This window comes from Cytobacillus sp. Bva_UNVM-123 (assembly GCF_046351715.2).
In the GTDB taxonomy this organism is placed as follows: domain Bacteria; phylum Bacillota; class Bacilli; order Bacillales; family Cytobacillaceae; genus Cytobacillus.
Window position 1 is genome coordinate 3,394,591 of record NZ_CM177772.1, and the last position, 57,671, is coordinate 3,452,261.

At 36.2% G+C, this 57,671-nt stretch carries 59 protein-coding genes, 1 pseudogene and 1 other annotated feature (2 of these 61 only partly in view); of the genes and pseudogenes, 6 read left to right on the forward strand and 54 right to left on the reverse strand.

The window, feature by feature from the left end; genetic code table 11:
- From KDN24_RS17440 to rpsU, 27 genes and pseudogenes are all read right to left on the reverse strand, one after another.
- A protein-coding gene (locus tag KDN24_RS17440) for an acyl-CoA dehydrogenase (RefSeq protein WP_409972288.1) crosses the window boundary here: on the reverse strand, positions 1–92 show its 5' portion. Its footprint begins 1,051 nt before the window's first position; only the first 92 of its 1,143 coding nucleotides appear in the window; its start codon is at positions 90–92; its stop codon lies off the left edge, out of view.
- 178 nt (positions 93–270) lie between these two features.
- The gene (locus KDN24_RS17445) at positions 271–798 is read right to left on the reverse strand and encodes a hypothetical protein (protein WP_409972287.1); all 528 of its coding nucleotides are present in this window, start codon (positions 796–798) and stop codon (positions 271–273) included.
- A 128-nt stretch (positions 799–926) separates the two neighbouring features.
- Positions 927–2,051: an RNA polymerase sigma factor RpoD gene (gene rpoD, locus KDN24_RS17450; RefSeq protein WP_409972286.1), complete on the reverse strand. Its 1,125-nt coding sequence runs from the start codon at positions 2,049–2,051 to the stop codon at positions 927–929.
- Positions 2,052–2,099: 48 nt separating this feature from the next.
- A complete protein-coding gene (dnaG, locus tag KDN24_RS17455) occupies positions 2,100–3,911 on the reverse strand; it encodes a DNA primase (RefSeq protein WP_409972285.1) in 1,812 nt (603 codons plus the stop codon).
- A 44-nt stretch (positions 3,912–3,955) separates the two neighbouring features.
- Positions 3,956–4,396 (reverse strand): YaiI/YqxD family protein, encoded by a 441-nt coding sequence (locus tag KDN24_RS17460; RefSeq protein ID WP_409972284.1) that lies wholly within the window; start codon positions 4,394–4,396, stop codon positions 3,956–3,958.
- 672 nt (positions 4,397–5,068) lie between these two features.
- Entirely contained in the window at positions 5,069–5,887 is an 819-nt protein-coding gene (locus KDN24_RS17465) for a pyruvate, water dikinase regulatory protein (RefSeq protein WP_409972283.1), read from the reverse strand.
- 43 nt (positions 5,888–5,930) lie between these two features.
- Positions 5,931–6,557, reverse strand: a complete 627-nt coding sequence (gene ccpN, locus KDN24_RS17470) for a transcriptional regulator CcpN (RefSeq protein ID WP_525931248.1) — start codon at positions 6,555–6,557, stop codon at positions 5,931–5,933.
- A gap of 210 nt (positions 6,558–6,767) precedes the next feature.
- A complete protein-coding gene (gene glyS / locus KDN24_RS17475) occupies positions 6,768–8,840 on the reverse strand; it encodes a glycine--tRNA ligase subunit beta (protein ID WP_409972282.1) in 2,073 nt (690 codons plus the stop codon).
- A gap of 1 nt (position 8,841) precedes the next feature.
- Complete coding sequence (glyQ, locus tag KDN24_RS17480; protein ID WP_409972281.1) at positions 8,842–9,723, reverse strand: glycine--tRNA ligase subunit alpha; 882 nt, start codon at positions 9,721–9,723, stop codon at positions 8,842–8,844.
- A gap of 92 nt (positions 9,724–9,815) precedes the next feature.
- Positions 9,816–9,985 (reverse strand) — a binding site (T-box leader).
- 60 nt (positions 9,986–10,045) lie between these two features.
- A pseudogene (gene vanT / locus KDN24_RS17485) lies at positions 10,046–12,209 on the reverse strand (serine racemase VanT catalytic subunit).
- Entirely contained in the window at positions 12,206–12,970 is a 765-nt protein-coding gene (locus tag KDN24_RS17490; protein ID WP_409972280.1) for a M15 family metallopeptidase, read from the reverse strand. Before KDN24_RS17490 ends, vanT begins: the two are co-directional and overlap by 4 nt.
- A complete protein-coding gene (vanG, locus tag KDN24_RS17495; protein ID WP_409972279.1) occupies positions 12,967–14,016 on the reverse strand; it encodes a D-alanine--D-serine ligase VanG in 1,050 nt (349 codons plus the stop codon). Before vanG ends, KDN24_RS17490 begins: the two co-directional genes overlap by 4 nt.
- 212 nt (positions 14,017–14,228) lie before the next feature.
- Positions 14,229–14,996, reverse strand: a complete 768-nt coding sequence (gene recO / locus KDN24_RS17500) for a DNA repair protein RecO (protein ID WP_409972481.1) — start codon at positions 14,994–14,996, stop codon at positions 14,229–14,231.
- A gap of 30 nt (positions 14,997–15,026) precedes the next feature.
- Entirely contained in the window at positions 15,027–15,170 is a 144-nt protein-coding gene (locus tag KDN24_RS17505; RefSeq protein WP_409972278.1) for a YqzL family protein, read from the reverse strand.
- A gap of 205 nt (positions 15,171–15,375) precedes the next feature.
- The gene (era, locus tag KDN24_RS17510; RefSeq protein ID WP_409972277.1) at positions 15,376–16,293 is read right to left on the reverse strand and encodes a GTPase Era; all 918 of its coding nucleotides are present in this window, start codon (positions 16,291–16,293) and stop codon (positions 15,376–15,378) included.
- On the reverse strand, positions 16,286–16,684 hold the full coding sequence (locus tag KDN24_RS17515) for a cytidine deaminase (RefSeq protein ID WP_491348098.1): 399 nt from the start codon (positions 16,682–16,684) through the stop codon (positions 16,286–16,288). The genes era and KDN24_RS17515 overlap by 8 nt, the downstream gene beginning before the upstream one ends.
- 236 nt (positions 16,685–16,920) lie before the next feature.
- Complete coding sequence (locus KDN24_RS17520) at positions 16,921–17,307, reverse strand: diacylglycerol kinase family protein (protein WP_409972275.1); 387 nt, start codon at positions 17,305–17,307, stop codon at positions 16,921–16,923.
- Entirely contained in the window at positions 17,285–17,755 is a 471-nt protein-coding gene (ybeY, locus tag KDN24_RS17525; RefSeq protein ID WP_409972274.1) for an rRNA maturation RNase YbeY, read from the reverse strand. Before ybeY ends, KDN24_RS17520 begins: the two co-directional genes overlap by 23 nt.
- A complete protein-coding gene (locus KDN24_RS17530; protein WP_409972273.1) occupies positions 17,752–19,944 on the reverse strand; it encodes an HD family phosphohydrolase in 2,193 nt (730 codons plus the stop codon). The genes ybeY and KDN24_RS17530 overlap by 4 nt, the downstream gene beginning before the upstream one ends.
- Positions 19,945–20,173: 229 nt before the next feature.
- Positions 20,174–21,133 (reverse strand): PhoH family protein, encoded by a 960-nt coding sequence (locus tag KDN24_RS17535; RefSeq protein ID WP_409972272.1) that lies wholly within the window; start codon positions 21,131–21,133, stop codon positions 20,174–20,176.
- The gene (yqfD, locus tag KDN24_RS17540; protein ID WP_409972271.1) at positions 21,130–22,323 is read right to left on the reverse strand and encodes a sporulation protein YqfD; all 1,194 of its coding nucleotides are present in this window, start codon (positions 22,321–22,323) and stop codon (positions 21,130–21,132) included. Before yqfD ends, KDN24_RS17535 begins: the two co-directional genes overlap by 4 nt.
- A 16-nt stretch (positions 22,324–22,339) precedes the next feature.
- Positions 22,340–22,624, reverse strand: a complete 285-nt coding sequence (gene yqfC / locus KDN24_RS17545; RefSeq protein WP_409972270.1) for a sporulation protein YqfC — start codon at positions 22,622–22,624, stop codon at positions 22,340–22,342.
- A gap of 81 nt (positions 22,625–22,705) precedes the next feature.
- Positions 22,706–23,221, reverse strand: coding sequence for a YqfB family membrane protein (locus KDN24_RS17550; RefSeq protein ID WP_409972269.1), 516 nt, complete (start codon positions 23,219–23,221; stop codon positions 22,706–22,708).
- Between the two features lie 61 nt (positions 23,222–23,282).
- On the reverse strand, positions 23,283–24,275 hold the full coding sequence (floA, locus tag KDN24_RS17555) for a flotillin-like protein FloA (RefSeq protein ID WP_409972268.1): 993 nt from the start codon (positions 24,273–24,275) through the stop codon (positions 23,283–23,285).
- Between the two features lie 24 nt (positions 24,276–24,299).
- The gene (locus KDN24_RS17560; protein ID WP_525931249.1) at positions 24,300–25,628 is read right to left on the reverse strand and encodes an NfeD family protein; all 1,329 of its coding nucleotides are present in this window, start codon (positions 25,626–25,628) and stop codon (positions 24,300–24,302) included.
- A gap of 194 nt (positions 25,629–25,822) precedes the next feature.
- Positions 25,823–26,266, reverse strand: coding sequence for a GatB/YqeY domain-containing protein (locus KDN24_RS17565; protein ID WP_409972267.1), 444 nt, complete (start codon positions 26,264–26,266; stop codon positions 25,823–25,825).
- 15 nt (positions 26,267–26,281) lie between these two features.
- Positions 26,282–26,455, reverse strand: coding sequence for a 30S ribosomal protein S21 (gene rpsU / locus KDN24_RS17570; RefSeq protein WP_015595024.1), 174 nt, complete (start codon positions 26,453–26,455; stop codon positions 26,282–26,284).
- Between the two features lie 165 nt (positions 26,456–26,620).
- Here rpsU and KDN24_RS17575 point away from each other — a divergent pair, with 165 nt between their 5' ends.
- Positions 26,621–27,547 carry a Na/Pi symporter gene (locus KDN24_RS17575; protein WP_409972266.1) on the forward strand — a complete coding sequence of 309 codons (927 nt, stop codon included), beginning with the start codon at positions 26,621–26,623 and terminating at the stop codon, positions 27,545–27,547.
- 199 nt (positions 27,548–27,746) lie between these two features.
- Here KDN24_RS17575 and deoC read toward each other — a convergent pair whose 3' ends face one another.
- The 13 genes from deoC to gpr all read right to left on the reverse strand — a co-directional run bounded on the left by deoC (position 27,747) and on the right by gpr (position 42,808).
- Positions 27,747–28,418: a deoxyribose-phosphate aldolase gene (deoC, locus tag KDN24_RS17580; protein ID WP_409972264.1), complete on the reverse strand. Its 672-nt coding sequence runs from the start codon at positions 28,416–28,418 to the stop codon at positions 27,747–27,749.
- 149 nt (positions 28,419–28,567) lie between these two features.
- Positions 28,568–29,926: a tRNA (N(6)-L-threonylcarbamoyladenosine(37)-C(2))-methylthiotransferase MtaB gene (gene mtaB, locus KDN24_RS17585; protein ID WP_409972263.1), complete on the reverse strand. Its 1,359-nt coding sequence runs from the start codon at positions 29,924–29,926 to the stop codon at positions 28,568–28,570.
- Between the two features lie 6 nt (positions 29,927–29,932).
- A complete protein-coding gene (locus tag KDN24_RS17590) occupies positions 29,933–30,682 on the reverse strand; it encodes a 16S rRNA (uracil(1498)-N(3))-methyltransferase (protein ID WP_409972262.1) in 750 nt (249 codons plus the stop codon).
- A gap of 95 nt (positions 30,683–30,777) precedes the next feature.
- Complete coding sequence (prmA, locus tag KDN24_RS17595) at positions 30,778–31,716, reverse strand: 50S ribosomal protein L11 methyltransferase (protein WP_409972261.1); 939 nt, start codon at positions 31,714–31,716, stop codon at positions 30,778–30,780.
- 19 nt (positions 31,717–31,735) lie between these two features.
- The gene (dnaJ, locus tag KDN24_RS17600; RefSeq protein ID WP_409972260.1) at positions 31,736–32,857 is read right to left on the reverse strand and encodes a molecular chaperone DnaJ; all 1,122 of its coding nucleotides are present in this window, start codon (positions 32,855–32,857) and stop codon (positions 31,736–31,738) included.
- A 357-nt stretch (positions 32,858–33,214) separates the two neighbouring features.
- Positions 33,215–35,047 (reverse strand): molecular chaperone DnaK, encoded by a 1,833-nt coding sequence (gene dnaK / locus KDN24_RS17605; protein WP_409972259.1) that lies wholly within the window; start codon positions 35,045–35,047, stop codon positions 33,215–33,217.
- A gap of 27 nt (positions 35,048–35,074) precedes the next feature.
- Positions 35,075–35,671, reverse strand: coding sequence for a nucleotide exchange factor GrpE (grpE, locus tag KDN24_RS17610; RefSeq protein WP_409972258.1), 597 nt, complete (start codon positions 35,669–35,671; stop codon positions 35,075–35,077).
- A gap of 14 nt (positions 35,672–35,685) precedes the next feature.
- Positions 35,686–36,717, reverse strand: a complete 1,032-nt coding sequence (hrcA, locus tag KDN24_RS17615) for a heat-inducible transcriptional repressor HrcA (RefSeq protein WP_409972257.1) — start codon at positions 36,715–36,717, stop codon at positions 35,686–35,688.
- A 124-nt stretch (positions 36,718–36,841) separates the two neighbouring features.
- Positions 36,842–37,975, reverse strand: coding sequence for a radical SAM family heme chaperone HemW (gene hemW, locus KDN24_RS17620; protein ID WP_409972479.1), 1,134 nt, complete (start codon positions 37,973–37,975; stop codon positions 36,842–36,844).
- Between the two features lie 80 nt (positions 37,976–38,055).
- Positions 38,056–39,891, reverse strand: a complete 1,836-nt coding sequence (gene lepA / locus KDN24_RS17625) for a translation elongation factor 4 (RefSeq protein ID WP_409972256.1) — start codon at positions 39,889–39,891, stop codon at positions 38,056–38,058.
- A gap of 180 nt (positions 39,892–40,071) precedes the next feature.
- Complete coding sequence (locus KDN24_RS17630; protein ID WP_409972255.1) at positions 40,072–40,419, reverse strand: YqxA family protein; 348 nt, start codon at positions 40,417–40,419, stop codon at positions 40,072–40,074.
- A gap of 15 nt (positions 40,420–40,434) precedes the next feature.
- The gene (locus tag KDN24_RS17635; protein ID WP_409972254.1) at positions 40,435–41,613 is read right to left on the reverse strand and encodes a stage II sporulation protein P; all 1,179 of its coding nucleotides are present in this window, start codon (positions 41,611–41,613) and stop codon (positions 40,435–40,437) included.
- Positions 41,614–41,683: 70 nt separating this feature from the next.
- Positions 41,684–42,808, reverse strand: coding sequence for a GPR endopeptidase (gpr, locus tag KDN24_RS17640; protein ID WP_409972253.1), 1,125 nt, complete (start codon positions 42,806–42,808; stop codon positions 41,684–41,686).
- Positions 42,809–43,028: 220 nt separating this feature from the next.
- Between gpr and rpsT the strand changes: the two genes are divergently transcribed.
- Positions 43,029–43,295 carry a 30S ribosomal protein S20 gene (rpsT, locus tag KDN24_RS17645; RefSeq protein WP_409972252.1) on the forward strand — a complete coding sequence of 89 codons (267 nt, stop codon included), beginning with the start codon at positions 43,029–43,031 and terminating at the stop codon, positions 43,293–43,295.
- A 37-nt stretch (positions 43,296–43,332) separates the two neighbouring features.
- On the opposite strand, the gene holA is transcribed toward rpsT, so the two are convergent.
- Positions 43,333–44,352, reverse strand: coding sequence for a DNA polymerase III subunit delta (gene holA, locus KDN24_RS17650; protein WP_409972251.1), 1,020 nt, complete (start codon positions 44,350–44,352; stop codon positions 43,333–43,335).
- Positions 44,353–44,722: 370 nt separating this feature from the next.
- Here holA and KDN24_RS17655 point away from each other — a divergent pair, with 370 nt between their 5' ends.
- The gene (locus KDN24_RS17655) at positions 44,723–44,857 is read left to right on the forward strand and encodes a YqzM family protein (protein ID WP_409972250.1); all 135 of its coding nucleotides are present in this window, start codon (positions 44,723–44,725) and stop codon (positions 44,855–44,857) included.
- Between the two features lie 69 nt (positions 44,858–44,926).
- Here the strand turns inward: KDN24_RS17655 and KDN24_RS17660 are convergent, their stop codons facing one another.
- The 3 genes from KDN24_RS17660 to KDN24_RS17670 all read right to left on the reverse strand — a co-directional run bounded on the left by KDN24_RS17660 (position 44,927) and on the right by KDN24_RS17670 (position 48,520).
- Positions 44,927–47,254 carry a DNA internalization-related competence protein ComEC/Rec2 gene (locus KDN24_RS17660; RefSeq protein WP_491348099.1) on the reverse strand — a complete coding sequence of 776 codons (2,328 nt, stop codon included), beginning with the start codon at positions 47,252–47,254 and terminating at the stop codon, positions 44,927–44,929.
- A gap of 139 nt (positions 47,255–47,393) precedes the next feature.
- Complete coding sequence (locus KDN24_RS17665) at positions 47,394–47,822, reverse strand: deoxycytidylate deaminase (RefSeq protein WP_409972249.1); 429 nt, start codon at positions 47,820–47,822, stop codon at positions 47,394–47,396.
- A 71-nt stretch (positions 47,823–47,893) separates the two neighbouring features.
- A complete protein-coding gene (locus KDN24_RS17670) occupies positions 47,894–48,520 on the reverse strand; it encodes a helix-hairpin-helix domain-containing protein (protein ID WP_409972248.1) in 627 nt (208 codons plus the stop codon).
- Positions 48,521–48,608: 88 nt separating this feature from the next.
- Between KDN24_RS17670 and comER the strand changes: the two genes are divergently transcribed.
- Complete coding sequence (comER, locus tag KDN24_RS17675) at positions 48,609–49,433, forward strand: late competence protein ComER (RefSeq protein WP_409972247.1); 825 nt, start codon at positions 48,609–48,611, stop codon at positions 49,431–49,433.
- Positions 49,434–49,628: 195 nt separating this feature from the next.
- Here the strand turns inward: comER and KDN24_RS17680 are convergent, their stop codons facing one another.
- The 8 genes from KDN24_RS17680 to KDN24_RS17715 form a co-directional block, all read right to left on the reverse strand.
- Positions 49,629–50,372: a class I SAM-dependent DNA methyltransferase gene (locus KDN24_RS17680; RefSeq protein ID WP_409972246.1), complete on the reverse strand. Its 744-nt coding sequence runs from the start codon at positions 50,370–50,372 to the stop codon at positions 49,629–49,631.
- Positions 50,369–50,725 carry a ribosome silencing factor gene (gene rsfS, locus KDN24_RS17685; RefSeq protein WP_409972245.1) on the reverse strand — a complete coding sequence of 119 codons (357 nt, stop codon included), beginning with the start codon at positions 50,723–50,725 and terminating at the stop codon, positions 50,369–50,371. Before rsfS ends, KDN24_RS17680 begins: the two co-directional genes overlap by 4 nt.
- Before the next feature lie 4 nt (positions 50,726–50,729).
- A complete protein-coding gene (gene yqeK / locus KDN24_RS17690; RefSeq protein ID WP_409972244.1) occupies positions 50,730–51,296 on the reverse strand; it encodes a bis(5'-nucleosyl)-tetraphosphatase (symmetrical) YqeK in 567 nt (188 codons plus the stop codon).
- On the reverse strand, positions 51,286–51,855 hold the full coding sequence (locus tag KDN24_RS17695; protein ID WP_409972243.1) for a nicotinate-nucleotide adenylyltransferase: 570 nt from the start codon (positions 51,853–51,855) through the stop codon (positions 51,286–51,288). The genes yqeK and KDN24_RS17695 overlap by 11 nt, the downstream gene beginning before the upstream one ends.
- Positions 51,856–51,870: 15 nt before the next feature.
- Positions 51,871–52,161, reverse strand: coding sequence for a ribosome assembly RNA-binding protein YhbY (gene yhbY / locus KDN24_RS17700; protein ID WP_409972242.1), 291 nt, complete (start codon positions 52,159–52,161; stop codon positions 51,871–51,873).
- A gap of 4 nt (positions 52,162–52,165) precedes the next feature.
- A complete protein-coding gene (gene aroE / locus KDN24_RS17705; protein WP_409972241.1) occupies positions 52,166–52,996 on the reverse strand; it encodes a shikimate dehydrogenase in 831 nt (276 codons plus the stop codon).
- 12 nt (positions 52,997–53,008) lie between these two features.
- Positions 53,009–54,109, reverse strand: coding sequence for a ribosome biogenesis GTPase YqeH (yqeH, locus tag KDN24_RS17710; protein WP_409972240.1), 1,101 nt, complete (start codon positions 54,107–54,109; stop codon positions 53,009–53,011).
- 83 nt (positions 54,110–54,192) lie between these two features.
- Entirely contained in the window at positions 54,193–54,699 is a 507-nt protein-coding gene (locus tag KDN24_RS17715) for a YqeG family HAD IIIA-type phosphatase (RefSeq protein WP_409972478.1), read from the reverse strand.
- A gap of 337 nt (positions 54,700–55,036) precedes the next feature.
- Here KDN24_RS17715 and KDN24_RS17720 point away from each other — a divergent pair, with 337 nt between their 5' ends.
- A complete protein-coding gene (locus KDN24_RS17720) occupies positions 55,037–55,177 on the forward strand; it encodes a sporulation histidine kinase inhibitor Sda (RefSeq protein ID WP_409972239.1) in 141 nt (46 codons plus the stop codon).
- A gap of 157 nt (positions 55,178–55,334) precedes the next feature.
- On the opposite strand, the gene KDN24_RS17725 is transcribed toward KDN24_RS17720, so the two are convergent.
- Positions 55,335–56,117, reverse strand: a complete 783-nt coding sequence (locus tag KDN24_RS17725) for a phosphatidylserine decarboxylase (protein ID WP_409972238.1) — start codon at positions 56,115–56,117, stop codon at positions 55,335–55,337.
- Positions 56,118–56,362: 245 nt separating this feature from the next.
- Here KDN24_RS17725 and pssA point away from each other — a divergent pair, with 245 nt between their 5' ends.
- Positions 56,363–56,902, forward strand: a complete 540-nt coding sequence (pssA, locus tag KDN24_RS17730) for a CDP-diacylglycerol--serine O-phosphatidyltransferase (RefSeq protein WP_409972237.1) — start codon at positions 56,363–56,365, stop codon at positions 56,900–56,902.
- An 80-nt stretch (positions 56,903–56,982) separates the two neighbouring features.
- Here pssA and KDN24_RS17735 read toward each other — a convergent pair whose 3' ends face one another.
- Positions 56,983–57,671, reverse strand: partial view of a M3 family oligoendopeptidase gene (locus KDN24_RS17735; protein WP_409972236.1) — the 3' portion only. Its footprint extends 1,108 nt past the window's final position; only the last 689 of its 1,797 coding nucleotides appear in the window; the start codon falls outside the window, past its right edge; it ends in the stop codon at positions 56,983–56,985.

Genomic DNA, 57,671 nt, shown 5'->3' on the forward strand with positions numbered 1-57,671 from the left:
CTTTCTAATGCACCTGGGGCAACTTCTTCATTAGCAAACTCACGAATCGTACTTAGAATCATTTTCTGTTCAGATGTTAAATCAAAATTCATTATTTCCATCCCCTTTATAACAGTCATGCTTCAAAAGCTTTGGCAGGCTATTTTAATATGAAGATTAAAAATAACCTTCAAACTTGTGCCAAAACCAAACTTTTTGAATGCGTTTACATATATTATAAAAGGATAGAGTTAATTTTCACAACATTATAAATTTTTTAAAATATATTCGTTATATTAATATATAGATGACAAGAAGTACAATTCCTAATAATCCAGAGATAGTAAAAGATAAAAGTTTAAGTTTCCAACCAGTTAATAACCATACAAGACAGTTGAAAACTAAATTAGAATAAAGTATTGTTAAATTTCCTGGATAAAGTCTTGAAATAAATTCTACGGAAGTTAATAATAAAATTAGGGCTGAGGTAATTAATGGAATTTGCAAGAATAATCCTTTTTTAGAAAAGTAATAAGTAAAGATAATTCCTGCTAAAACAAAAATAATTGAAAAGGCCATTTGCAAATTAATAGGCAATTCAGTAAAATGGATTAAAAACATCGTAAATGGAATAAGAAGTAAAAAAAGATAGTAATTTTTCCAATAAGGAACTTTTCTATTTTTTTCTTTTATTTCATTCGGCTGGTTTCCTTCTGTGTATAATGCTAAAAGAAAATCACAATAATGCTCTGGAAGCATGCGGGTATTTTTCCAGTGAATGATTTCATTTATGATAATATTTTTTTTATTTTCATTCATTTTTGTACACGTCCGTTCTGGAAGTTTTCCAAAAAAAAAATAGTTTACTTCCATTGTAAGAAGTAAACTATTTTATGACAATCCTTTTTATTACAAATTGATTAGGTCTAAAGGACGGTTTCTCTTTCTTATTCTAAAAAATCTTTTAAACGTTTGCTTCTGCTTGGATGTCTTAATTTACGCAATGCCTTTGCTTCGATTTGGCGAATACGCTCTCTAGTAACACCAAAGACTTTACCGACTTCTTCTAACGTCCTAGTACGGCCATCATCAAGCCCAAAACGAAGACGAAGTACATTTTCTTCACGATCAGTTAAAGTGTCAAGAACATCCTCTAACTGTTCTTTCAGAAGTTCGTATGCGGCATGCTCGGAAGGTGATGTCGCATCTTGATCTTCTATAAAGTCACCTAAATGTGAATCATCTTCTTCACCGATAGGCGTTTCTAATGACACTGGCTCCTGTGCAATCTTTAAGATTTCTCTCACCTTTTCGGGTGTTAAATCCATATCCTCTGCAATTTCTTCAGGAGTTGGTTCACGGCCTAAATCTTGAAGTAGCTGTCTTTGAACACGAATTAGTTTGTTTATTGTTTCCACCATATGAACGGGAATACGAATCGTTCTTGCTTGGTCAGCAATTGCTCTAGTAATCGCTTGACGTATCCACCAAGTCGCATACGTACTAAACTTAAATCCTTTTCTGTAATCAAATTTTTCAACAGCTTTAATTAATCCCATATTTCCTTCTTGAATTAAATCAAGAAATAACATACCACGGCCAACATATCTTTTAGCTATACTAACGACTAAACGAAGATTGGCTTCAGCGAGGCGTCTTTTTGCTTCCTCATCTCCATCTTCAATTCGTTCAGCAAGCGCAATTTCTTCTTCAGCAGATAATAGATCTACACGGCCAATTTCCTTTAAATACATACGTACAGGATCGTTAATCTTCACTCCAGGTGGAACACTTAAATCATTTAAATCGAATTCTTCCTCACCTTTTGCAAGCTGTTTCTCATTTGGGTCCTCATCGTCATTATCACCGACAAGCTCGACCCCTTGATCACCAAGGGTTTCATAGAATTCATCCATTTGGTGAGAATCTAACTCAAAGTGAGATAATTTTTCCGCAATATCATCGTAAGCTAGAACACCTGTCTTTTTTCCTGCTTCAGTTAACTGCTCTTTCACTTGTTCTAGGGTCAATTCTGAATCAACTTCTTTTGAACGAGCTGATTTTTCAGCCATTTGTCCCCCTCCTTCCAAAGTCACAAACATCCTAACATTCACTACTATCTATAGAGACTTGCGTAATTGTTTAATTTCCTCAGCAATCATCGCTGCCTTTACAAAATTATTTTGCCTTTCGGCTTCCTTTAGGTCAGCTGTTTTTTCTTTTATCATTAACATTTTTTGATAATTAAACACCTGTTTCATGTAATCAGTTAATTCTTGTTCATCAATTTCATCATTTATTGCCATCATTTCAATATCGACTACCGTTCTTTTTAGCTTCTCATCATTTAAAAAATTAATAAATGAACTTGGGTTAGGTAAATGTCCATTTTCATAATACCCGAGTAAATAAGTAAAAATTGCCTGGTGTTCATCAATATTAAATGTATTTCCTTGCAATAAATGTTGCACTTTAAAAGCAAGCTCACTATTTCTTAACATATGAGCGATTAATCGTTTCTCTGCTGAAAAATAGGCTGGTTTTAACTGCTTATTTTGCATTGTTTGAGAAAGTTTACTTTTTAGAACAACATTCGCTTGCCCTTTATTCTTGCGCTTCTCATTAAAATATATTTGTTTTTGCTGTTCTTGAAGAGCGTCTAATGAGAGTGAAAATTCATTTGCTAATTGACGCAAATAATGATCTCTCTCAACAGCTTTATCAAGGCTGCTAATTTCTTTTAATACTTCTTCGATATAAAGAAGCCGATCTCCTTCATCATGAAGCCTTTTCCCTCTTCGATAATAAAGAAGCTTGAAAGCCATTAAGGTAATACTTCCATCAATGACTTCATTCCGAAATTTATCATGACCAAACTGCTTAATATATTCATCAGGATCCATTCCATCAGACATTAAGGCTACTCGAACATGACAGCCTATGTCATAAAGCATGTTTGCCGCACGGAATGCTGCTTCAATACCAGCACTATCTGAATCATAACAAATCGTGATAGACTGAACATTTCTTCTTAATGCTAATACATGGTCTTCTGTTAACGAAGTTCCCATCGTTGCTAAACCATTTTCAACACCTGCACGATCTGCAGCGATAACATCAGCAAACCCTTCAAAGAGAACGGCCTGTTGAAGCTTTTTAATCTGCGGTCTTGCTAGATGAAAATTATATAAAATTTTACTTTTATTAAAGATTGCAGTTTCCGGGCTATTTAAATATTTGGGCTCATCTTCCCCTAATGCCCTTCCTGAAAAAGCAATCGGATTTCCATTTCGGTCAAAAATCGGAAACATGATTCTGTTGCGAAAGCGATCAAAATAATTCCCATCTCTTTCACTTCTAATGATCAAACCAGCTTTTTCAATTATTTCTTGTGGAAATTTCCTCTTCATTAAAAACTTATACACAAAATCCCATGAATTAAGAGAATAGCCTATTTGAAATTTTACAATCGAATCCATTGTAAATCCCCTGTTTAACAAATACTCAAGTGCTTGCTGACCATCCTTTGTATTTACAAGTAGATGGTGGTAGAATTTACACAATAATTCGTGGGCCTCCATCATCTGTTGGATATCAGGAGGGACTGAATGATGGGTGGAAACAGAAGAGGCGGCAATTTCTAATGCAATATTGCCTTTCTCTGCTAATTTGACAGCTGCTTCTTGAAAGGAATATCCTTCTAGTTCCATTAAAAATGAAAAAGCATTTCCTCCTGCCCCACAACCAAAGCAATGATAAATTTGCTTATCTGGAGAAACAGAAAAAGACGGTGTATTTTCTCCATGGAAAGGGCATAATCCAAAATAGTTTCGTCCTTGCTTCTTTAATTGGACATAGTCGCTAATGACATCGACAATATCGACAGCTTGCCGAATTTCATTTACTTTCTCTTCTGCGATGCGCTCCGTCATAGGAACAACTCCAATATTTTTTCTAAATTAATATTCTCTAAAAACTAGTTATTTCCTTCAAAATTCGACAAAATTATAGAAAATTGATTGATAAACCTCGAACGATCCTCTTGGTTAAAAGGTTTAGGACCTTTAGCATATATCCCCCTTCTACGCGCCTTTGCAGAAATGTATCTCATATTAAGCGCCGTTTGAATTTCATTTTCTTGAAATAAAATCCCTCGAGGAGATAAAACTGAAACTCCTTTAAGCAAAAGTGTCGATGCTAATCCAATATCTTGTGTTACAACTACATCCCCCGCTTCAACATGATTCATAATATATAAGTCGACAGCTTCTTTACTCGAATCAACGAATATCCAAGCTGAATCACTTAAATCATTTTTCATGTGGGCATAGGAAGCAATAAACATAGCTTCAGCCATATATTTCTTACATATTTCGACAATTTCCTCCTTTACAGGACAAGAATCTGCATCTACCATGACAATTGGTCTGCCTAATGTTCTATAAATTCTACATCACTCCGCATATTCCTTCTTTCCACTAGCATTTTTTGCTTATGGAATTCGCAAGCAAAATTCAATTCATTATTTATAGAATTTTTTGTGCTCTTTCGTCTATGTCGAAATTTTTTTACGCTAGAACCTTGACTTCTCACAATAAATAGTTTATTCGTTCACTATGAACTCTAAACGTATTCTATAAACTTTTTTATCACAATTTTTTATTATAGTATAAAAGGTTAAGTATTTCTATTATTTAATCTTATATTTATGTGTATTTAAGTATTATTAAATATTTCTAAATATTCCGGAACATGCTTATTAACAAATTGGTACTGTTGAGCATGGCTGTTGATTTCCGCTCCAGGTTGCTCGCTTTCCGCGGGCAGTCCGGGAGCCTCCTCGGCGCTATCGCACCGGCGGGGTCTCCCTTGGCCCTTCCTCCCGCAGGAGTCTCGCACCTTCCGCTCCAATCAACAGGTGCGAAAATAACATTATCCTTTAACAGAGTCAACAAATTAGAAAAACTTAGCGTTCGCCAAATCCTTTTTCGCGAACGCCAAGCTTTTCTTATGAGATGTTATTATAGCACCTATAAACCTAAACTTATCTACTAACCAAGAAAAAAGGAGGCTGTCCAGTTGACAGCCCCTAATTTTTAGGGAAGCTTTGGCGGTAAAGATTCAATATGATGTTGGCTGTTTCTTCAACAGCTTTATTCGTTACATCGATAACTGGACATTTAATTCGATTCACAATCGTCTCGAAATAGACAATTTCCTCTTTGATCCGTTCAATATTCGCATAAATGGCATTATCATTCAATCCTAAAGAAATTAATCGTTCTCTTCGAATATGATTAAGTTTCTCTGGACTTATTTTTAAGCCAAAACACTTTTCAGGGGGAACGAGGAATAACTCTTCAGGGGGATCAACTTCAGGCACTACCGGAACGTTTGCTACCTTTAGTCTTTTATGTGCTAAATATTGTGATAAAGGAGTTTTAGATGTCCTTGAAACACCTACAAGCACAATATCCGCTTTTAAAATCCCTCGAGGATCACGGCCATCGTCATATTTAACAGCAAATTCGATCGCTTCAATTTTTTTAAAGTAATCCTCGTCAAGCTTTCTAACTAGACCAGGTTCAAAGAGTGGTGTTTTTCCGTAATGAAGCTGAACTTGATCCATTAAAGGGCCAATAATATCACAAGCATAAATACCTTCTTTTGCAGCCATTTCTTGCATATAAAGGCGCATATCGGGTTTGACAAGCGTATAAACTACCATTCCATTTTCTAATTTTGCGAGGGAAATTACTTCGTCAATATGTACTTTGTCTTCAACATATGGGAATCGCTTAATTGTTATTTCACTGCCATTGAATTGGCTTACAGCTGCTTTCGTAACAAGCTCAGCAGTTTCCCCAACAGAGTCAGATACAACATAGATGATTGGCTTATTATTCATCCTTCAACACCATCTCCTCTAATTTCTTTGCTTGCACTCTTCATTATTTATCCTCTGCAAGAGCCAAAAAGGCTTTTGTAAGGTTTGTTTTTGTAATTCTTCCTATTACTTCAAAACCTTTTTCAGTTTGTTTAACAATTGGCAACGCATCAATTTGTTTTTCAATCAGCTTTTTTGCAATGTCAATTAATAAATCATCTTTCTCACACATAGCAATATTTGGCATTCTCGTCATAATAATATTGACAGGGATCGCTGTTAACTCCTGTTTTCCAATACTCGCCCTTAATAAATCCTTCCGAGAAAGAACGCCTACTAATAATGATGATTGATCAACAACGAATAAAGTACCTACGTCTTCTAGAAACATCATAACAATCGCATCATAAACAGATACATTTTCGTTTACGACAACAGGTATCGATTGAAAATCCTTTACATAAAGCTTCTTTAAATTTTCAGTAAGCAGCTGATTACCAGATTTTCCGGTGTAGAAATAACCTACACGAGGCCTTGCATCCAAAAATCCAGCCATTGTTAATATGGCCAAATCCGGCCTTAATGTTGCCCTTGTTAAATTTAATTGCTCGGCAATATTTTCACCTGTAATCGGGCCATTTTCTTTAACAATCTCCAATATTTTTTCTTGCCGTTTATTCAACTCGATCATAATCACCACCTGACATAAAATGCGGAAACGCCTTGCTCAAGCATGAACAAACCTATCTAAAAGTTTTTCAGGCCCAGCTTTCATCTTTACGTCATTGCTAGCGCCTTATTAATAAACCTTATTATATACCATATCTTGAAAATGAAAAGAACAGTTTATAGATATTGAAAATGAGGAGAGCCAAAATTGACTCTCCGATAAAAAGCAATATTACTTCACAATAATTTCGTTCATATTGGCAAACTTCTTAATAATTTTTGCAAGATTAACCATTTGGCTCAATCTATTGTTGCGAATATTACGATCTTCTGCCATAACCATCGTATGATCAAAATACTGTTCAATTTCAGGCTTTAAAGAAACGAGTAGTGCAAATGTTTCTTCCGCGGAAATCTCTTCATCTAATTTCTTGCTAACGAGTATGAATTGATTATAGAGATTTTTTTCAAACTCATTTTCGAATAAATCAACATTTATTTCTGCCACATTTTCAGCTTTAGATGAAATATTAACAACTCTACTTAAAGCCTCAATACTTTCTTTAAATCCTTCACCATTCTTTTTCGCTTCAAGCACTTCAGCCCTTTTCACAAGAGCTGGAAGTGAACTTATTTCATTATCAAGAACTGCTTCGATTAAATCATATCTTATATGCTTCTCTTGTAGAATATGTTTCAATCTTTGTTTAAAGAATGACATTACTTCTTGCGTGATTTCTTTCTTGGCTTTCTTCAAAATATTCGCTTCTTCTAACAGATTTAAAGAAGTATTTACAACACCTTCTAAGGAAATGGAAAAATGTTTATTTAAAAGTGTTTGTACAATTCCTGTTGCTTGGCGTCTTAATGCATATGGATCTTGTGAGCCACTAGGAATAAGCCCAATCGCAAAAAACGAGACAATGGTGTCCATTTTTTCTGCGATTGCAAGGGCAGCTCCTGGATTACTGCTAGCTGTTTCATCATCAGCATTGCGCGGCATATAGTGCTCATTTATAGCCTTTGCAACACCTTCTTTTTCACCTTTTTGGAGCGCATATTTCTCTCCCATAAATCCTTGCAACTCAGGGAATTCATAGACCATATTAGAAACTAGATCAAATTTACAAATTTCCGCCGCACGCTCAGCAATCTCGCTTTCCTCCTCGCTTAAATGAAGTTCAGCGGTAATATTATTTGTCAGCTTTCTGACTCGCTCGACTTTTTCTGAAAGTGTTCCGATTTCCTCATGGTAAACAATAGACTTTAATTTCGCTAAAGAATCTTCAATGGCCGTTTTTTGATCTTCCTTATAAAAGAAAGCAGCATCAGAAAGTCTAGCTCTTAATACTTTTTCATTGCCTCTTGCCACCTTATCTAAATGTTCATGTCCACCATTTCGTACCGTGACAAAAAAAGGAAGTAGCTTTTCAGCTTTTGTTTTCACCGGAAAATAACGCTGATGTTCCTTCATTGAAGTAATAAGGACTTCTTCAGGAATGTCGAGAAACTCCTCTTCAAAGCGGCCAAACAAAGCTGTTGGATATTCAACAAGATTATTTACTTCTTCTAATAATTCCTCATCAATCGGAATTATCCAATTATTTTCTTCTTCGATCGCCTTTATTTGTGATAATATTGCATTCTTTCTATCTTCAGGATTCACAATAACATACTGGTTCAATAATGCCTTTTCATATTCTTTTGGCTCATTAATTGTCACTTTGCCACCTAGAAAACGATGACCTATTGTCCAATTACTAGTCTCAACTGAAGTAATGGAAAATGGAATAATCTCATTTCCAAATAAGGCTATGATCCACTTTATCGGTCGTATAAAACGGAGTTCTTTATCTGCCCAGCGCATGTTTTTTGGGAATGTCATGGCTGTGATAATTTGCTTTAGCTCATGTAGTAAAGTAACTGTTTCCTGACCTTTAATAAATTTTTTAACATGAGCATATTCAACTCCATTAATTTCCTTAAAAAAGATCTCATCAACTTGCGCACCTTGCCCACGGCAAAATCCAATTGCAGCCTTCGACCATTCACCTTTATCATCCATTGCAATTTTTTTTGCAGGACCCTTTGCTTCTTCATGAATATCCTCTTGTGCTTCGTTCACGCCTTCAACAAGCACAGCTAATCGACGTGGCGATGAATAAGCTTTTACTTCATCATAAGCAATTTTCTTTTCTGCTAACCATGATTGGACTTTCTCTGCTAGCTGATTCATGGAGTTCGTCACAAATCTCGCTGGAATTTCTTCTAATCCTATTTCTAAAAGGAGATCTCTTTTAGTCATTTCACTTCTCCTCCTTTGATTTTAATATTGGAAAACCAAGTTTTTCACGCTCTTCATAAAACGTTTTGGCAATTTTTCTAGCAAGATTACGACATCTTCCTAAATAACCGGTTCTTTCCGTAACAGAAATGGCACCTTTCGCATCTAAAAGATTGAATGCATGTGAACATTTCAGAACATAATCATATGCGGGGTGGACAAGTCCTTCCTCCATTTGTCGATGTGCTTCCTTTTCATAAATATTGAAAAGATTAAAGAGCATTTCGGTATCAGATGTCTCAAATGTATATTTAGAATGCTCAATTTCTGGCTGTAAGAAAATATCTCTGACTGTAAAACCGTCTGTCCATTCAAGATCAAAAACATTCTCTTTTTCTTGGATGTAAGATGCTAATCGTTCAATTCCATAGGTAATTTCTACGGAAACAGGCTTACACTCGATTCCTCCGACTTGTTGAAAATAAGTAAATTGTGTAATTTCCATCCCATCCAGCCATACTTCCCATCCAAGACCAGCACAGCCGAGTGAAGGATTCTCCCAATTATCCTCTACAAAACGGATATCATGCTCTAATGGGTTTATTCCTAAAGCCTGTAATGATTCTAAATACAATTCTTGAATATTATCTGGTGATGGCTTCATAATCACTTGAAATTGATGGTGCTGATAAAGACGGTTTGGATTCTCACCATATCTGCCATCAGCAGGGCGGCGTGACGGCTCGACATAAGCTACATTCCACGGCTCTGGACCAATCGCCCGTAAAAAGGTGTATGGGCTCATCGTACCTGCCCCCTTTTCAACATCGTAAGCTTGCATTAATATACAGCCTTGACTTGACCAATGCTTCTGCAAAGTTAAAATCATGTTTTGAATATTCATTTTTGCACCTTCCTTAATAAAGTTTCTTTCCTTTTGCAATAAGTGTTCATTCATGACAAAACAACAAAAAACCCCCGTCTCTATGCATGAAGCATAGGGACGAGAGTTTACCCGCGGTTCCACCCTATTTGCTGTAATATACAGCCACTTTATTGTCCAATTGCTCTGGAGCGCCTTCCTTATCCTTCCATACCTAGCTTTCACTACCCTAGGATCGCTTAAATAGAGTGGGAAAAGTACTCTTCTCCGTCACAGCAACGAATATAGTTAATAATATGAATAATAGATGAAACAAAAACGAATGTCAATAAAAGCAATCTAATTATTTTAGGGACAGGGGAACCGGTTCCTTTTCCCAGATCCTTTCAATCCGTTCTCCCAACCGGCTTAACAGCTCATTTGTTATTGTTCCAGCATTTTCAGCAACCTGTTCAGCAGTTATTTGTTCTGTACCATCCGTTCCGATTAACGTAACAATATCATCCTGCTTAACATCTCGGATATTTGTAATATCAATTAAAAGCTGATCCATGCAAATCTTTCCAATAATAGGTGCTCTTTGACCAGAAACAAGTACATAACTATTCCTGCTTGCTAAGCTTCTTGGAAATCCATCTGCATAACCTATTGATACCCCTGCAATTTTGGATTGACGAGTTGCGCGATATTGCCGACCATATCCAACAAATTCACCACGTTTAATTTCTTTTATAATCGATATTCTTGCTTTTAAAGAAAGAACTGGACGTAAATCAACGGAAAGCTTTGTTTTATCATTTGCAGCACTCAAAACCCCATACATTGCAATGCCAATTCTTGCAAAATCACAATGAAGCTCAGGAAAATTCAAAATCCCATAGCTGCTTTGCATATGAATTTTCGGGGAAATCCCCTCGCGATACTTAAGCTCTTTGACTATTTTATGAAATCGTTCTATTTGCAAGTAGGTAAATTTTCGCACATCGACATGTAATTGATCAGAGACACTTAAATGTGTATATATACCTTTAATTTCCAAGTTTTCACAAGAACATATTTGTTTAATTTTCGTCATGTTTTCGCATCTTTCCCCTAAACGATTCATACCAGTATCAATTTTAAGGTGCGTCATTATTTTCTGACCTAATTTGTTTAACTGCTTTGCATAATCGAAACTAACGATAGTCTGGGTTAATTGATATCGCTGCAATTCATAGGCTTCTTGTAAAGAGGTATAGCCTAATATTAAAATTTCACCTTTCACCCCATTTATGCGAAGTTCAATCCCTTCAGCCAATGTCGCGACTGCAAAATGAGTAATTCCTATTTTATTAAGCTCTTTTGCCATTTGAACACTACCATGTCCATATCCATTTGCTTTTACTACTGCCATAAACTCACATTTATGAGGTAATATTTTTTGTAATTCCTTTACATTGTGACGAAGATTAGCCAAATTCATTTCAGCCCATGCTCGGCCCTTCATAACCATTTTCCTTTCTTTTTTTATCCATTTGTTTTACGAGTATTGCTGAACAACCGTAAGATACTAAAGTGACTACGAAAAAATGAATCATACTATTTTCCACTAATAACGACTGAAGACTTGTGATTTTAGCAAAACCACGTACGAGAACAATAATAAAAGGATGAATGATATACACAATCATGGAAATGTTTCGTAAGTCTTTCCTTTCTTTGCCTTTCCATAAAAGCAATAGTTGGAAGACAAAAAACATGCATGGAATCAGCATTAAATACATGCTGTCATGACGTTGTAAAGAATATTTATGAAGCAGCAATCCTTCAATTAACAGAAGGGAAGCTGATACGACAAGCCCGAAAAAGCAATTCTTCAAATGTCCAGGTCTCGGTTGTTTAGCAATCAATGCCCCGAGTATAAGAAATATAGGGGCAAAAAATAGACCATTTCTTGTGTAATCGGAAATGCTAAATACTTCTTCATAAAAAAGCTTCAAAAATGGCATTTGTTCTGCTATTCCATAATAACTATCTCCGAAAAGTCCAACTAAATAAAGAAGACTTGCAATTAGAAAAACAGAGGTCACTGTAAATTTATTTAATAGTACATATAATCCAGCTACTCCAATTATGACAGCAGGTAAATACCAAAGATGATAAAAAGTTCCATCAAAAACAATATCCTTTAATAGGGTTGGCATAATAGGTTTATTGTCAAAATAACCTGCATAAAAGTTTATTGGGAGATAGAGAAGAATGGAGATTCCATACAATAAACAAGATTTTTTCATAAATTTATTTAATTTATTTCGGTCTGCTTCTTGATTGTTTAGATAATGAGACACTAAGAAAAAACCTGTTGTCATAAAGAAAAATGGAACTGCAACCCTGGCAACAATTCGGGTCAAAATGAAATCTCCTGTTTCGGTTAATGATAATAATGGTGATGTATGATTAGCAACGACAAGAATGGCTGCAATCATTTTAAAATAGTCAATTCCACCATATTCACTTTTTGGATTCATCCATCTATCCTCCAAATCGTGACAATAAACCCAGTAGCATTATCTCCAGAAACTTGATAACGATCATTACTTGAGATTTGTAAATAAATTGGAAAATCCGAAGATGCCTCGACATAAAATATTTCAAAAAATTGCTCATCTATTTTTAACTGAAGATGGCTTTTGTTATATGAGAAACCTTTTATATATTCTATGTATTCTTCTAAAGTGATTTCTTTCTGTTTTATTACATATGAATGAGGAAAGCCAACATAGCGAAAATGCCAAGGCTCATGGGCAATTCCAGTAATATCTGTCTTCCCACAAGGATAACGTTCGATAAATCCGTACATAGGTGCCTTTTCTCGAAATTTTTGACTTATCCCTGTATATGGGAATTCTGGTCGAATAAAATCAATATCCTCTTTGGCTATTCCAACATCGATCGCTAAACCTGTTTGATGTTCACTATGGTTTGGCAATGCAACATAATTGGATGTAAATTCTTCGCCATTTTCCGCCATAGAGTCATAGTAGATTTTTTGCTGCTCTGCGAAAGTCCGATAACCGCTAACAGGGACAATATTCTGAGCACTTTTAAGTGAAGCGATAAGTTTTGCATACATAACTGCTGCCTCATGATTTATTAAAATAGTGGGATAATCAGAACTAATAGAAACAAAGTCATTATCAATAAATTCATCCGAAACAGCATGCGTCTTATTAATCAGGATTAAATTTCCTTTATACAAATTGGCTTTCTCTAGAACTAAACTTTTCATTGTTCTACCCCTAGCCTTATTATCCTTTCTAAAATCTCTTCAAACGACATTCCGCCGCTTTTGAGCATATTAGGAAAGCGGCTATGTGCAGTAAAACCAGGGATTGTGTTCACTTCATTAAAATAAAGATCACCATCTGGTGTTAAAAATAGATCGACTCTTGCAAACCCTTTACAACCTAACACCCTATAAATCGTTTTTGCAATATGTTTAATTTTATTTGTTGTCTGTGAATCGACTCTTGCTGGTAAATGAATATTAGAATTCTGCAACGTATATTTTTCTTGATAGTCGAAAAAGCCACTTTCAAGTTCGATTTCATCTACTTCACCAATCATTAATTCATCATTGCCCAATATGGCGCAGCCAACTTCAAAACCAGAGATGTTTTCCTCAATAATGACTTTATTATCATATTCAAATGCGTTTACAGCAGCCTTGAATAGGTCATTTCTTTTATATACTTTTGTAATCCCAAAGGATGACCCTGCTCTTACAGGCTTCATAAACAGCGGTAAGGAAAATGATTTGATCTTTTCAAGAAGTTCACTCTCACTTATTTTGTCATTTATGACAATAGAACGCGGTACCTTTATTCCTGCCTGCTCTACCAATGTATGTGCCAGCCATTTATCCATACAAATGGCTGAGGAAAGCATGTCACAGCCAATAACCGGAATCCCAGCTAACTCCAATAGCCCCTGAATCGTACCGTCCTCACCATTTCGTCCATGAAGAATTGGAAATGCTGCATCAATTTCCGTTATTTGAAGATTATTTTTATGAAATTCAAGTAAACCATGAACATCTCTACTAGGAGAGATAATTGTTGGAATACAGCTTTCGTCTTCACTCCAAGTATTATTAGCGATCTTATCAAGGTCGCCATTATACTTAAGCCATTTCCCTTGTCTTGTAATCCCAATTAATATTGTTTCATAAAGATTATAGTTAACGTGTTTAATGACTGCGGAAGCGGACTTTAATGATACTTCATATTCTGTTGAACAGCCACCAAAGATAATCGCAATCTTCTTCTTTTCCATCCTTGTTCTCTCCTCCTTCTGACAACTTCTATACAATAGACGAAAACTAACTATCCTCCCCCTACATAAATAATTAATTCTTTAATCGGACAAGAAAGAGACACTCCTATTAAATGAAAAAACAACTCCTTTTCTCTCTTAATTAAAACAGAGAGTAAGGAGTTGTTTTTTAATTTTTCCTTATAAATACCTTAAGATTATCTTATGATTCATTAATGGGACAAGGGACCTGTCCCTCTATCCCATTTTTCCATTTGATTTAAAAACTTTTTCGTTTTTAAATTTAGTCCTGAATATTCATCATAATAAGTCGCAATGACTTTTTTTAGTTCTGCTTTTGTTTCTGGTTTTACAGAAATATTTCCAAGTCTTGAAAGATCTAAAAAGTAAAAGAGCCGTAAAAGCTTTACAGTTGCTGGAGTTATTTTAAGATGATATGGATCTTTTTCTAAACAACGATGACAGATTAATCCGCCTTCACGTATCGAAAACGAAAAATGTCCTTCCGTATTTTTACATATCGTACACTGATTTAACACTGGATAAAGCCCTAGTGAATTTAGCATTTTCATCTCAAAAATATTTACAATGATTTCTGCATCATAGCCTTCATTAATCAAATTTAATGTTTGATAAATTAGCTCAAACAAGAAGGGATTCGGCTTTCGATCCTCTGTGCTTTTATCCGTTAAATCAACGATGTAGCTTGCATAGGCAGTGAGAAAAATATCTTCTTTGATGGAACGCATAGAAGAAATAATCTCTCCCTGTTGAAGTCCGCCTAATCCCGTTGATTTTTGCACTAAAAAATAACCATATGTAAAAAGCTGGGTGACGGCAGCTAGCCGACTATTCGGCTTTTTTGCACCTCTTGCCATCACACCAACTTTTCCCCATTCGCGTGTATAAAGTGTCACGATCTTATTTGTTTCACCATAATTAGTTGTTCTAATGATGATGCCTTCACATTTTTCAAGCATCACTGCCACCATCCCTATATGGAGACAAACTTATGAGATGGGAAAGTCAATTTCTGCTAGTTCTGCGTCCTGATTTCCGGGTAAATCTTGAGTTTCCTTTTCTAGCTCCTTAAAAAGAAGATATGTGTCAATATTACCTGTCTGTGAAAAAACTCTCCAGGTAAAATCCATCATGGAAAACCCCACCTTTCCGATTTTCAACGCATTTTCTTACTCCCAAATCTTTATATTTATCATAGCCTGTCTTTTCAATTTCATAAGAGAAAAATATTGTTAGTTAATATCATACATAATTTTCATTTTTCACTAATAACATAGTTAGGGCGGGAAATTTTGTCAAGCTCAGATTCAACGATTATTCACATTAACAAACCTTTTATTAATATTCATCTTCCTTAAATCCGAAGTCACGAAGGTTTGACATTTTATTGCGCCAATCCTTTTGAACTTTAACCCATAATTCAAGAAAAACTTTTGAGCCGAGAAGATTTTCAATATCTACACGAGCACGTACACCTATTTCTTTAAGCATCTTCCCTTGTTTTCCGATGACAATTCCTTTTTGCGAATCACGCTCAACAATAATTGTTGCCATAACATGAACAATCTCTTTGTCTTCTTTTCGCTCCATTTTGTCAATTAATACAGCAAGAGAATGCGGTATTTCTTCTCGTGTCAAATGTAGTGCTTTTTCACGGATGAGCTCTGAAACGATAAAACGTTCCGGATGATCGGTTACTTGATCAGCTGGATAGTATTGCGGACCTTCAGGTATATAGTTTTTAATCTGATCTAATAATTTTTCAACATTATTTCCTTCAAGTGCTGAAATCGGTACAATTTCTCTGAAATCATATTTTTCTTTATAAGATTCAATTATTGTTAATAATTCATCAGGGTGAATTTGATCAATTTTATTAATAACAAGGAATATTGGAGTATTCACAGCTTGAAACTTTTCAAGAATAAACTCCTCTCCACGTCCAAAACCTTCCTGTGCATTGACCATAAATAAAATCAAATCAACTTCTTTAAGCGTATTTTGGGCCACCTTCATCATAAAATCGCCAAGCTTATGCTTTGGTTTATGAATACCAGGAGTATCGATAAATATATATTGAGCATCATTCGTCGTCAATACACCTTGAACTTTATTCCTCGTAGTTTGAGGCTTATCACTCATAATAGCAATCTTTTGTCCAATTACTCGATTCAAAAATGTTGATTTTCCAACATTTGGTCTGCCAATAATTGAAATAAATCCTGATTTATATCCTTGATGACTTGTATTATTCATGTAAATCCTCCGGTGAAAAAGCACCAGGCAATAGCTCTTCTACTGTAAGCTCCTGAATATCTCCGTGTAAATTTGTTAAGTATATTTTCATATCTTTTGGAGCTAGCTCTGAAATCACTTGGCGGCATGCTCCACAAGGTGGAACCGGGCGTTTTGTGTCAGCAACTACAGCCATTGTTGTGAAGTTCTTAACCCCTTCAGAATATGCTTTAAATAGTGCCGTCCTTTCTGCACAATTACACATGCTATAGGCAGCATTTTCAATATTGCAGCCGTGAAATATTTTGCCGTCTGCTGTCAAAAGCGCAGCTCCTACTTTAAATTTTGAATATGGTACATATGCTTTCTCTCTAGCTATTTTCGCTTCTTCAATTAATTTTGCTACATCCACTTGTCTGTCTTCCTTTCCTCTATGAAGAGTGTTACTGATATTATTTTACATCATTTTGTTAACGATTTCATTGTTTGTTATAAAAAAGTAATAAAAGATTTTAAATTTTCTAAAAACAAATATTCATTTTCTTTTTAGTTCTGTTATTTTATCTAATTTAAGAAGATTTTTCAAACTTAACCATAATATCTTTAACATTTTATCAAAAAAAGACTGCCCTCTTCGAGGAGGACAGTTCAATTAAATGAGATTAACAATAATTTTGGTAAAAAAATAATGATCCCGATTATTACACATATGATGGCGTAAATAAGAACAGCTCCAGCTGCCATATCTTTTGCATTTTTGGCAAGCGGGTGATATTCTGCTGTAACGAGATCAACGATTCGTTCTATCGCTGAATTTAGCATTTCAAGAGCTAACATGCCCCCTATGGCAAAAAGAACGAATAACCATTCAACTTTTGACAAGCCTAGCCATAAACCGATAATCATGACGAGAACGGAAATGATTAAATGAATACGTAAATTTCTTTCAGCCATTATTGCAGCTTTTATACCCGCAAATGCGTAACCAAATGACTTTCTTAATCGCGACCTCTTATCGTTGGAGTCCGAACGCATCTAAAATATCCTTTTGTCTTGAAAACATTTCTTTTTCGTCCTCCGGAGTCATATGATCATAACCGAGAAGGTGAAGGAAGCCATGTACGGCTAGAAATCCTAATTCCCTCATAAAAGAGTGACCATATTCTTCAGCCTGCTCCTTCGCTTTTTCGACCGAAATAATAATATCTCCTAAAACACGCGGCATTTCAACACCTACGATCGCCATTTCTCCTTCTCCCATTTCCTCCATCGCAAATGAAATAACGTCTGTAGCACTATCTTTATTGCGGTATTCCTTATTAATCTCCCTAATTTTATGATTATCAACAAATGTTAGCGAAATCTCAGTTCCTTCATCAATTTCCTCCATTTTTGCTGCGAAATTTAAAAGCTTAGCGATATACGCTGTGTCTTTTTCAGACAGTTCACTTGTTTCATCCAATAAATCAATTTCTAAGTTCATGCATGTTTCACCTTCTGTTTCGTCATCTCTGGATATTCAATACGTGAATGGAAGATCCCATTTAATGTTTCACATAAAGAACTCGCAACTATTTCCAATTCCTTCAAAGTTAAATCACATTCATTGAGCTGTTCATCTTGAAGCCTGTCTGCAATAATGCTCCGTACTAAGCTTTCAATTTGCTCAGGTGTTGGATGATTCATCGATCTGACAGCAGCCTCTACACTATCTGCTATGCCGATAACGGCTGCCTCTTTTGTCTGTGCTTTCGGTCCAGGATAGCGATAGTCTGCTTCCTTCACATCCATATCATTTTGCTTTGCTTTATGATAGAAAAATTTTAATAATGTCGTACCATGATGCTGTTCCGCAATATCGACAATTTCTTTTGGCATTTTATGCTTTCTTAACATTTCAGCCCCATCAGTTGCATGGGCAATAATAATGTTTTTGCTCGTTTGTGGTGGAAGCTTATCATGCGGATTTTCGATATTCATTTGATTTTCGATAAAAAACTGTGGACGTTTCGTTTTCCCGATATCATGATAATAGCACCCCACTCTTGCCAATAATCCATCTGCTCCAATTGCTTCACAAGCATATTCAGATAAATTTGCTACCATGACACTATGGTGATAGGTTCCTGGTGCCTCTGTTAGGATTTTACGCAGTAATGGATGATTAGGGCTTGAAAGCTCGATAAGCCTCATCGTGGAAAGAATGCCAAAGCCTGCTTCGAAAAATGGCAGCATGCCAATAGCTAGCACTGCTGAAACAATTCCAGAAATAAAACCACTCACAAAATAAAATCCATATTCAAGTCCATCATATTGCCCATTTCTTATGAAGAGCAAGGAGAAAATCACAATTATATTTACACCTGCAACATATGTTCCGGCTTGAAATATTTTTGTTCGTAAATTTTGCTTTGTTAAAAACAAAACACCTGCTAAGCCACTGCATATAATATAAATTCCTGCAGAAACATGAAAGGTCCCTGCAATCCCTTCATTAAAAATAATGCTTCCGCAAATCGCCATGATAATTGTAAATAATACGGCCATTCTCTCATCTATTAATATCTTTATTAGCATTGCTCCCATTGCAGCAGGGAAAATAAAACTTATTTCCGAGTATTTAAACTGATGTAAAAAGCTTGTTCCCTTCATTATTAAAATCGACAAACTAAAGATAATGCTGAAAATAAGTAAATAATTATGTTTAACTTCGGGTTTTGCCTTTAATTCATAAAAATAATAGTACATTGCCGCTAGAACAACGAGTATTAATAATACCAATCCAGCAAATGGCTGCATGGAATTTTTACTATCAAGCAAGCCGATTAATTCTAACTGTCTGTATATGTCTCTGCTAATCAACTGCTGTTCTTCAACAATAATTTGACCTTGAAGAATTCTAACGGGTTCAACACTCTCTACAGCTTGCTGGCGTCGTTCATCTGTAGCAACTGGATCATAAAATTCATTTTGATAAATTGCATATCTGCCCAGTTCAATAGCTGATTGCCTTAAACCTGCATTTAAGCTGGCAAACTTTAATTCTTCCTCCACCCTCTTCTTAGCATTTTCAACTTGATCTGCTGGAATTCTTCTGCTCATTACATTGTTTATCGCCGTGACAGTCAGATCTTTTGCAATGGAACGTTCATTCTTAGGAGCTTGGACTAATGCTGTTAATGTTTGATCAGATATTTCTTGAATGACACTTTCCGTAAGTTTGCTCTTCATTAAGAGCAGTTTTTCCGCTGGTGTTGGTTCTGTTGATATAACCATCTCGTTTCCAACTTCATCTGCTTTTATGGCAGCTTTTTTCTTTTCTTCCATTTCTGCCTTAATTTCAGCATTTACTTCAGTGGCAGAATCGAAAATAGACGTAATAAGATCCACTCGATTTTGTGCGATTTCCCTTTTGACTACATATACATCTTGAACTTGGTCTTCCGCTTCTTTTTTCTTCTTTTCCGTACTCGCTTTATCTTCAACAGTGATTGGTGATCGAATCGTCTGTTCAGCAATTGAAAATAACTTTAAATCTAATTTCTCTGGTTTTACATTGCTAAACATTGCCGAATACATGACGACACCAAGAAGCACGAATAATAAAACTTTAAAAAAAGTTACCTCAAGTAATCCTTTGATCTTTGTTAGATAATGATGAATTTTTTCCATTTTCATCCTCCTACCTTGGCGAATAACAAGATAAAGTAAACCTAAAACAATGAAATATGAATAAACGCACAGTATAGGCAACCTGCGATAAGCTTTATCTTAGATATGTAAAATCATAACAGTTTTTTTGATAAGTTGCACCTTTATTAAAAATACCTTGTTAACTCAAAAAAAAAACCGTACGGGATATACCGACGGTTCATGTGTCCTATTACATTTTTCATTGTTTCTATTCAAGACGAGCGTATGCTTGGATTATTTTTGCTACGAGCGGATGTCTGACAATGTCACTTTCCTCAAGGTGAATAAATGTAATACCTTTAACCCCTGCTAATATTTCTTCTGCGACAATCAGGCCAGATTTAGCTCCCTTGGGAAGATCTACTTGCGTTTTATCACCAGTGATTACCATCTTTGAATTGAAACCTAATCGTGTAAGAAACATTTTCATTTGAGCATGAGTTGTATTTTGGGCTTCATCCAAAATCACAAATGCATCATCAAGTGTTCTCCCTCTCATGTAAGCTAATGGGGCAATTTCAATTGTTCCTCTTTCAATTAATCTTTGTGTATGCTCTGCTCCCAAAATATCATGTAACGCATCGTACAATGGTCTTAAATAAGGATCAACCTTTTCCTTCAGATCTCCTGGTAAAAAACCAAGGCTTTCTCCAGCTTCGACTGCCGGTCGAGTTAATATAATTCTTTTTACCTTCCCGGTTTTGAGAGCGGTAATGGCCATAACAACGGCAAGATATGTTTTTCCAGTGCCTGCTGGACCAATTCCAAAAACGAGATCATTATTTCTGATTGCTCGAATATATTGGCTTTGTCCAATTGTCTTAACTCGAATTGCTTTGCCAACTGCATTTCTTGTTATTTCTTCATTATATAGGTCGCCAAAATATTCCAACATCCCTTTTTTAGCCAATTCCAGTGCATACATGACATCTCTTTGACTAATTGGCGTACCTTTTCTAATAATTTTCAGTAATTCCATTAAAACATGACTAACCATTTCAACATTTTCCATTTCCCCAGAAACAAAAACAGATTCACCACGGGTAATAATGGAAACATTCAATTCTTGTTCGATCGCTTTTATATGTGCATCCCCATTCCCTAATAATGCGAATGCTTCATTTTGATTCTCAAGTTGTAAGTTCACTGTTTTTAACTCTTCTGTCATTCTGTATCTCCTTGAATAATTGGTTGTCCAACTGCAATATTTTCGATAATTTGGAAATGTATTGATAATTTTACTTTACCATTGTCCACCGACTTGTGTAAAATCTTTTCGCCTTTTATCTTATCATTTTCAGATAAACGGCTTTTTATATCATTGCGCGCCATTATTTTTGCCATTTCCAATGCTTCTGACTGAGAGTAAACCCTCGTTACTTGCTCTTTTTCCCGAATCGTCTGATTTACGAAGCTTATCGGAAGCTTCCATTTTAATAAATAAATTTGCTTTTCATCTTCTTCGGTTTCATATTCTTTATATTCATTTTTTCCAAAACCCCAAATCTGAATTGGGAAGTTTCCAAACTTTAAATAATATTTTCTTTTCTCATTTCCATTAAATACTTGAAATGTCGTTTTTAAAGGCTGTGTAACATCTGTTTTATACCATGTCTCACCATAAACGACTCCTCTAGCTGGAACAGTTCTCGTTCGTTCTCCCTCGCCAATAAAACCTGATACAAGCAATTGTCCAGGTTTTACGTGATCATTAACATTGACCGCTGGTTTGCCTTCTTCAACGAAAATATCGACGATAATCGCCTTTTTCTTCGCAACTAAATGTCGCGGACTGAAATATTCAGGTTGTTCTGGCTCCGTTTTTTCCACAACTTGAAGATGGTAGGTTGTCCCTTTTAATTCAACACCAACCCATGTAATGACATTAATATTATCAGTTAGCTTTCTTTGTATGGCTTCTGGATTATCAAGAAAAAATTGCAGCTTTCCTTTTTTCACCCCTATTTCATGTAATTCTTTGCGAATTTTATATTCTGTTGCAGGATCAGCACCTTTTATCTCAATACCCCAAACCATATTTGATAAAAATAAAATGACGATAAAAAAAACAATTGCCCCCATAACAAAACCACTATTTTTCAATAGTCTTTTCACTAGAAATGGGAAGCCTGTCCGTTTTAAAAACTCAATTTTGCATTCGCTTTTCCGAACAATTGCCCTTAATTTTTTAATATCGCCAAGCTTCATTTTAAATGTTACTGCATCTATTCCATGTTGCTTAACTTGCCAAATGTGGATTTTGTTTCTTGTTAGCTGATTAATAAAACGTTCAATTCCTTTTCCCTTCGTTTTTACTGTAACAAATCCACCAAAAAATTCTATCCATTGATTTTTCATTATTCTTCCCCCTGATTCACTCTCCAATATATGTGACCTGTTCAATTTTCCCCTCGAGCAATATTTCTTCCGGCAAAATGGTTTTTATAACGAAAGCTTTGCCTTTAATTAATAGTTGGCCTTGTTTAAGTAGCAGTCTTAATTCTTTATCCGAAAAAGCAAGTAACCCCCGGTGGTTTTCAATATATATATGAATTTGTCCGATCATCGTAATGCGAGGTAAGTCCATCGTGACATCATGAGGAAGTTCTAGATTATGTGTCATCCATTTTCGGATGAATTGCCCCAACTTTTTAGCCATAAAAAAAGAACCCCCTTTTATCTCATATGTATGAGATAAAAGGGGGTTCTAGCACTTAATTTTAGATGGGTTATCACCTAATTATTTACGCCGTAATGATCGATGCGGATTGAGCGCACGAGGCGGACCCATAATTTCTGCCCAAACGACACCATTAATCACTTTTTGTTTTTCGGCAGTAAGACTAAGCTGTGGAGCGGGCATTTGCTTTTCTTGCGAAGTAATCGATTCAGTCGTGACTGATTTCACTGGAGCAACGTAAAGTTGTTCAGCCTCTCGTTCCATAGGATGAGGCTCTTCCTTCGCTTGTTTTAAAGTAGCTTCAGCAAATTTTCTCTTCTCAGCATATTCCCTTTCATACCTTTCAGCCATTTCAGTCGCCATTTGCTCAAGCCGCTTTACAGGTGACATCGTTTTTCGATCATCCACCGGTCTCCGCTGCCCCTGCTCGTTTGAAATCGAACGAGCTTGTGATGGCTTAGTTTGGGAATTTGGATTTTTTTGATTTTGATTGTTCACTTTTGACTTGTTGAAAAGTGATAGAATTGCCCCAATAATTATCACAATAATAAATGGATTATCCAACAAAGCATCCACGAGAGAGAATCACTCCCTTCTTATAAACTGCATATTAATCAGAGATGTTTATGAATAACGATTATTTTGGACCGTCTTTATGATCATCATTGATTTTGCCGATTGAATCTCTCATATCTGTATCAGCCGAGATATTTTTGATGTTCATATAATCCATTACACCAATATTCCCAGAGCGCAGAGCTTCTGCCATAGCAAGTGGAACTTGAGCCTCAGCTTCAACAACCTTCGCTTTCATTTCTTCAACTTTTGCTTTCATTTCCTGCTCTGAAGCAACGGCCATTGCACGGCGTTCCTCAGCTTTTGCTTGGGCAATCTTTTTATCTGCTTCAGCTTGTTCTGTTTGTAAATGTGCTCCAATGTTTTTACCGATATCAACGTCAGCAATATCAATCGATAGAATTTCAAAAGCTGTACCTGAATCTAATCCTTTATCAAGAACTGTTCGTGAAATCATATCAGGGTTTTCAAGGACCTTTTTATGATTTTCAGATGAACCAATTGTCGAAACAATCCCCTCACCAACACGAGCTACGACTGTTTCTTCACCCGCACCACCGACGAGGCGATCAATGTTCGCTCTTACGGTAATTCTTGCTTTCGCCTTTACTTCAATTCCATCCATTGCAACCCCTGCAATGAAAGGCGTTTCGATAACATTTGGATTAACACTCATTTGAACTGCTTCTAGAACATCACGCCCAGCCAAATCAATCGCTGCACTTCGCTCAAATTTCAATTCAATATTTGCACGGTGGGCAGCAATTAAAGCATTTACGACTCTGTCAACATTTCCCCCAGCTAAATAATGACTTTCAAGCTGGTTCGTTGTTACATCTAATCCTGCTTTATGTGCTTTAATTAATGGGTTAATGACACGACTAGGAATTACACGGCGCAATCTCATCCCAATTAATGTGAAAATACTAACCTTTACACCTGCTGCCAATGCTGAAATCCACAGCATAATTGGAACGAACGTAAATAGAATTCCTAAGAGAATGACAGCAGCAACAACTGCAATAAGAACAAAAATGGTTCCTGCATCTAACATATTATTTCCTCCTCGTATAACTGATTATTTATCTAATTTTGAGACCTCTCTTACGACAATTCGAGAACCTTCAGCTTTTACAACGCGCACTCTTGCGTCTTTTAAAATAAATTCTCCTTCACTAACAACATCAATCCGCTCATCCTCAATAACAACAGTTCCAGATGGGCGTAAAGCTGTCAAAGCATACCCTTCCAAACCGATAAGCTCTAGTCTACTTTTATTAGACACATAGCCGTCCTCTGTCTTCGTTGAATCTGTTAAGATCATCTTCTTAAATATGCTCATTTTTTTACCAAACACCTTTATCAATATTATAGATACTAAAATTGAAATCCCAATTGCAATTAATAAAGATATCCCCATATGAACGACATTATCAGTTGCTAAAAAGAGACTGCCTACTACCGCTCCCAAGCCGAGTATACCTGCAATTCCGCCTGGGACAAAAAACTCTGCGATAATTAAGCCAACTCCTATTATGAAGAGAATAATTGTCTCGTAGCCTGCTAAACCAGCAACTAAATGTCCGTAAAAGAATAGAAGCAGAGCAGATATGCCCATAAATCCAGGGAGGCCAAAGCCCGGTGAGTATAATTCTAACACAAGACCTAAACTACCAATTGAAAGAAGAATAGGAATAATGACAGGATTTGTGATAAATCTGGCAACCTTTTCAGCGAAGCTTTCTTCAAAAGTTTTAACTTCTGCATTCGGTAAACCAAGTTGACTTAATAATTCTTTAAGGTTTTTTACTGTACCCTCTGAATAGCCAACTTCATTTGCCTTTTCGGCTCCTAATGTTAATAGCTTCCCTTTCGGTGCACCATGATTAGGTAAATTTACAGACTCATCTGCCATCGCACGAGCATAGATCGGATCTCGATTCTCCTTTTGTTTTGCAGCTTCATCCATTGCCGCAATCCAAAATGACTCTGCTTTTTTTCCAGCTGTATTTCCTTGCTGGTCAATAATTGCTGCAGCACCGATTGTGGAGCCTGGTACCATATAAATTTTGTCGGCATTCAAAGAAATATAGGCACCTGCTGATAAAGCTTGCTTGTTAATAAATGCAACCGTTTCCACATTCGTTGAAGAAATTAGCTTTCCAATTTTGACTGCAGCATCAACAGCTCCTCCTGGTGTATCTATCTCAAATATAATGGCTGCTGCATCAGCTTCTTCCGCAGTTTGAACAGCCCTACTTAGAAATGCGTACATCCCTTTTTCGACGGTTTCTTCAATTGGAACGACATAGACAATTTCGTTGTCTGCATTTCCTTTAAAAGGCGATACCATTAATATGAACGCAAGCAGAAAAGAAAAAATTATTAAACTTCTTCTTAATTTCAATCTTCTCCCTCCCTTCAATCCTTCCACCTTAATCCTAATACGTTTTCATATAAAAAAAGGTTTCAAATATTAATGACCAATTTTTTCTCTTAACACTATAATAGCTTTTTTAAACCAAGTTTAACAAGCATTTTAACCATGTTAAAAAAGACCGAAAGCATATGCTTACGGTCTTTTATAAAGAATATACGTTTTTAGGAAAGGTGTTGTTGTACAAGTTTATTTACTAGAGCCCCATCTGCTTTTCCTTTAACCTTCGGCATAATGGCGGCCATTACTTTACCCATCTCAGCTTTTGATGTTGCACCAGTTTCAGCAATTGTTTCTTGAATAATTTTTGAAACTTCATCTTCAGAAAGCTGTTTAGGCATATATAATTCGACGAATTGAAGTTCCGTACGAATTTTTTCAACAAGATCTTCACGACCTGCTTTTTCAAATTCATGGAGGGAATCCTTGCGTTGTTTCAATTCGCGAGAGAGAATCGTTAGCTCCTGGTCTTCGGAAAGTTCTGAACCAAGCTTAATAGCTTCGTTTTGCATGGAAGCTTTAATCATCCGAATAACCGTGAGTTTATCCTTTTCTTTATTCCTCATCGCTTGTTTCATATCATCATTTAAACGATCGAGAAGACTCATGAAATCCACCCTCTCTTAGAACTTACGTTTTCTTGCAGCCTCTGATTTTTTCTTACGTTTTACACTAGGTTTTTCGTAGAATTCGCGCTTTCTTGCTTCTTGAATCGTACCTGACTTAGATACAGTACGTTTAAAGCGACGAAGAGCATCTTCAAGCGATTCGTTTTTACGAACGACGGTTTTAGACATTCTCTTTCCCTCCCTCCGAGCACAACACACATACACCAACATGGTTTTTCCATGTACTTTGCAATTATAATATAACAGCGAATCAAGGTCAACTGTAATTAGCCCCTATTTAAGAAGCATGTCCTCATCCTTTTCACCATAAACATGAAAGTAGGGGGTGAGAGCTTGACTCAGCTAATTTTTTTCATCATATTAATTGGGGTTTTTATTTATGGAATGACTTTATTACGAGCAGGACTTTTTAATTTATCTGCTGAATCGATGAAATTATGGCTGACAAAATTAACGAGCACACATTGGAAAGGCTTTTTAGCAGGGATTGGCATTACATGTATACTCCAAAGCAGCTCTGCCGTTATGGTTATAACGATCGGATTAATTTCAGCGAGAATGCTGTCTTTTCCGCAATCAATTGGGATTATATTAGGAACGAATGTCGGTACGACATTAACGACTGAAATTATCACTTTTGATATAGAATCATTTCTAGTTCCACTCGCAGTTATTGGGGCTGTCTTTCTTTTAATAGGGAAAAAAAATATAAGAAGCATCGGGCTTATTCTTCTCGGGATTGCTGCCGTATTCGCTGCTATGGGAGGATTTGAATATTTAGCTGGACCATTACAATCGTATGAATTAGTAGACCGATTGCTACTCACTTTAGATAAAAGTCACCTTTATAGTATTCTTGCCGGCACTTCTATTACAGCTATAATTCAATCTAGTACGGCTACGATTGGAATTATCATGGGGTTCCTTATGAATAATGCCATTCATTTGGATACTGGGATTGCCATTATGCTTGGCTCTAATATTGGAACTTGTGTTACTGCTTTTTTAGCGTCTATTGGGGCTGGGCGTGAAGCGAGATTATCTGCTTACGGACATATTTGGTTAAACATTATCGGTGTCATCGCCTTTTATCCATTTATTCACTTACTTGCAACAATCGGCGTCCAGCTCGCTATTGAAGCAGATACTCAGCTTGCTCATGTCGGTGTCATTTTTAATGTTATTTCATCCTTGCTTGTTCTTCCATTTGCATCTTTGTTTGGGAAATTCATTATTTTGCTTCATGATAAAAAAAAATAATGCAAACTTACAGAAATATGGAGTTTCTAAGCGTTTATCAGCGGATTAAAGCTATTTATCAGCGGGTTTCAATGGTTTATCAGCGAGATCCAACAATTTATCAGCCAAATCTGATGATTTATCAGCCGAATCACCCATTAACTGGAAAAACCTAACGATATAGAAAACCCCCAATTACCAATTGGGGGTTTTTGCCATTTTAATAGTCTGAATCACTTGTTAAACCGTTGACAATTGCTATTCCAGAGCTTGCTCCAATTCTTGTTGCCCCCGCGTCAATCATTTTTTTTGCATCGTCAGCACTTCTTACTCCACCCGATGCTTTCACACCGATTGTAGGGCCAACTGTTTTTCTCATAAGGGCAATATCTTCAACAGTTGCACCTCCAGTAGAGAAGCCAGTTGATGTTTTCACAAAGTCTGCTCCTGCTTTCACTGAAAGTTCGCATGCTCGTACTTTTTCTTCGTCTGTAAGCAAGCATGTTTCAATAATAACCTTTGTTAAAGCTTTTCCTTTCGCTGCAGCGACAACTGCACGAATATCCTGCTCAACTAAGTCATTGTCCCCTGTTTTTAATGCGCCAATATTAATGACCATATCTACTTCTGTTGCACCGTTCTCAATCGCATTTTTCGTTTCGAATGCTTTTGTTTCAGATGTAGTAGCACCTAAAGGAAAGCCTATTACTGTGCAAACCTTTACATCTGTTCCTTGCAAATAATTTGCGGATTGTTTCACCCATACTGGATTTACACAAACAGAAGCAAAATCATATTGCTTTGCTTCCCCACATAATTTTTCAATTTGTTCTTTCGTTGCATCTGCTTTTAACAATGTATGATCGATCATTTTTGCAATAGTTTTTGTCATTAATGATTGCTCCTTCCAACATATTAGTTGTCCGTACCTCTCACATCATACCATTGATAATATGAAACTTCAAACCGAAATTAAGTTAGACATTTTGATTAATAAAAAAGAAACTGCCAAGTGGCAATTCCTTTTTCATGTTCTTATTTTTATACAGCCGTTTCCGTTTTTACATTCAGTTCCTTTTCATCGATGATTCTTACAAATTGTCCTTCATTGTATGGATAGCCTGCTTTTGTGATTTTCACTTTAACAATTTGTCCGACCATGTCTTCTGTTGCCGGGAAAACAACTTTTAGATAATTATCTGTATAGCCAACATACATTCCTTTTTCTGCGTTTTCCTTGAATTCCTCTTCTGGAATCACTTCAAGCACTTCCCCTTCAAACTGTGCAGCATATTCTTTTGCCAGCTGGTCAGATAAAGAAATAAGACGATGTACACGCTCATTTTTTACCTCTTCATCTATTTGGTCTTCCATTCTTGCAGCAGGGGTACCTGTGCGTTTTGAATAAGGGAAAACATGGAGCTCAGAAAATTTATGATCTCTAATGAAATGATATGTTTCCATAAACTCTTCCTCTGTTTCACCTGGAAATCCCACAATGACATCAGATGTAACGGCTAATCCAGGAAGCACTTCTTTTAGGCGCTCAAGACGCTCGCCGAAAAATTCCATTGTATATTTTCTCCGCATTCTTTTTAACACTGAATTTGAACCAGATTGAAGTGGGATATGAAGATGTCTAACAATTAATTCGGATTGGTCGATTACTTCGATTACTTCGTCTGTAATTTGACTTGCTTCAATAGAAGAAATTCGAATCCGCTTTAGCCCTTTAACATTCTTCTCTAAATCTCTTAGCAACATCGCAAGATTATAATCCTTCATATCTTCACCATAGCCGCCAGTATGAATGCCTGTTAAAACGATTTCTTTATATCCAGCATCTACAAGCTGTTGAGCTTGGTGAATTACTTCCTTCGGATCCCTCGATCTCATTAATCCACGAGCCCACGGAATGATGCAGAAGGTACAAAAGTTGTTACATCCTTCTTGAATCTTTAAAGAAGCACGAGTACGATCTGTAAATGCAGGAACATCAAGCTCCTCATAGACACGATTTTTCATTATATTCCCAACGGCATTAATTGGTTGACGCTCTTCTTTATACTGCTCAATAAACTCTAGCATCTTTGCACGATCCTGTGTTCCAATAACAATATCTACTCCCGGAATGGCCATGACTTCAGCTGGAGATGTTTGCGCATAACATCCAGTTACACAAATGACCGCTTCTGGATTTTTCCTTATTGCTCTACGAATTATTTGACGGCTTTTTTTGTCGCCCGTATTTGTGACTGTACAAGTATTAATAATATAAACATCTGACATTGCTTCAAAATCAACACGCTCATAGCCTGATTCTTTAAACAATTGCCAAATTGCTTCTGTTTCATAATGGTTAACTTTACAACCAAGTGTATGAAATGCAACTGTAGCCATATATCTTCACTCCATTAATTCAAAATGATAAGAAACAGCTGATAATGCATAAAGTGGGGCTGTTTCCGTTCTTAAAATCCTTGGCCCAAGGCCGCAAGTCCGAAAGCCATTTTCAGTCAATGTCGATACTTCATGCTCCGTTAGCCCACCTTCAGGCCCAAAGACAAATAAAAGGGATTGACCTGTTTTGATCTCACATAAGGTTTTGGAGAAGAGCCTTGCCTCTCCAAGTTTTGCTTCTTCTTCAAACGCAATGACTTTATAATCAAACTTCTCACTCATTTTTAATAATGATTTCAAGTTTATCGGGTTCATTACGAGAGGAAGAACTGTCCGATGTGATTGCTCTGCTGCTTCCTTGGCAATTTTTTGCCAGCGTTCTACTTTTTTTACACCCTTTTTCTCATCCCATTTTACTACTGAACGTCCTGAAATAAAAGGGATAAACTGATATGCCCCTAGCTCCGTACCCTTTTGAATAATCCATTCAAGTTTATCCCCTTTAGGCAAACCGCTCACAATTGTAACATTTATCGGCAGCTCTGAAGTAGCTTCAATCCATTTTACTATTTTTGCCGTAACAAGGAACTCGGTAATTTCTACTAATATACAGATGGAGCTTTTATTTTGGGAATCCACACAGATTATTTGATCGCCGATTTGCATTCTCATAACACGAACAATATGATGGTAGTCATCTTCTGAAATAGTAAAACAATTATCACTTGCTAGTTGATTAACAAAATAACGCTGCAATTATAACACCATCTTTCATCGAAATACTAAAGTGTAAAACAAGGATGACAGACATACAAAAAGGAGGAACAAATAAATGGTTCCCCCTCTAAAGGCTACTGTCTTTTTCCGATAATGGCAACCCAGTCTTCCATCTCAATTATTTCTTCGATCTGAAATCCAGCATCGATCATTGCTTGCTTTACATCCTGCTTTTTTTGCTGAATGATACCAGAGGTAATAAAATAGCCATTTTGTTTAACGACAGAAGCAGCCTCATTCGTAAAACGAAGAATGATTTCTGCCAAAATATTTGCTACAACGATATCTACTCCAGATTCAATACCATCGAGTAAATTATTTTGTGCCACATTTACAACATCATGAACTTTGTTTAGAGTAACATTTTGACGCGCAGATTCAACAGCTACCTCGTCTAAATCAAGTGCTGCCACATGTGCAGCACCAAGCATTGCCGCAGCAATACTTAATACCCCTGATCCAGTACCAACATCTACAAGCTTATCGCCCTTTTTAACTGTTCTTTCAAGCGCTTGAATACACATCACCGTTGTTGGATGGGTTCCTGTTCCAAATGCCATACCTGGGTCAAGCTCGATGATTAATTCATCGCTATGCACAGGTGTGTATTCCTCCCAGGTCGGCACAATTGTAAACCGTTCAGATATTTTTACAGGATGGTAATACTTTTTCCATGCGGTTGCCCACTCTTCTTCATTTACCTCACTAATACTGATATTGTTTTTACCGATATCAATATTATAAAGCACAAGATTGTTTATGGACTCTTTTATTTCATCAACTGTTTCGTTAAGAAAGCTATTAACAGTCAAATAAGCTTTAACAACAACACCTTCATCAGGGTAGTCATTTGGATCGAGTTGATAGATTTCGCCGAATTTATCCGTTCTTTCTTTTACAAGTTCTAATGGATCTTCTATTACTACTCCGCTTGCTCCGGCTTCATGCAAAATATTCGAAATCGGTTCGACTGCCTCATTTGTCGTATGAATACTGATTTCTGACCATTTCACTACTACCAACTCCCTTTACTTATTCACCCTTAAATGCACGTTTCACTTTCGCAAAAAAGCTTTCTTCATGTTCTCCTTGTGGAACCTGACCACTAATCTCCGCAAAATCTTGCAATAATTGCTTCTGCTTCTCAGTTAGTTTTGTTGGAGTGACAATCCGGACAATAATATGCTGATCCCCTTTGCCATATCCTCTAACATTTTGTATCCCTTTATCTTTCAAGCGGAATTTCGTTCCCGTTTGAGTACCAGCAGGGACCTTTAATTTAATTTTTCCATAAAGAGTTGGCACCTCTACTTCGTCCCCTAATGCAGCCTGGACGAATGTAATCGGCATCTCACAATATACATCATCACCATCACGCTCAAAAAACTCATGAGCGCGAACATGGAATACAACATATAGATCTCCTGACGGACCTCCATTTACTCCTGGTTCTCCTTGGCCAGCTACACGTAATTGTTGTCCATCGTCAATACCGGCTGGTATTTTTATCGAGATCTTACGACGCTTCTTCACTTTGCCGGTTCCACCACAAGTCGAACATTTATGTTTAATCTGTTTTCCTGTTCCACTACAGTAATGACAAACTCGTCGGTTGACTATTTTTCCAAATGGCGTATTTTGTTCAACATTCAGTTGCCCTGAACCATGACAGTGGCTACATGTTTCAGGCTTTGTTCCAGGTTTTGCACCTGAGCCATTACAAGTCTCACATGGTTCTTCACGTGGAATTTCAATCTCTGTTTCTTTACCAAAGGCAGCATCTTCAAATGACAATGTCATCGTATATTGAAGGTCAGCACCTTGACGAGGGGCATTTGGATCACGTCTTGAACCGCCACCTCCACCGAAAAATGTGCTAAAGATGTCCTCAAAACCACCAAAGCCTTCAAAGCCGCCGCCACCGAAGCCTTGATTAGGATCCGTATGTCCAAATTGATCATAATGAGCCTTTTTTTGGTCATCACTTAATACTTCATATGCCTCTGCTATTTCTTTAAATTTCTCATCCGCACCTGTTTCCTTATTGATGTCTGGATGATATTTCTTGGATAGCTTTCGATAAGCCTTTTTTATTTCATCCTTGGAAGCCCCTTTATCAACACCAAGAACTTCATAGTAATCCCTTTTACTCATGATTACCACTCCCCGATTCATTTCACATAAAAATTATTTTAGCATTTTCACATAGAAAAGCGCAAGCACCTTGCCCAGCGCCGTACGAACTGGACCGACCCTCAAAAAACTTATATACAAAATAAAAGTCAAAGCCAAGAATACCTGACTTTGACATTGAAATGCGAAAGTGCTTTTGTTCAGGGGCGACAAGCATAAGACCAGACAGCATGAAGATTGTTTATTAACCTTCATGCTGCAGCGGCTTATGGCCTTCGACGTATAGGAAGGACGTACTTGTGCCGACGTTGCCACAGGACGTGGCGTACTTATTCGGCGAGCCCCTAGGCACTGTTAGCTGAACAGTTCTAATGAGACTTATTTATCGTCTTTAACTTCTTCAAATTCTGCGTCAACTACATTATCATTGTTATCTTTTGTTGCTTGACCATCTGCCCCTTGCGCAGCTTGAGCTTGCTGTGCAGCCTGTTCATATAGCTTCATAGTTAAAGCCTGAACGATTTCCTGTAAAGCATCCTTCTTCGCTTTCATTTCATCTAAATCGTTCTTTTCAATCGCAGCCTTTAAAGCATCCTTCGCTTCATTTGCTTTAGCAACTTCAGCTTCATCTACTTTGCCTTCAAGGTCTTTTAACGTTTTTTCAGTTGTAAAGACTAACTGATCTGCCTCATTGCGAAGCTCAACCTCTTCTTTACGCTTCTTATCTGCTTCAGCATTTTCTTCCGCTTCTCTTACCATTTTATCAATTTCCTCATCAGATAAGCCGGTAGAAGATTTAATTGTAATGGCTTGCTCTTTATTTGTTCCAAGGTCTTTCGCTCGAACATTCACGATACCGTTTTTATCAATATCAAATGTTACTTCAATTTGTGGTACTCCTCTTGGAGCAGGAGGAATGTCTCCTAATTGGAAACGGCCTAATGTTTTGTTGTCGGAAGCCATTGGGCGTTCCCCTTGAAGTACGTGTATATCAACGGCAGATTGGTTGTCTGCAGCTGTTGAAAATACTTGTGATTTTGAAGTAGGGATCGTTGTATTTCGCTCAATTAACTTCGTAAATACGGCACCCATTGTTTCGATTCCAAGAGAAAGTGGTGTGACATCAAGAAGAACAACGTCTTTCACATCTCCAGAAATAACGCCACCTTGAATAGCAGCACCCATTGCTACAACCTCGTCTGGGTTTACACCTTTATGAGGCTCCTTGCCAGTCTCTTTCTTAATCGCTTCTTGCACAGCAGGAATACGAGTTGAACCACCAACTAAAATGACTTTATCAATTTCAGATGGAGATAAGCCTGCGTCTTTCAGTGCTTGACGAGTTGGCCCCATAGTACGTTCAACTAAATCAGCAGTTAAAGCATCAAATTTCGCACGACTTAAAGTTACCTCTAAGTGTAATGGACCATGCTCCCCTGCTGTAATAAATGGCAAGGAAATTTGTGTTGAAGTAACACCAGAAAGGTCTTTTTTCGCTTTTTCAGCTGCATCCTTCAATCGTTGTGTCGCCATTTTATCTTTCGAAAGGTCTATGCCATTCTCTTTTCTAAATTCCTCAACTAAATAATCGATAATAACTTGGTCGAAGTCATCTCCACCTAAACGATTATCCCCAGCTGTTGATTTTACTTCAAATACTCCATCACCAAGTTCAAGAATAGAGACGTCGAATGTACCACCACCTAAGTCATACACTAGAATGGTTTGGTCTTCATCCGTCTTATCCATACCATATGCTAAAGCAGCTGCAGTTGGTTCGTTAATAATACGCTCAACTTCAAGACCAGCAATTTTCCCCGCATCTTTAGTCGCTTGACGCTCTGCATCATTGAAATATGCAGGAACCGTGATAACTGCTTTTGTAACAGGCTCCCCAAGATATTCTTCAGCGTATGATTTCATATATTGCAGGATAATCGCCGAGACTTCTTGCGGCGTATATTCTTTTCCTTCTGCTTCAAGCTTATGAGCAGTACCCATATGACGCTTAACAGACATAATTGTATTTGGATTTGTAATCGATTGACGTTTAGCAACTTCACCAACTTGACGTTCCCCGTTTTTAAAGGCAACAACAGATGGTGTTGTACGGTTTCCTTCAGGATTTGGAATTACTTTTGCTTCTCCGCCTTCTAAAACGGATACACATGAGTTCGTAGTTCCTAAATCAATTCCAATAATTTTGCTCATGTTTTAACCTCCTAAAAAATTATGTAATTAAAGATTTACTTTTACCATGCTCGGACGAATGACTCGATCCTTTAACATATAGCCTTTTTGGAACTCTTCCACAACAATGTTTGATTCAAATCCTTCTTCTTCCACCTGCATAACAGCATGATGAATTTGTGGATCAAATTCTTTGCCAACAGCTTCTATCTGCTCTGCTCCTTCACCTTTAAGAGCTTCTAATAGACTGCGGTAAATCATGTCCATTCCTTGAAGAATTGATTTTGCTTGCTCATTATTCGCTTCCATTTGAAGTGCTCTTTCAAAGTTATCGATTGCAGGCAATAAATTTGTTATCAAACTTTGTGCTTTATATTTTTCAGACGCTTCAAGATCTAATCTTGCACGACGTCTGCTATTATCAAAATCAGCTTGAAGACGATAATAACGATTATCTGCTTCTTCTAATTTTGCTTCTAATTCAGAAATTTTTTCATTTGCTGCCTTTAATTGCTCATCTGCTTCAGTTGTAGTTTCTTCTGCCTCTACACTCTCTGTTGCATTTGGCTCTGCAGTCGTAGTTTCTTCAGTTTCATTTGATTTCTGAACCTCTTCTTCGTTAAAGCTTTGTTTTTCATCTACCAAATTATTCACCTCCCTTAATTGCTTTCATACAGCTTCGTTAATTCAGCTGTTAAATCTGTACTAATATAATCTAATAAACTAATGACACGGGAATACTCCATTCTTGTCGGACCTAAAATGGCAATTGTACCAAGCCGTTCTGTACCGACCGAATAGGTTGCCGTGATAAGACTACAGTTTACCATGGCTGAATTATTATTTTCGTGACCAATTTTTATATTGATTCCGGAATTTTGTTTACGAATAAGCTCGTAAATACTATCCTCCTGATCAATCATATTCATTAAATTTCTGATCTTCTCTAAATCATGAAATTCTGGCTGGCTCAATATATTTGTTTTCCCACCAAAAAATAATTTTTCCTGTGATGGAATCATGAGTGTACGAGCAATCGTTTGAATGAAGGAATCGTAGCTATTAATATGTTGCCTAAAAAGCAGTGAAACTTCCTTATCAATTTTTTCATTCAAATTTTCAATTGAAACACCTACAAGACGTTCATTTAATATATTTGTTAATTTCTCTAAATCACTTGCATCCATCGTTTCTGGAATTTGGAACATGCGATTTTGAACATGGCCAGAATCCGTTACAATGATTGCAACTGCCGTTTGTTTATTAATCGGGATTATTTGGATCCTTTTTAATTTATTATCCGTAGCTGCTGGACCTAAGGCAATTGCTGTGTAATTCGTTAATTCAGACAGAATTTTTGCTGACTTTTGAACAATTCTTTCCAGCTCATACATTCTTTCTGTAAAAATCGATTTAACTTTATAGACATCTTGTTCATTTAATTTTTGCGGGGAAAGCAAATGGTCTACATAATACCGATACCCTTTATCAGACGGTACTCTCCCAGAAGAAGTATGTGTTTTCTCAATAAAGCCGAGCTCTTCTAAGTCAGACATTTCATTTCTTATCGTAGCTGAACTTAAAGAGATCTCATCTTTTTTTGACAAACTTCTTGAACCAACTGGTTGCGCTGAGTGAATAAAATCATCAATAATAACCTGAAGTATTAATAATTGGCGATCAGTCAACACGGTTATCACCCCTGTTAGCACTCTTCATTACCGAGTGCTAATTATACTATTAAATTAACAAATCACTGTTATAGTGTCAATAAAAAACGCTTATCTTCCTTTTTCTTCATTTATCGACATCATTCTACTTAAGAAACGCTTGAAAAACTTCATTTCCCAATAAGCGTCCTTTTTTCGTTAATCGAATCTCATCTTGTGTAAGTTGAATTAAATTACGTTCTTCAAGAGCGTTTAATTCATTTTTGAAAATATCCAAAGGACTTTCTTCAAATTTCTCAATAAATTTTTGGATTGAAATTCCTGCTGTTTTTCTTAACCCTAAAAACATCTCTTCTTCTATTTTTTCTGTTCGAGATACGATATGTTTATGAATAATTGGTAGTTCCTTCGAATGAACTGTTTCCATATATTTTTTTAATGGCCCGTGATTAGAAATACGTGCCCCATTAATATAGCTATGTGCTCCAGCACCAAAACCATAATACCACTCATTGTTCCAATAGGTTAAATTATGCTTGCTTTCAAACCCAGGCTTAGAAAAATTACTAATTTCATATTGCTTGAACCCATGTAGGTCCATTTCTTCCATTAATATTTCATACATTTCTGCCTCAACATCTTCCCCAGGCAAAGGAAGCTTCCCTTTATTCATTAAATTATAAAATACCGTTTTAGGTTCAATAATCAGTGAATAGCCTGAATAATGCTGAATATTTAAGCTGAATGAAGTATGAAGTGTTTCTTTAAAATCGGCAACTGTTTGTCCAGGTAAGCTATAAATTAAATCAATGCTAATATTTTTGAAACCGTTCTTCTTCGCTGCTTCAACTGACTCGAAAACATCCTTTGCTCGATGAACCCTGCCAATTTTCTTAAGCAATTCTTCATTAAATGTTTGTACACCAAAACTAATTCGGTTCACACCTGCTTCAAATAAAATCTGAAGCTTTTTCTCAGAAAGGTCTCCAGGATTTGCTTCAAATGTAAATTCCGTATTTTTAGTATACGGAAGATTTTTCTTTATCATTAAGCAAAGCTTTTCCAGTTGTTGTTCAGTTAATGCAGTCGGTGTACCACCACCGATAAAGATCGTTTTCAGCGTATTTGTTGGTGCTTCTTGCAAAGTCAGTTCCATTTCTAATGCAAGTGCATCGAGGTATTCATCAACTGGCTGACCTTTCAGAAATACTTTATTAAAATCACAATAATGGCAAATATGCTCGCAAAACGGAATATGAATATAGGCTGCTTCTATCATTTTCACTACCACTCCAAATGAGAAAAAAGAGGCTAGAGTTGCTTTTTCATCAAAAGCATTTCTGACCTCTTTAATCGTATTTATTTCTTCGAACTAGAGTCATCCATTTTCAACACGGCCATAAATGCCTCTTGAGGAACTTCAACAGAACCAACCTGCTTCATGCGCTTTTTCCCTTCTTTTTGCTTTTCTAAAAGCTTACGTTTTCGGGAAATGTCACCACCATAACATTTAGCAAGAACGTTTTTACCCATTGATTTAATGGTTGAACGTGCGACGATTTTCTGACCAATTGCTGCTTGCACAGGCACTTCAAATTGCTGGCGAGGAATGAGTTCCTTTAATTTTTCAACAATGACTTTGCCCCGATCATAGGAAAAGTCTTTATGGACAATAAAGCTGAGTGCATCCACTTTTTCGCCATTTAGAAGAATATCCATCTTCACAAGTTTAGATGGCTTATAGCCAATTAACTCATAATCAAAAGAAGCGTATCCTTTTGTATTCGATTTTAATTGATCAAAGAAATCATACACAATTTCAGATAATGGGATTTCATACGTGATATTCACTCTTGTCTCATCCATGTATTGCATATTGAGGAAAATACCTCGTTTTTGCTGACATAGCTCCATAATCGCTCCAACATAATCATTAGGCGCCATCATAGTCGCTTTCACATATGGCTCTTCAATATGGTCAATTTTTTGAGGGTCAGGCATTTTGGATGGGTTATCTATTTTTAATTCTGTTCCATCTGTCATAATGACTTCATAAATAACACTCGGAGCTGTCGTAATTAAATCAATTTTGAATTCCCGTTCAATCCGCTCTTGTATAATCTCCATATGAAGTAATCCTAAAAATCCACAGCGGAAACCAAAGCCTAAAGCTTGTGATGTTTCTGGCTCAAATTGTAATGCCGAATCATTTAACTCTAACTTCTCAAGCGCTTCTCGTAAATCATTAAACTTCGCACTATCAATTGGATATAGACCACAATAAACCATTGGATTCAGTTTACGGTATCCTGGTAGTGCTTCTGTTGCACCATTTTTCGCATTTGTGATCGTATCCCCAACTCTTGTGTCCCCAACATTTTTAATCGAGGCTGTTAAAAATCCAACATCCCCAACAGTCAGCTCGTCCAGCACTTCTGCTTTCGGGGAGAAAACGCCGACCTCGATAACTTCAAACTCTTTACCGGTCGCCATCATTTTAATCTTGTCACCAGCTTTAACTGTACCCTCGACGACACGAATGTATGCAATAACACCGCGATAGGCATCGAATAATGAGTCAAAAATAAGGGCTTTTAGAGGAGCGTCTGGATCACCAGTCGGTGCTGGAACTTGTTTAACAACCTGCTCCAAAATATCTTCAATTCCAATACCAGCTTTCGCTGATGCAAGAACAGCTTCAGAAGCGTCAAGGCCAATCACTTCTTCAATCTCATTCCGAACTCGCTCTGGATCTGCACTTGGCAAATCAATTTTATTAATGACAGGCAAAATTTCTAAATCATTATCTAATGCTAAATAAACATTTGCTAATGTTTGCGCTTCAATTCCTTGTGCAGCATCCACAACTAAAATAGCTCCCTCACAGGCAGCTAAGCTACGGGAAACTTCATAAGTAAAATCGACATGGCCTGGTGTATCAATTAAATGAAAAATATAAGTTTCTCCATCTTTCGCATTATATTTTAATTGAACAGAATTCAATTTAATGGTTATGCCCCGTTCTCTTTCTAAATCCATTGAATCTAGCAGCTGATTCTTCATCTCACGAGATGTTAATGCTTTTGTTTTTTCTAATATCCGGTCTGCTAATGTAGATTTTCCATGATCAATATGAGCAATGATGGAAAAATTTCGGATTTTCGATTGTCTCTTTAGTCTCTCTTCTCTATTCATTGTTTCACTCCTACTATGAAAAGCTAACGCGCTTTGGCAATAAGCCAACATCTATCTTAAAAAATAAAAATTTCCTACTTTAATATTACTTACACTATTTTTAGATTATAGCAGTACGTTTTATAAGATTCAATCTACAATCATAGAGATAATTGAAAAAACGACTGCTATTTGCAGCCGCTACTTTTCCTTTAAAAGTTCTGTCATAAAATCAATAGACTTTTCGGTCATACTTGTCACACCATCGGAAAGTTTTTTTCCTATTGAAGAAAAAAAATTATAAGCTTTCATTTCTTCAAGCTGCCGCTGTTTTTCCTTTATGTCATGGCTTGATACTTCGTTTCCAAGTATGGACGCTGCATATTCTCCACTTTCTTTCTCTTGAAGAGTAAAGGCACTTTTAAAAGCAGCGTCATCAAATCCCTTCATGTTTTGAATGCCTTCATGTGCCTGCTGCATCCCGAATAAAACGGCAACGAACATGAGTGAGACAAATAAAAATGCTTTAACCATAAACCATTTCATCATAGCCACCTATCCTAATCAATTCTTTTCATCTGGATTTGTTATTGGATTACTAACCTTTTCAGCCTGCCAGTAAAATTCACTAAATACGTCTGCAAGTGCTTCTGCAGATAAATTAAGCTCTTCAAATGTATTATCTACTCCACCGAATTCAATGAGCATGGCATTACTTGATAAATCCTGATTATATTTGCCGTTTGTTCCTTTCCCTTCTTTCTTAATAACGGCTCTACTCAATCCAGGATACTTTTTATTTAATAAAGTATGCATCTCTTTTGCGAGCCTTAAATTTTTCTCATAATTTGGATGCTCTGCTCCTACAACAAAGGCTAGCTTTGCATATTTTTTTCCATTAAGGTCTAGTGTTGTGTGCTGTTTTCTCTTCGAATCACGATGAATATCAATAAAGTATTCTAAGTCACGATTATTAGCAATTGCTGCTTGAACGACAGGTCTTGCTTCTTGATAGGAATAATCAAAATTTAAATCTTTCTTTATTAATCTCCCGTAAATATCCGTTTTATCTAGGTTAGTTCCGATCCCTCTTGATTCAAGCTCTTCTTTTAACTTGTCACCTATTTTTGTCACATTTAATTGTGAATGATAAGCATGGTTCGGATTTGTAACTCCTTTTAAATAAGGCAAATATGATTCGGTATTATGAGTGAAGTATAAATAAACAACTTCCCGCCCACCAGTTGATAAATCAGTATTATTTGCTGTTTCATGTGTATTTATGTCCTCAGTATTTTGTAAAGTTGCTTCCTGTTCTGCTTTTAGAATCTCTATGGGAGGTGTCGATTCCATGGGCATGTTCGTATAGTCAGTTCCTTCACTTGCCAATATTATTTTACTGTCATATAAAGAAAAAGACGGCAACTCCCTTCCTAATAAGCTCCTTGGATCATCTAAATTAATATTTGTTGAGAGTTTAAAAATAACATTCATAAATGTTGGTTTTGCCGACTGTTCTTTCATCCCTTGCATAAAGTGGCGGTTTTCCCAGCCAAGAAAATGATACAGCATTTCTCCAGTAATATTATTTGTTGCCGTATTTACAGATGAGGAGCTAAGCCGATATTCAGGTTTGATTGATGTTAAAGCACTACTTATCAAAAAGGTTAAAAGCAAGAATAGCAAAAAGCTGCCAACGACTTTAAGCAAACTCGTACCTTTTACAAAAACATATAGTTTCATCCTTCCACCTCTCTAACGAAAGTCTAGTAATTCTTATGACTTTACTAGAGAAGATAGAACAGAAATAATCTTATCTTGTGTAGAAGCCTGCACTTTTTTGATCAACCTTATGATGGAGTGCAGCATTTAAACCATTGGCAAGTAAATTTGCCATATCCTCAATAAATACATCTACCTCTTTAGGGGTCACCATTAAATTATGTCCGATCGGTGAGAGAACTTCATAGATTAGTTTCCGCTTTTCTTCTTCCTCAAGTGTACCGATCATCCCGAGAAATGTTTTGCGATGCTGTTCCTCTGGTAAATCTTCTTCAGTTAGTTTCTTTCTCTCGCCAAAACTCATTCCAGCTGGGGTCAATGCTCTTGATGGTCGATTCCCTTCTTTCATTTCTTTACCGAAGTGCTTTAAAATAAAATCAATCGTATCGCTCGTAATGGAAACAGCATCAACGACAGTCGGTACTCCAATTGCGATAACTGGAATGCCTAATGTTTCCTTACTAATTTCCTTTCTTTTGTTTCCAACACCTGAGCCAGGATGAATCCCAGTATCCGAAATTTGAATGGTCGCATTCACCCTTTCGATCGACCTTGAGGCTAGAGCGTCAATCGCGATCACAAAATCCGGTTTTGATTTTTCTACTATGCCAAAAATAATATCGCTTGTTTCAATGCCCGTTAATCCCATTACTCCAGGAGCAATCGCACTAACAGGACGAAATCCCTCCTCTACACTCTCTGGCTGTAGCTGATAAAGATGTCTTGTAACTAAAAGGTTTTCACAAACTTGCGGTCCCAGCGCATCAGGCGTGACATTCCAGTTCCCTAATCCCACTACTAAACATGCGGCATCCTTCTTAATTCCTGCCTGTTGCAAAAACTGAGAAAATTCTTTCGCGAATATTTCTGCAACTTTCCGCTGCATATCTGTATCCTGCTGGCGAATTCCCGCCGCTTCAAGGGTTAAATATGTTCCTTCTTTTTTTTCAATTGTGACGGCCCCTTCGTTTGTCACTTCTACATAGGAAACCTTAATGCCGTCTTCTTCTCTTTCTTTTATGACAACACCTTCAATTTGCGATAAGTCCTCTTCATCTTGTATATGCTTTTGTCGATCAGCAATAACCATTTCCCGAGCTTCAATGGCAAGATCAGTTCTGACCGCGTATTTATTTAAATCTAATGAATCTCCCATATTCATCACCCTTTATTTTTACTTTTATCCTATTTCCTATCTTTTCCTTTATCCTGTTAAAACATTCATTTTTGATTGCGATAAGAAAGTAAATAAAAGGAGAGTATTGCAATATGACGTGGTGTTTGATAAAATATCACTTGTTCTGAAATATTGAATTGTCATGAATGTGAAAGTCGAGTTAATATAATCTCGATGTTTTTTTCGGGAGGTGAATGGTGTGCCAAACATTAAATCTGCTATTAAGCGTGTTAAAATTAATGAAGCTAAAAACGCTGCAAACGTTACTGCAAAATCTGCAATGCGTACTGCTGTTAAGAAAGTTGAAGCTGCTATCGTTAATAACGATGCAACTGCTGCAAAAGAAACTTTCGTTGAAGCTGCTCGTAAACTAGATAAAGCTGCTGCTAAAGGTCTTGTTCACAAAAATGCTGCTGCTCGTAAAAAATCTCGTTTAATGAAAAAAATGAATGCTTTAAATGCGTAAGTTGTAAAAATAATGGCTATCCTTTACGGATAGCCTTTTATTTTTTATTTAAACGGAATAAAAACATTTCAATTAATAACTGCTTATTCATCCCGCCTGTTTTCATCGCAAAATCTGCCTCAGCTAGCAGTTTCATAATATTTGCAAGCTCTAAATCTTGAAAAAGCTGTGCTTGTCCAGCAGCAAGTTTAATCCGAAATGGATGGACTTTTAAATTGCCAGCAATTTGCTGCTGGCCATAGCCCCTTCTAGCTAATTCTTTTACTTGATAAATAAGCCTGAATTGACCTGTAATAATGGAAAGAATCTTAATCGGTTCTTCATTTTGCTTTAATAAATCATAATAAATTCTTAATGCTTCATCGATTTTTCGATGAACTATCTTATCCACAAGTGTAAAGATGTTTTGTTCTAATGAACGTGAAACAAGTCTGTCAACAGTTTCCTCATCAATTCGATTACCAACGCCAACAAATAATGCAAGCTTATCTACTTCACTTGTCAGCATAAAAAGGTTCGTACCTGCAAGTGTTATCATCAATTCTATTGCTCGATCATCTATTTCCACCCCATTCATTGAAGCACGTTCATTCACCCACGATTTTAGTTCAGCTTCACTTAACTTCTTCGCTTCAAGTAAAGCCGCTTTTCTTTTTAGCTCTTTCGTTATCTTTTTCCGTTCATCTAATTTTTCGTATGGTGCAATAAAAACAACAATCGAATAAGGGGATGGTTCTTTCAAATAGTTATCGAGTTTTGCTAAATGATGCTCTGTCTTTTCCTTCGTTTTTTCAGACGTTAAAAAAACAGGATTATGTAAAAAAATCAATCTTTTTTCCCCGAAGAAGGGATAGGTTTCTGCTTCCTCAAGTGCTGCTTCAATTGGAGTTTCCTCTAAATCAAACGAAGATAAATTAAAATCTAATTCTTCTTCTGTTAATACAGTATTTATTAGCAGCTGCTTTGTTTCGTTTATAAGAAAGGACTCTGCTCCATATAATAAATAAATAGGAGAAAACTTTTTGCCTTTAATTTGTTTCCATAAATCAAATACCACTTAAATCTCTCCGTTCATCAAATTCGCCTTAGCATATTTCTTCAGATTTTTATCAAGTTTCCCAATAAATTTCCCATGAAGAATTTCTATCTTTATCCTAAAGAAGCTAAGGTGATTTGACAAGCGGTAACCATTGTATTTAAAGAGAGTTAGCATTGCCATTTCAATGCCAACTCCCCATCTATATTGAACATCGAAAACTGAGGCCTAGGATACTCAAGTTTCGACGGTGCACCACTTTACTTCTATTTTTGCCATCGTTTTATAACTTATTTGTGACAACTCTTGTCATAATTAGAAAACAAACGAGGAACGGTAGATTTTTTTTTTCTAATCGCTTATACTAAAAAGGAAATAGGAGGGGTAGACTGTGAACGAATTTGAAAAGGACGTCCAATGTAAGCGTAATGATGCGATTGACGGCGGAATGGGATTCATTGTTTCTTTCGGTTTTTTTGCAACGCTATTTATTATCGCAACAGTCGTTAAAGTTGTAGGCTCTTAATAACTACATATGAAGTAAATTATAGGAGCTGCACTCAGTGCAGCTTCTTTTTTATCGTTTAACTTCATTCTATGGAAGTTGAATAGAAAAGGTTCCTTTGTCTTTTTTGAACGTATAAATGATTGCCCCATGCTGATCTGTTCGCAGCACTTTAATATTCCTTTCAGTTAGACTTGCAAGGACTTCCTTATTTGGGTGCCCGTAACGATTATTTTTTCCAGCTGAAATAACGGCAATTTTTGGTTGCGTCTTATCTAAAAAATTCTCTGAAGTTGAGGATTTACTCCCATGATGACCGACCTTTAATACATCAATTTTTAATTCCTTGTAATGCTCAATTAATTTTTCTTCTCCACCCTCTTCTAAATCGCCTGTAAATAGCCATCTTAACCCACCTATTTTTGTATACAGAACGATGGAACCATCATTTCGATTATCATCATTTGCTGTTTGAGGGGATAAAACCTGAAAAACTACATCACCTGTTCTCCAATTATCTCCCGCCTTTGTAAATTGAACGGGAATATTCTTTTTGCTTGCCATCATTAATAGTTCCCTCTCTAGTGTTGAAAGCTCCATTGTAATAGGCATTATCAGTTCTTTTACTTCTATCTCCTTTATAACCTCTTTAGCTCCACCAATATGATCCATATCACCGTGCGTTAAAATAAGCTTGTCAATAGTTGTGATCCCTTTGCTTTTTAAATAAGGGACAACCACATCTTTTCCAACCTCATATTGCTTTTGCCTAACCTTCCAGTTTTCTGTATCAAACTTTAATGTACCGCCAGTATCGATTAAATAATTTCCTTGTCTATAGGGCATTCTTATCAAAATACTATCACCTTGACCAACATCAATAAACGTAATTTCGCCATAAGGAGAAAAGGTGCTTTGGGCGCTGTGAATGAAAAAAACGAGCAATAGGATCATTGTTATTTTTATAAAATGCTTTAATTCGTTACTTTTCTCCCAAAGCGAGAAAAATACTGGCACAACGATGATATAAAGTAAAAGAACAGGTAATGTGGGCTTTCCAAGCGTTATCGTTGTAATAGGAAACAGAGTTAGAACTTCAGTGAAATTATCCATTAAGATTATAAGGAAATTAAAAGGATGTAGGAAAAAATGTATGAACTGACCTAACAGTAAATGAAGAAGAAATAATATAATAATCGTTGGTAATATGACAACAGAAAACAATGGAATAAAAATAACATTTGCCATAATAGAAATCAGGGAAACTTCATAAAAATAATAAAACAATATAGGGGTGGCAGCTAATTGACAAATGAAGGAAGTTACAAAGAGAAGAGCAATTGGATGAGTTATTTTTTTCATTATAATCGGTGCGGAAAGAATGAGAGAAAAGCTAACACAAAACGAAAGCTGAAAACCGACATGATAGATGACTAAAGGAGAAATTAGTGAATATACGATAAAAACGATACTAATTATATCAATTGTAAGTAGTGATAATTTACTGCACCATTTTTTTAAAGCGAGGAAAATCATCATCATAAAAACTGCCCGGATAACAGAGGGTGCTGCACCAGTTAGTATTACATAACATGGTAAAAATAAAAGTAGAGCAGTCATCATCTTTTCTCTTGATATGCCAACTCTTATTCCACAATAAAAAATCATACCTGCAAGCATACCGACATGGAGACCAGAGATCGCCAATAAATGAATGATTCCAAGTTTTTGGTATAAATTCAATATATTAGAATCAATATAATTTCGTTCCCCAAATAATAAAGCGATTGCTAATGGTGCAGATTCAGTTGGAAAATGTTCATTTACATAAGAAATGCCATCATTTCGAAGTGTTTGAAAATATATGTGGAAGGTCTTTTTAGGGGAGCTACAGTTTACGAGGTTGATATGCTCAATTTGTAAAACCCAAAATACTCCATTTCTATTTAAGTATTCTCGATAATTAAAAGCATTTTCATTGGAAGCTAGTAATGGTTGCTCAAGGCTTCCTTTTACATGACAAGACATACCTATTTTTAGATGTTCAAGAAATAGTTCTTTTTCTTTTTCAGTCTTTAATTTATACCGAATCACTAATTTTTCTTTATGAATCATTTCTTGTCCAATTGCGGAAAACATATTTCCATCTACTTTAGAATCATCTTGCAATAAGAGATAAAAATTTTTCTCATTTCCGGAAAGCTTTGTTACGTTAGTTCTTTCAACCATTTCACTTCTCACAAAGAAAATGGTATACATACAACATATGAATAAAAGCTCCTTTTTTGAAAAACTCTTTTTATAATAGAGAAAGACGAAGCCGAATATAAAAACTGAAAAATAGACGTATTGTTTACTAAATGCGGCCAGCATTCCTAAAAGCGCAGCAAAAGAAAAATAAATCCACTTCCCTTTCATTCCATACTATACCCCTTTTTTTATTTTGCCTCTGTTAAACAGGGCTGTTGATTTTCACTCCAATCAACAGGTGCATAAATCAACATTATCCTTTATTAATACCTAATTTTAAAAAAGAATCACTGTAGCACAATGATTCTCACTGCTCATCCGTTTTTATTGGTAGATGGACAACTTCAATATCCTTTAAAAAGTAATCATTCCATTTATTTGGATATGCATTTCGGTAGACAATTCGTTTTATTCCTGACTGTGCTAGTGTTTTTGCGCATTTTTCACATGGCTCATGAGTAATAAATGCAGTTGCCCCTTTAAGCAATCCTCGCTCAGCATGAAGAACTGCATTTTCTTCCGCATGTAATGTGCGAATACATCTTCCCTGTTCGTTTATTAAACAGCCTACATCCTCACAATGATCATGCCCATGGATAGAGCCGTTATAACCTGTTGAGATAATGTGTTTATCCTTTACAATGACACAACCTACATGCAATCTTGGACATGTAGAACGTGAACCTACTTCACTTGCAATCGCTATAAAATATTCATCCCAGCTTTTTCTTTTCATCCTTGTACTCCTTCTATGCATTTTATATGTTTAAGTTTAAAATGAGAAAAGCAATGGGTCAATCTATTACCTTATTTTACTTTAATGCTGCTTTGTAACTTTTCGAAAGTTTTATCGCCTATCCCACTAATTAACTTTAGATCTTCAATTGCTTTAAATGGACCATTTTTTTCGCGATATTCGATTATCATAGCTGCTTTTGCAGGTCCAATTCCTGGCAATGTTTGTAATTCCGTTTCATTTGCAGTATTCAAGTTTACCTTTCCATCATTTTTCCCCTTACTAGCTGTCCCCTCAAATACAAAATCACTTCCATCAGCTCCTTCCTCACCGATTATCGGGACATAAATGACCATTTCGTCCTCTACTCGAATAGCGAAATTTATTCTAGATTCGTCTGCATGTTCATTTAGTCCTCCAGCTTTCGTAATCATATCGATTACGCGATCATTTGCTGCTGCTTCATAAACCCCAGGATTAAGCACAGCACCTTTTACATCAACAATGATTATCTCTTCTTCCATCTCTATCGAATCAGCTTCCTCATTAGAAAGAAGTTGTCCATTCGACAGCAAAGCATAGTCATTTTCCAAAACATTATGCTCCTCATCCGATTTCAATAAAAAATAAATCGACACTGCCATAACTAGAGCAACTCCAATAATATAAACTTTATTTACTCTAATCCAATCGAACAATTTATATCTTCCTTTCTTTTTAGCATAATCGAAACTAAGCTTTCATATCGTATATGAGTAAGTTTGCTTGTAAAGGAGGACAGAAACAATGAAAATTGGTATCATCGGGACTGGAAATATGGGGAGAATATTGACTGAGGCCTTGCTTGATAGTAAAGCTGTATCTCCTTCTTCGTTAAAGATAACAAATCGAACGAAAGCAAAAGCGCTTGAAATTAAGCAGATTTATAATGAAGTACAAGTAGAGGATAATGGTAAAGCGGTAGCTGAGCATTCAACTTTAATCTTTATTTGTGTTAAACCTAAAGATATTCATCACGTCATAAAGGATATCACCCCTTCTTTAACAAAGGATAAATGCATGGTTTCGATAACTAGTCCAATAAGTGTTCAGCAATTAGAATCCATTACAACATGTTCCGTTGCAAGAATTATCCCAAGCATTACGAACCGGGCTCTTTCCGGTATTTCCTTGTTTTCATTCGGTAAACATTGCGATCCTAAGTGGAAAAAAACGTTACAAGAAATGTTTGCTCATATTTCGAAGCCTGTTGAAATTGAAGAGGAAATAACGAGAGTTGCCTCTGATATTGTCAGTTGTGGACCAGCATTTTTTAGCTATTTAACACAAAGATTTATTACTGCCGCTGTAAAAGAAACAAAAATAGACAAAGAAACAGCCACAACACTTGCAGAAGGAATGTTAATTGGTTTAGGAGATTTACTGAAAAAAGGCTTTTATACTTTGCCGACATTACAAGAAAAGGTATGTGTAAAAGGCGGGATAACAGGTGAAGGGATTAAAGTGCTTGAAAATGAATTAGGGGATGTTTTTGAGCACATATTTCAAGCAACCCATACAAAGTTTGCAGAAGAACTTGAACATATTAAAAAACATTATGACCTATCATAAGATCATTCGGCGGAACATAAATAAATCCTTCTTTATTTAAAATATTTTTTATGGCTTTGTAAATTTTTTCTCTCATATGCTATTCAGTCGTCTACACTTCCGTCATCTCCTCTGCATTGCTTTTAGTAATAAAATGAGGGCCAGCTCCGAAAAGCTGGCCCATTTATTGCAAAAAACATACGAGCAATCATAACGTCATTTTCTACAGACAAAGAAAATTCGTTCGGATTGGCTTTGTGGAGAGATCGGTTCAAAATCAGCAACAACATCAACTATTTCAAACCCAGCCTCTGTAAGCCAATTTTTATACAATTCGATTGGAAAGGTGCGCTGAAAGTGTAGCTCATCATAACGGTCATATTTTCCAGTTTGTTCATCTAGGACAAAAAAGCTTAAATCATGCTCTACACTATTGGGAGCATCACCTTCATACGACTCCCAAATATAACTTATCACTTCTTCATTAAGCGCAAATGTTTGTCCTACGAATTGTTCATTTATCTTATATATAGAATGAACATCAAAAATAAAAAGTCCGTCAGAAGACAAATGACGGTGAACAGATTGAAATGTTTCTTGAACTTCTTTTTCAGTTTGTAAATAATTTAAAGAATCACAAAAGATCCCGATCAAATTAAATTCACCAAGTCCGTCAAGTTCAGCCATATTTTGTTGATAAAACGGAATGTTCAATCCAGCTTTATTCGCTTTTGCTTCAGCTACAGTCAACATATCATCTGACAGATCGACTCCAGTTACATGAAATCCCTCTTCAGCTAGCTTGACAGAGAGCTCTCCAGTTCCACAAGCAAGATCAAGCAGATTTCTCCCTTGAATAGAATATTTTGACGTATAGTTTAATACGAATTCCACCCATTTATCGTAGGGAGCATCTTTCATTAGTTCATCATAAAGATAAGCAAACTGCCCATATGTCATTGATTAAACTCACTTGGCACGTTTTCAACTGGTGCATCGCCCCAAAGTCTTTCTAAATTATAATAGCTTCTTTCATCTCGGTGGAAGATATGGACAACAATATCGCCAATGTCAACTAAAACCCATCTTGCCTCATCAAAACCTTCCATTCGCTTCACGGAATAGCCCATTTCTTCAACCTTATCCTTCATTTCACGAGCAATAGCCTGAACTTGCTTATCTGAGTTTCCGTGACAAATAATAAAGTAATCAGCTATTAACGAAATTCCTTTCATATTTAGAACGATAATGTCTTCTGCTCTTTTGTCATCAGCTGCTTTCACTGCAGTGTAAAGCAATTCTTTTTCATTCATTTTATTAGTCCTCCTGACGCATGACAAGGTCATTATATGTAAAGAAAGTGCCCGGAAAAACAGGTTGGCCTTTCTTCATTAGAAATAAAATTGTATTTTGGATCGATTTAATTAATGCTTTATTTAAGCTAAACTTTGCTAGTTCTCGAACTTCATCAACTCCAGGGAAATGTCTTCCAGGCTCAATATAATCAGCTAAATAAATTATTTTATCAAGCAAAGTCATACCAATTCGACCTGATGTATGATATTTAATCGCATCTAATACTTCCGGATCATTAATCCCTGCTTCCTTCTGTACGAGATAGGCCCCTACAGGCGCATGCCAAAGCTCACTATTAAAATCAAGCAATTCACTCGGCATGTGCTGGTCAATAATTATCTGTTTCATTTCCTCTTTTGGACGAAATTTAGCATAATCGTGAAAAATAGCGGCTAACTCCGCTTTTTTCCAATTAGCTTGATAAATATTAGCAAGTGAAATGGCTGTTTCCATCACACCAATTGTATGAAGATAACGATGTTCTGTTAACTGTTCTTTTACTATTTTCAAAGCTAGTTCACGTTCCATATAAGCATTTCTCCTCAATATAGTCCCGAACGGAATCAGGAACGAGATAGCGAATTGTTTTTCCTTCTCTTAAGCGGCTGCGAATTAAACTGGAGGAAATCTCAATTTCAGGAACATCTACATAAAGAAGTGGATAAATACTCTCTGTTCGATATGCTGGTCTTTGAACACCAATAAATTGAACAATTTCTACTAATTGGTCAATATGACGCCATTTGGGCAAGTATTCAATCATATCTGCACCAATAATAAAGTAAAATTGGGTATTTGCATGTTTCTCAATGAGTAATTCCATTGTTTCATACGTATATGAAGGCCCTTCCCTCTCAAGTTCAATTTGCTCCACTTTGAAATTTGGATGATTCCTTATAGCTAGTTTCAGCAAGTTTAATCTATCTTCATCACTAATTGCATTCAACTTTTTCTTATGTGGAGGCTCTTGATTCGGCATAAACCAGATTTCATTTAATGATTGTGCAGCCAAAACTTCATTCGCAATAATTAAATGTCCAAGATGCGGTGGATCAAAGGTACCTCCTAAAATGCCGATTCTCTTCAAGTGTCTCCACCTGCCTTAAGGTAAACTAATCTGCTTATTTTCTCTTGATTCTTTGTACAGAACAATCGTATTTCCAATAATTTGAACAAGCTCGGCATTTGTTCCCATTGATAATTCTTCTGCAACAGTTTGTTTATCCTCATCACAATTTTGTAAAATATTAATTTTCATTAATTCTCTTGCTTCAAGTGCGTCTGCCACTTGTTTAATCATATTTTCATTCACTCCACCTTTTCCTACTTGAAGAATCGGATTTAAATGGTGAGCTTTTGAACGTAAAAAACGTTTCTGTTTACCTGTTAACATTTCGTTATCCTCCTAGTTGTTGAAGTACATTTGCTTTCATCTGCTCAGTATCTGGAGAAATACCTGTCCATTTTTCGAATGCAAGGGCTCCTTGGTGAACAAACATATTCAATCCGTTTTGAACTATGCAACCTCTTTGTTTCGCTTCATGCAATAATTTTGTTTCGAGGGGGTTGTATATGATATCACTGACAAAAGCATTTGGTTGTAAGTTGTGTAATGATAAAGGTAGCTGATTAATATCGGGAGCCATTCCAATCGATGTCGTATGAATAATGATATCGTATTGAGAAAGACTCGCCTCTGCAGAACTTATTTCTATTGCTCGAGAAACAACCGAATAGGGACAATCCTCTACAATTGCAGCCGCTTTAGCCAAAGTTCGATTACAAATATCTAATCTTTTAACACCAGTTCTTGCCATAGTGAAATAAAGTGCCCTTGCTGCACCGCCGGCACCAATGATTAAAATATTTTTATCATTTATCGTCTCTATTTTATCCATTAACCCTTTTACATAGCCGCTTCCATCTGTATTATAGCCGACTAATTCACCATCTTCATTAACGACAGTATTAACTGCACCAATTGCTTCAGCAAGCGGATCAAGTCGATCTAGAAATGGGATAATCGTTTCTTTATGTGGAATTGTCACATTAAAGCCTGCTGTCCCAATTGCCTTTAAACCTTTAATTGCGGCCTCTAAATCGATTTTTTTCACATGGAGAGGATGATAATGAGCATCTATTTTATTAATTTTAAACAATTCATTATGCATAATGGGTGACATTGAATGGGCAATTGGGTCCCCAATAACAGCAAATAGCTTTTTCAAAATCCCACTCCTCTAGATTAAAGATCTTCTTATTAATGCATTAACACCTTTCGGTACGTATGCAGCTACTTTTGCACCTGGTTCATTAATTGTAATCCAACCAAGACCAGAAAAAACGATATCCACTTTTCCTTCTTTCACATTGAATTCATGCTTAACGAGATGAGGAAAAGTATCCATTTGCTCTATTCTTGGGGGAGTTAATAATTTTCCTGCATGATTTAAATATAATTCATCTGCATTTTCAAGCTTTGTTCTATGAATATTAATTTCATTTGAAAAATGACATATAAAAGACATGCGTCCACCGCTAATATAGTCGAAGCGTGCTAGTCCACCAAAGAAAAGTGTCTGTCCTTCATTTAACTGATACACTTTTGGTTTAATCTCTTTTTTTGGGGTAATAATTTTTAAATCACGCTTATCAACATAATGAGCCATTTGATGGTGGTTTATTATTCCCGGTGTGTCAATTAAAGCTCTCCCATCAGCCAATGGGATTTCAATTATATCAAGAGTTGTTCCAGGGAAATGAGAGGTAGTAATGACATCTCCTTCACCAGTTACTTCTTTTAAGATACGATTAATAAAGGTTGATTTTCCTACATTTGTGCACCCAACTACATAAACGTCTTTTCCTTTTCGGTATTCATCAATGGCAGCAGCTACCTCTTTTATAGACTGCCCTTTCGCTGCACTCACAAGAAAGACATCTTCAGGTTTTAAGCCTAGCTCCTTCGCTTCCTGTTTCATCCAGTTAATTAATTTATTCTGTTTCACAGACTTTGGAAGCAAATCTACTTTATTTCCAACGAGAAGAATTTTGTTTTTACCGACAAATCGATGCAGGCCTGGCAGCCAACTTCCATTAAAATCAAAAATATCTACAATCTTTACGATTAAGGCATCACTACTGCCAATTGTATTTAAGATTTTAAGAAAATCATCATCAGTTAAATCAACATCCTGAACTTCATTATAATGTTTTAAACGGAAGCATCGTTGACAAATAATCTCTTCCTTTTCAAGAGCGGACTGTGGTGCAAATCCGAGTGCATTTTTATCTTCTGTTTGTATTTTCACACCACAACCAATACATAAATACTCACTCACTACTTAATCCTCCTAATCAACTTCATCCAGACATATTTGGTCCCAAATTTGTTTATCGAACTCGCCCCACCCAATGAATGAAGTTAAAGCATTCCTTTTTTTCGGAACCAATTTAATATTCTTCTTTCAACCAATCGATTAAAACGTGTAAAAAATCCATCTGTTTGCGCAACTGGAATTACAAGTATAGTGCGGAATCCACTTCGGTTTCCACCTAAAACATCTGTTAGTAATTGATCGCCAATGACAACAGTCTCTTCTTTTTTCAGCTCCATTTTATGTACTGCCTGATTAAAAGCCCGCCTTAGCGGTTTTCTAGCTGCAGGAATAAAAGGAATTTGCAGCGGTTCAGAAAATGCTTTAACACGGTTTTCATTATTATTCGATACAATCGTAATCTTCACATTACTATGCTTCATTTCTTCAAACCATTTCACTAATTTAGGCGTCGCATTCGGCCTGTCCCATTCTACTAACGTATTATCCAAATCAGTAATAATGCCTTTAATACCATTTTCTTTTAAACTTTCTGGCGTAATTTCAAATATATCTTTTGCATACTGATCTGGCAAAAAAAGCTTCAACAATATTTATACACCTCTATTAAATGAGAAATTCGTACGATCAACACTTTTGATTTCATCATATCTAATTTTATTTGTTGTTTCAAACGTTGAAAAACTTTTCGACAATATCCGCTTTCCTCCTAATTGTGGATAACTTTATACACATTAACCACATTGCTCCTATACAGCTTTATTCTAGTTATAAACAACTTAACCACAAGTTATCCACTATCCATTGTGGATAAGGGAACGGTTGTTCTAAACAAGTAATTTTGCTAGAGTATGGATATAACATAAAAATCTACATTAACTGTAAAAATATCGGCATATAGACAAGTAATATTTTTGGAGGTGAATAAATATGAGAAAGCTGTCAGACGAATTATTAGTCGAATCATATTTTAAAGCAAAAGAACTAAAGCTTAGTCCAGAGTTTATTCGCTTAATCGAGACAGAAATTCACCGACGTTCATTATCAATTAAAATTAAGGTATCATCCTAGAAAAGGCAAAGAATTTATAACAGGGAAGAAAAAACTTATAAATAGTAATTCCTTTTACGAGAGGGTGTCCCAAAAGTATAACTTTTAGGAGCACTCTCTTTTCTTATGTTCTTATTTACTTGTCCACTTTTCCCTCATAGTCTTTGCGTCTTCCACTTTAATCTCTAAAAAAACCAATACACTCTCCAACTTTAACATTTGCAGGTGTTTGGATTGATGACATTGGCTCAAAGCTATCTTTTTCAAACAGCAATACAACGGTAGAACCAAATGTAAAATAAGCCATTTCATTACCTTTTATGAGCTGCTCACCTTCATGTGTTACTTCGATTGAATTAACAAACATCGCTCCTACTTTTACAATCGAAATAAACCCTTTCTCATGCTTAACCTCCGTAATTTTCCGGTAATTTTTTGAAAGTGCACTTTTCCCATATTTCAAACCATGCTTATTAACTGGGTATGATTTTGTGCCTAAGGTCCATTGATCTACTACTAGGCCAGTTACAGGACTGTGAATACGATGGTAGTGGCTAGGACTTAGATAAAAAATCATATAGTATCCATCGACATACTTCTTAACTTTTTCCTCGCTTCCTAGCATTTCACTGATAGAATATTCCTTTCCTTTAACAGTTATCATCTTCCTCGGCTCAATGAATCCAATATCCTCAATGACTGCATCAACTGGACTTATCGCCGAATTAGGTTCAATCTCATGTGTACGTGCTCCCTCTTTCAACTTTCTCGTAAAAAATTCATGTAAGGACTCGTATTCTTCAATTGCCTTATCCATTTCATTTTCATTTATTTTATATGTTTTTGAAAAAGACGGAATAATAACGCGGCTCATTTTAGAACGGGCAAACTTGTTTAAAATGCTAGAGGTCCACTTCCCGTTCGTTAATTCAATCATGAGGCGATATAGTGACTGTTTCAATTTTTTCACCTCCTAATAAGAAATGTGCTAGAGCTTCGGAACAATTCTAATTAAGATTGTCCCATTAAGATCATTTGAAAAGCTTTCCTTCGAAACGAGCTAAGAACGATTAGAACTATTCCGACTTTCATGAAGGAACAGCTTTACGAATTGTCATAAAAAGCTTAAAATTAAAATACTATATGATATTATAAGCGGTTGAAATATTCAGTTGTTATTTCTTTATACATAAAGGAGTGAAGAGTTTGTTTTTGTCTGACGTGCTTGATCAAACGATCAAGAAATGTAAAGCTCAACTAGCAAATATGCTGACTTTAGCAAATTTAACATTAGGTGGCTTTGCAATCTTATTTTGCTTAAATGATCATTTGGATTTAAGCTTACTGCTCATATTTCTTGCTGCACTTGCCGATCGTTTCGATGGTATTGTTGCCAGAAAGCTCAATATAGAAACTGATTTAGGGAAACAATTAGATTCCATGAGTGATATTATATCATTTGGAGTAGCCCCAGCACTATTAATATATCAAGGAATTTTATCTGAATTTGGTGCGCCAGGCGCATTTTTCACCATTTTTTATATCGGCTGTGGTGCTTTTCGACTTGCTCGCTTTAATATTAGTGAAAATAATGGCTATTTTACAGGTCTACCTATTACGGCCGCTGGCTGCTTAGCCACACTTAGTTTTTTTGCCATACCGTATATTCCAGCACCATTCTTCTTATTTATGATGATCATTCTTTCATTCTCAATGATAAGTCCTTTCAAATTACGAAAAATATAATGAACAATTAAAAGCCGCACTCGCTTGAGAGTGCGGCTTTATTGTATAGATAATGATCGGAGACACGAATCGTCGTTATGCTATTTTTCAGTAAGGGCTAGAAATTCCTTAATATCTTCAATACATAATCCAACGGCCTTTTCCCAAAATTCCGGTTTTGTTAAATCAACATTTAAATGCTTCTTTGCTAAGTCTTCAACCTTCATTGAGGCCGTGTCTTTTAATAATGCGATATATTTTTCCTCGTAGCCTTTGCCTTCCTCAAGTGCTTGTGCATAAATACCAAGTGAAAATAAAAAGCCGAAAGTATATGGAAAATTATAAAATGGAACCCCAGTAATATAGAAGTGAAGCTTTGAAGCCCAGAATGATGGATGGTACTGTGAAAGTGCATCTCCATATGCTTCTTTCTGTGCCGCTTCCATCAGAGCATTTAACTTCTCAACACTAACCATACCATTTTTACGTTCCTCATAAAACTTAGTTTCAAATAAGAAACGAGCATGAATATTCATTAATAAAGCAATCGTTCTTTGAATTTTATCTTCTAATAAAGTAATTTTTTCTTCTTTTGTTTGTGCTTTTTTGACAGATGCGTCAGCAACAATCATTTCCGCAAATGTTGAAGCTGTTTCAGCAACATTCATGGCATAATTACGATTTAATAACGCTAATTCTCTCATCGCATACGTATGAAAACCGTGTCCGAGTTCATGTGCTAAAGTTGAAATATTTGATGGCGTCCCCGAGTACGTCATAAAAATTCTTG

Coding starts and splice junctions, on each gene's coding strand:
- KDN24_RS17445 (WP_409972287.1), bottom strand. CDS start 798: ATGAATGAAAATAAAAAAAATATTATCATAAATGAAATCATTCACTGG.
- rpoD (WP_409972286.1), bottom strand. CDS start 2,051: ATGGCTGAAAAATCAGCTCGTTCAAAAGAAGTTGATTCAGAATTGACC.
- dnaG (WP_409972285.1), bottom strand. CDS start 3,911: ATGACGGAGCGCATCGCAGAAGAGAAAGTAAATGAAATTCGGCAAGCT.
- KDN24_RS17460 (WP_409972284.1), bottom strand. CDS start 4,396: ATGGTAGATGCAGATTCTTGTCCTGTAAAGGAGGAAATTGTCGAAATA.
- KDN24_RS17465 (WP_409972283.1), bottom strand. CDS start 5,887: ATGAATAATAAGCCAATCATCTATGTTGTATCTGACTCTGTTGGGGAA.
- ccpN (WP_525931248.1), bottom strand. CDS start 6,557: ATGATCGAGTTGAATAAACGGCAAGAAAAAATATTGGAGATTGTTAAA.
- glyS (WP_409972282.1), bottom strand. CDS start 8,840: ATGACTAAAAGAGATCTCCTTTTAGAAATAGGATTAGAAGAAATTCCA.
- glyQ (WP_409972281.1), bottom strand. CDS start 9,723: ATGAATATTCAAAACATGATTTTAACTTTGCAGAAGCATTGGTCAAGT.
- KDN24_RS17490 (WP_409972280.1), bottom strand. CDS start 12,970: ATGAAAAGTTTAGTTCTAGAGAAAGCCAATTTGTATAAAGGAAATTTA.
- vanG (WP_409972279.1), bottom strand. CDS start 14,016: ATGGAAAAGAAGAAGATTGCGATTATCTTTGGTGGCTGTTCAACAGAA.
- recO (WP_409972481.1), bottom strand. CDS start 14,996: ATGCTTGAAAAATGTGAAGGCATCATCATTAGAACAACTAATTATGGT.
- KDN24_RS17505 (WP_409972278.1), bottom strand. CDS start 15,170: ATGATGGATTTTACCTGGAGAGTTTTTTCACAGACAGGTAATATTGAC.
- era (WP_409972277.1), bottom strand. CDS start 16,293: ATGAATAATACAAGTCATCAAGGATATAAATCAGGATTTATTTCAATT.
- KDN24_RS17520 (WP_409972275.1), bottom strand. CDS start 17,307: ATGCGTTCGGACTCCAACGATAAGAGGTCGCGATTAAGAAAGTCATTT.
- ybeY (WP_409972274.1), bottom strand. CDS start 17,755: ATGAACTTAGAAATTGATTTATTGGATGAAACAAGTGAACTGTCTGAA.
- KDN24_RS17530 (WP_409972273.1), bottom strand. CDS start 19,944: ATGGAAAAAATTCATCATTATCTAACAAAGATCAAAGGATTACTTGAG.
- KDN24_RS17535 (WP_409972272.1), bottom strand. CDS start 21,133: ATGACAGAAGAGTTAAAAACAGTGAACTTACAACTTGAGAATCAAAAT.
- yqfD (WP_409972271.1), bottom strand. CDS start 22,323: ATGAAAAATCAATGGATAGAATTTTTTGGTGGATTTGTTACAGTAAAA.
- yqfC (WP_409972270.1), bottom strand. CDS start 22,624: ATGGCTAAAAAGTTGGGGCAATTCATCCGAAAATGGATGACACATAAT.
- floA (WP_409972268.1), bottom strand. CDS start 24,275: ATGTTAGATGCAGGAACCATTTTTGTTCTTATTGCAGTTGTTGCTGCT.
- KDN24_RS17565 (WP_409972267.1), bottom strand. CDS start 26,266: ATGAGTCTTCTCGATCGTTTAAATGATGATATGAAACAAGCGATGAGG.
- rpsU (WP_015595024.1), bottom strand. CDS start 26,455: ATGTCTAAAACCGTCGTTCGTAAAAACGAATCGCTTGAAGATGCTCTT.
- deoC (WP_409972264.1), bottom strand. CDS start 28,418: ATGACAAAAACTATTGCAAAAATGATCGATCATACATTGTTAAAAGCA.
- mtaB (WP_409972263.1), bottom strand. CDS start 29,926: ATGGCTACAGTTGCATTTCATACACTTGGTTGTAAAGTTAACCATTAT.
- dnaJ (WP_409972260.1), bottom strand. CDS start 32,857: ATGAGTAAAAGGGATTACTATGAAGTTCTTGGTGTTGATAAAGGGGCT.
- dnaK (WP_409972259.1), bottom strand. CDS start 35,047: ATGAGCAAAATTATTGGAATTGATTTAGGAACTACGAACTCATGTGTA.
- hemW (WP_409972479.1), bottom strand. CDS start 37,975: ATGATAGAAGCAGCCTATATTCATATTCCGTTTTGCGAGCATATTTGC.
- lepA (WP_409972256.1), bottom strand. CDS start 39,891: ATGAATAGAGAAGAGAGACTAAAGAGACAATCGAAAATCCGAAATTTT.
- KDN24_RS17630 (WP_409972255.1), bottom strand. CDS start 40,419: ATGATGAAATGGTTTATGGTTAAAGCATTTTTATTTGTCTCACTCATG.
- KDN24_RS17635 (WP_409972254.1), bottom strand. CDS start 41,613: ATGAAACTATATGTTTTTGTAAAAGGTACGAGTTTGCTTAAAGTCGTT.
- gpr (WP_409972253.1), bottom strand. CDS start 42,808: ATGGGAGATTCATTAGATTTAAATAAATACGCGGTCAGAACTGATCTT.
- KDN24_RS17660 (WP_491348099.1), bottom strand. CDS start 47,254: ATGAAAGGGAAGTGGATTTATTTTTCTTTTGCTGCGCTTTTAGGAATG.
- KDN24_RS17665 (WP_409972249.1), bottom strand. CDS start 47,822: ATGAAAAGAAAAAGCTGGGATGAATATTTTATAGCGATTGCAAGTGAA.
- comER (WP_409972247.1), top strand. CDS start 48,609: ATGAAAATTGGTATCATCGGGACTGGAAATATGGGGAGAATATTGACT.
- KDN24_RS17680 (WP_409972246.1), bottom strand. CDS start 50,372: ATGACATATGGGCAGTTTGCTTATCTTTATGATGAACTAATGAAAGAT.
- rsfS (WP_409972245.1), bottom strand. CDS start 50,725: ATGAATGAAAAAGAATTGCTTTACACTGCAGTGAAAGCAGCTGATGAC.
- yqeK (WP_409972244.1), bottom strand. CDS start 51,296: ATGGAACGTGAACTAGCTTTGAAAATAGTAAAAGAACAGTTAACAGAA.
- yhbY (WP_409972242.1), bottom strand. CDS start 52,161: ATGTTAACAGGTAAACAGAAACGTTTTTTACGTTCAAAAGCTCACCAT.
- KDN24_RS17720 (WP_409972239.1), top strand. CDS start 55,037: ATGAGAAAGCTGTCAGACGAATTATTAGTCGAATCATATTTTAAAGCA.